This window comes from uncultured Butyricimonas sp., from assembly GCF_959596855.1.
Taxonomy (GTDB): domain Bacteria; phylum Bacteroidota; class Bacteroidia; order Bacteroidales; family Marinifilaceae; genus Butyricimonas; species Butyricimonas muris.
Genome location: NZ_CAUFYA010000002.1, coordinates 57,672 through 115,342 on the forward strand (window position 1 = coordinate 57,672; position 57,671 = coordinate 115,342).

51 protein-coding genes and 1 pseudogene (2 of these 52 cut by a window edge) are annotated in these 57,671 nt (G+C 47.5%); 34 read left to right on the plus strand and 18 right to left on the minus strand.

The features are described from left to right. The 7 genes from Q5866_RS01565 to Q5866_RS01595 all read left to right on the plus strand — a co-directional run. On the plus strand, nt 1-296 hold the final stretch of the coding sequence (locus Q5866_RS01565; RefSeq protein ID WP_303178337.1) for an ABC transporter ATP-binding protein. The gene continues 589 nt to the left of window position 1, outside the view; 296 of the gene's 885 nt are visible here — the last part of the coding sequence; the start codon falls outside the window, past its left edge; its stop codon occupies nt 294-296. Nucleotides 297-318: 22 nt separating this feature from the next. Then, entirely contained in the window at nt 319-987 is a 669-nt protein-coding gene (locus Q5866_RS01570; RefSeq protein WP_303178338.1) for a hypothetical protein, read from the plus strand. A gap of 20 nt (nt 988-1,007) precedes the next feature. Continuing rightward, a complete protein-coding gene (locus Q5866_RS01575; protein ID WP_303178340.1) occupies nt 1,008-2,219 on the plus strand; it encodes a DUF4857 domain-containing protein in 1,212 nt (403 codons plus the stop codon). Between the two features lie 11 nt (nt 2,220-2,230). After that, the gene (locus tag Q5866_RS01580) at nt 2,231-2,779 is read left to right on the plus strand and encodes a hypothetical protein (RefSeq protein ID WP_186975068.1); all 549 of its coding nucleotides are present in this window, start codon (nt 2,231-2,233) and stop codon (nt 2,777-2,779) included. Nucleotides 2,780-2,895: 116 nt separating this feature from the next. Continuing rightward, the gene (gene nudC / locus Q5866_RS01585) at nt 2,896-3,726 is read left to right on the plus strand and encodes an NAD(+) diphosphatase (protein WP_303178342.1); all 831 of its coding nucleotides are present in this window, start codon (nt 2,896-2,898) and stop codon (nt 3,724-3,726) included. A 93-nt stretch (nt 3,727-3,819) separates the two neighbouring features. Next, nucleotides 3,820-4,842: a sensor histidine kinase gene (locus Q5866_RS01590; RefSeq protein ID WP_303178344.1), complete on the plus strand. Its 1,023-nt coding sequence runs from the start codon at nt 3,820-3,822 to the stop codon at nt 4,840-4,842. Nucleotides 4,843-4,849: 7 nt separating this feature from the next. Beyond that, nucleotides 4,850-5,599, plus strand: a complete 750-nt coding sequence (locus tag Q5866_RS01595; RefSeq protein ID WP_227215232.1) for a LytTR family DNA-binding domain-containing protein — start codon at nt 4,850-4,852, stop codon at nt 5,597-5,599. A 70-nt stretch (nt 5,600-5,669) separates the two neighbouring features. Here the strand turns inward: Q5866_RS01595 and Q5866_RS01600 are convergent, their stop codons facing one another. From Q5866_RS01600 to Q5866_RS01660, 13 genes and pseudogenes are all read right to left on the minus strand, one after another. Further along, nucleotides 5,670-6,428 (minus strand): tetratricopeptide repeat protein, encoded by a 759-nt coding sequence (locus tag Q5866_RS01600; RefSeq protein ID WP_303178347.1) that lies wholly within the window; start codon nt 6,426-6,428, stop codon nt 5,670-5,672. Nucleotides 6,429-6,459: 31 nt separating this feature from the next. Further along, entirely contained in the window at nt 6,460-8,289 is a 1,830-nt protein-coding gene (locus Q5866_RS01605; protein ID WP_227215231.1) for a BatD family protein, read from the minus strand. A 50-nt stretch (nt 8,290-8,339) separates the two neighbouring features. Continuing rightward, nucleotides 8,340-9,146 (minus strand): tetratricopeptide repeat protein, encoded by an 807-nt coding sequence (locus Q5866_RS01610; protein WP_099292038.1) that lies wholly within the window; start codon nt 9,144-9,146, stop codon nt 8,340-8,342. 12 nt (nt 9,147-9,158) lie between these two features. Further along, complete coding sequence (locus Q5866_RS01615; protein ID WP_303178350.1) at nt 9,159-10,211, minus strand: VWA domain-containing protein; 1,053 nt, start codon at nt 10,209-10,211, stop codon at nt 9,159-9,161. A 149-nt stretch (nt 10,212-10,360) separates the two neighbouring features. Further along, nucleotides 10,361-11,353, minus strand: coding sequence for a VWA domain-containing protein (locus Q5866_RS01620; RefSeq protein ID WP_303178352.1), 993 nt, complete (start codon nt 11,351-11,353; stop codon nt 10,361-10,363). Nucleotides 11,354-11,427: 74 nt separating this feature from the next. Continuing rightward, on the minus strand, nt 11,428-12,465 hold the full coding sequence (locus tag Q5866_RS01625; RefSeq protein ID WP_227215227.1) for a BatD family protein: 1,038 nt from the start codon (nt 12,463-12,465) through the stop codon (nt 11,428-11,430). A 26-nt stretch (nt 12,466-12,491) separates the two neighbouring features. Further along, the gene (locus tag Q5866_RS01630; RefSeq protein ID WP_099292035.1) at nt 12,492-13,370 is read right to left on the minus strand and encodes a DUF58 domain-containing protein; all 879 of its coding nucleotides are present in this window, start codon (nt 13,368-13,370) and stop codon (nt 12,492-12,494) included. A 167-nt stretch (nt 13,371-13,537) separates the two neighbouring features. Then, nucleotides 13,538-14,530 carry a MoxR family ATPase gene (locus tag Q5866_RS01635; protein WP_099292034.1) on the minus strand — a complete coding sequence of 331 codons (993 nt, stop codon included), beginning with the start codon at nt 14,528-14,530 and terminating at the stop codon, nt 13,538-13,540. Between the two features lie 369 nt (nt 14,531-14,899). Further along, a complete protein-coding gene (priA, locus tag Q5866_RS01640) occupies nt 14,900-17,356 on the minus strand; it encodes a primosomal protein N' (RefSeq protein WP_303178356.1) in 2,457 nt (818 codons plus the stop codon). A gap of 213 nt (nt 17,357-17,569) precedes the next feature. Then, nucleotides 17,570-18,550, minus strand: coding sequence for a 6-phosphofructokinase (gene pfkA, locus Q5866_RS01645; RefSeq protein ID WP_099294467.1), 981 nt, complete (start codon nt 18,548-18,550; stop codon nt 17,570-17,572). A 136-nt stretch (nt 18,551-18,686) separates the two neighbouring features. Then, nucleotides 18,687-19,529: a 4-hydroxy-3-methylbut-2-enyl diphosphate reductase gene (locus Q5866_RS01650; protein WP_303178358.1), complete on the minus strand. Its 843-nt coding sequence runs from the start codon at nt 19,527-19,529 to the stop codon at nt 18,687-18,689. Then, nucleotides 19,513-20,214: a (d)CMP kinase gene (gene cmk, locus Q5866_RS01655; RefSeq protein ID WP_303178360.1), complete on the minus strand. Its 702-nt coding sequence runs from the start codon at nt 20,212-20,214 to the stop codon at nt 19,513-19,515. Before cmk ends, Q5866_RS01650 begins: the two co-directional genes overlap by 17 nt. Nucleotides 20,215-20,230: 16 nt before the next feature. After that, nucleotides 20,231-20,832 (minus strand): annotated as a pseudogene (locus Q5866_RS01660) (virulence RhuM family protein). A 467-nt stretch (nt 20,833-21,299) separates the two neighbouring features. On the opposite strand from Q5866_RS01660, the gene Q5866_RS01665 reads away from it, so the two are divergent. The 11 genes from Q5866_RS01665 (at nt 21,300) to Q5866_RS01715 (ending at nt 35,692) form a co-directional block, all read left to right on the plus strand. Continuing rightward, nucleotides 21,300-21,845, plus strand: a complete 546-nt coding sequence (locus Q5866_RS01665; protein WP_303178362.1) for an RNA polymerase sigma factor — start codon at nt 21,300-21,302, stop codon at nt 21,843-21,845. A 57-nt stretch (nt 21,846-21,902) separates the two neighbouring features. Further along, entirely contained in the window at nt 21,903-23,057 is a 1,155-nt protein-coding gene (locus tag Q5866_RS01670) for a FecR domain-containing protein (RefSeq protein ID WP_303178364.1), read from the plus strand. Nucleotides 23,058-23,223: 166 nt separating this feature from the next. Continuing rightward, nucleotides 23,224-26,766 carry a SusC/RagA family TonB-linked outer membrane protein gene (locus tag Q5866_RS01675; protein ID WP_303178366.1) on the plus strand — a complete coding sequence of 1,181 codons (3,543 nt, stop codon included), beginning with the start codon at nt 23,224-23,226 and terminating at the stop codon, nt 26,764-26,766. Nucleotides 26,767-26,777: 11 nt separating this feature from the next. Further along, nucleotides 26,778-28,334, plus strand: a complete 1,557-nt coding sequence (locus tag Q5866_RS01680; protein WP_303178368.1) for a RagB/SusD family nutrient uptake outer membrane protein — start codon at nt 26,778-26,780, stop codon at nt 28,332-28,334. An 11-nt stretch (nt 28,335-28,345) separates the two neighbouring features. Next, nucleotides 28,346-29,362, plus strand: a complete 1,017-nt coding sequence (locus Q5866_RS01685) for a hypothetical protein (RefSeq protein ID WP_303178370.1) — start codon at nt 28,346-28,348, stop codon at nt 29,360-29,362. A 15-nt stretch (nt 29,363-29,377) separates the two neighbouring features. Beyond that, nucleotides 29,378-30,130 (plus strand): fibrobacter succinogenes major paralogous domain-containing protein, encoded by a 753-nt coding sequence (locus tag Q5866_RS01690; protein ID WP_303178372.1) that lies wholly within the window; start codon nt 29,378-29,380, stop codon nt 30,128-30,130. A gap of 81 nt (nt 30,131-30,211) precedes the next feature. After that, complete coding sequence (locus Q5866_RS01695; RefSeq protein ID WP_303178373.1) at nt 30,212-31,426, plus strand: TlpA disulfide reductase family protein; 1,215 nt, start codon at nt 30,212-30,214, stop codon at nt 31,424-31,426. Between the two features lie 27 nt (nt 31,427-31,453). After that, the gene (locus tag Q5866_RS01700) at nt 31,454-32,713 is read left to right on the plus strand and encodes a thioredoxin domain-containing protein (RefSeq protein WP_303178375.1); all 1,260 of its coding nucleotides are present in this window, start codon (nt 31,454-31,456) and stop codon (nt 32,711-32,713) included. A 7-nt stretch (nt 32,714-32,720) separates the two neighbouring features. Continuing rightward, entirely contained in the window at nt 32,721-33,884 is a 1,164-nt protein-coding gene (locus Q5866_RS01705; protein ID WP_303178377.1) for a TlpA disulfide reductase family protein, read from the plus strand. Nucleotides 33,885-34,057: 173 nt separating this feature from the next. Continuing rightward, on the plus strand, nt 34,058-35,335 hold the full coding sequence (locus Q5866_RS01710) for a sugar MFS transporter (RefSeq protein WP_303178379.1): 1,278 nt from the start codon (nt 34,058-34,060) through the stop codon (nt 35,333-35,335). Between the two features lie 111 nt (nt 35,336-35,446). Beyond that, nucleotides 35,447-35,692, plus strand: a complete 246-nt coding sequence (locus Q5866_RS01715) for a hypothetical protein (protein WP_292268122.1) — start codon at nt 35,447-35,449, stop codon at nt 35,690-35,692. 153 nt (nt 35,693-35,845) lie between these two features. Here Q5866_RS01715 and Q5866_RS01720 read toward each other — a convergent pair whose 3' ends face one another. From Q5866_RS01720 to Q5866_RS01735, 4 genes are all read right to left on the minus strand, one after another. After that, the gene (locus tag Q5866_RS01720; RefSeq protein ID WP_303178382.1) at nt 35,846-36,424 is read right to left on the minus strand and encodes an LUD domain-containing protein; all 579 of its coding nucleotides are present in this window, start codon (nt 36,422-36,424) and stop codon (nt 35,846-35,848) included. A gap of 117 nt (nt 36,425-36,541) precedes the next feature. After that, nucleotides 36,542-37,909 carry a lactate utilization protein B gene (locus Q5866_RS01725; protein WP_303178461.1) on the minus strand — a complete coding sequence of 456 codons (1,368 nt, stop codon included), beginning with the start codon at nt 37,907-37,909 and terminating at the stop codon, nt 36,542-36,544. Between the two features lie 169 nt (nt 37,910-38,078). After that, nucleotides 38,079-38,816, minus strand: coding sequence for a (Fe-S)-binding protein (locus Q5866_RS01730; RefSeq protein WP_186975049.1), 738 nt, complete (start codon nt 38,814-38,816; stop codon nt 38,079-38,081). Nucleotides 38,817-38,880: 64 nt separating this feature from the next. Continuing rightward, nucleotides 38,881-40,380: an L-lactate permease gene (locus Q5866_RS01735; protein ID WP_303178384.1), complete on the minus strand. Its 1,500-nt coding sequence runs from the start codon at nt 40,378-40,380 to the stop codon at nt 38,881-38,883. Between the two features lie 208 nt (nt 40,381-40,588). Here Q5866_RS01735 and Q5866_RS01740 point away from each other — a divergent pair, with 208 nt between their 5' ends. From Q5866_RS01740 to Q5866_RS01750, 3 genes are read left to right on the plus strand one after another with little or no spacing between them, the layout of a single operon-like run. Then, nucleotides 40,589-41,176 carry a YIP1 family protein gene (locus Q5866_RS01740; RefSeq protein ID WP_099292014.1) on the plus strand — a complete coding sequence of 196 codons (588 nt, stop codon included), beginning with the start codon at nt 40,589-40,591 and terminating at the stop codon, nt 41,174-41,176. 4 nt (nt 41,177-41,180) lie between these two features. Continuing rightward, complete coding sequence (gene smpB / locus Q5866_RS01745; protein WP_099292013.1) at nt 41,181-41,630, plus strand: SsrA-binding protein SmpB; 450 nt, start codon at nt 41,181-41,183, stop codon at nt 41,628-41,630. 1 nt (nt 41,631) lies between these two features. Next, a complete protein-coding gene (locus Q5866_RS01750; protein ID WP_303178388.1) occupies nt 41,632-42,867 on the plus strand; it encodes a zinc-dependent metalloproteinase lipoprotein in 1,236 nt (411 codons plus the stop codon). 205 nt (nt 42,868-43,072) lie between these two features. On the opposite strand, the gene Q5866_RS01755 is transcribed toward Q5866_RS01750, so the two are convergent. After that, nucleotides 43,073-44,959 (minus strand): amidophosphoribosyltransferase, encoded by a 1,887-nt coding sequence (locus Q5866_RS01755; RefSeq protein WP_303178389.1) that lies wholly within the window; start codon nt 44,957-44,959, stop codon nt 43,073-43,075. A gap of 269 nt (nt 44,960-45,228) precedes the next feature. Here Q5866_RS01755 and Q5866_RS01760 point away from each other — a divergent pair, with 269 nt between their 5' ends. The 13 genes from Q5866_RS01760 to Q5866_RS01820 form a co-directional block, all read left to right on the plus strand. Then, on the plus strand, nt 45,229-45,645 hold the full coding sequence (locus tag Q5866_RS01760; protein WP_303178391.1) for a DUF1573 domain-containing protein: 417 nt from the start codon (nt 45,229-45,231) through the stop codon (nt 45,643-45,645). Between the two features lie 82 nt (nt 45,646-45,727). Next, nucleotides 45,728-46,102: a hypothetical protein gene (locus Q5866_RS01765; protein ID WP_099292009.1), complete on the plus strand. Its 375-nt coding sequence runs from the start codon at nt 45,728-45,730 to the stop codon at nt 46,100-46,102. Nucleotides 46,103-46,234: 132 nt separating this feature from the next. Further along, nucleotides 46,235-46,585, plus strand: a complete 351-nt coding sequence (locus tag Q5866_RS01770; protein ID WP_099292008.1) for an NADH-quinone oxidoreductase subunit A — start codon at nt 46,235-46,237, stop codon at nt 46,583-46,585. Beyond that, nucleotides 46,576-47,139 carry an NADH-quinone oxidoreductase subunit B gene (locus Q5866_RS01775; protein ID WP_099292007.1) on the plus strand — a complete coding sequence of 188 codons (564 nt, stop codon included), beginning with the start codon at nt 46,576-46,578 and terminating at the stop codon, nt 47,137-47,139. Before Q5866_RS01770 ends, Q5866_RS01775 begins: the two co-directional genes overlap by 10 nt. A 25-nt stretch (nt 47,140-47,164) precedes the next feature. Then, nucleotides 47,165-48,787 (plus strand): NADH-quinone oxidoreductase subunit C, encoded by a 1,623-nt coding sequence (locus Q5866_RS01780; RefSeq protein ID WP_303178393.1) that lies wholly within the window; start codon nt 47,165-47,167, stop codon nt 48,785-48,787. 119 nt (nt 48,788-48,906) lie between these two features. Continuing rightward, complete coding sequence (nuoH, locus tag Q5866_RS01785) at nt 48,907-49,983, plus strand: NADH-quinone oxidoreductase subunit NuoH (protein ID WP_099292006.1); 1,077 nt, start codon at nt 48,907-48,909, stop codon at nt 49,981-49,983. A gap of 9 nt (nt 49,984-49,992) precedes the next feature. Next, on the plus strand, nt 49,993-50,517 hold the full coding sequence (locus Q5866_RS01790) for a 4Fe-4S binding protein (protein ID WP_255301994.1): 525 nt from the start codon (nt 49,993-49,995) through the stop codon (nt 50,515-50,517). A 15-nt stretch (nt 50,518-50,532) separates the two neighbouring features. Beyond that, nucleotides 50,533-51,045: an NADH-quinone oxidoreductase subunit J gene (locus Q5866_RS01795; RefSeq protein WP_099292005.1), complete on the plus strand. Its 513-nt coding sequence runs from the start codon at nt 50,533-50,535 to the stop codon at nt 51,043-51,045. A gap of 109 nt (nt 51,046-51,154) precedes the next feature. Then, nucleotides 51,155-51,454: an NADH-quinone oxidoreductase subunit NuoK gene (gene nuoK, locus Q5866_RS01800; protein ID WP_099292004.1), complete on the plus strand. Its 300-nt coding sequence runs from the start codon at nt 51,155-51,157 to the stop codon at nt 51,452-51,454. 77 nt (nt 51,455-51,531) lie between these two features. Beyond that, the gene (gene nuoL, locus Q5866_RS01805) at nt 51,532-53,430 is read left to right on the plus strand and encodes an NADH-quinone oxidoreductase subunit L (protein ID WP_186975040.1); all 1,899 of its coding nucleotides are present in this window, start codon (nt 51,532-51,534) and stop codon (nt 53,428-53,430) included. Nucleotides 53,431-53,559: 129 nt separating this feature from the next. Then, nucleotides 53,560-55,050, plus strand: a complete 1,491-nt coding sequence (locus tag Q5866_RS01810; protein ID WP_186975039.1) for a NuoM family protein — start codon at nt 53,560-53,562, stop codon at nt 55,048-55,050. Between the two features lie 112 nt (nt 55,051-55,162). Beyond that, nucleotides 55,163-56,587 carry an NADH-quinone oxidoreductase subunit N gene (locus Q5866_RS01815; protein WP_186975038.1) on the plus strand — a complete coding sequence of 475 codons (1,425 nt, stop codon included), beginning with the start codon at nt 55,163-55,165 and terminating at the stop codon, nt 56,585-56,587. 355 nt (nt 56,588-56,942) lie between these two features. After that, nucleotides 56,943-57,671: the 5' portion of an efflux RND transporter periplasmic adaptor subunit gene (locus Q5866_RS01820; RefSeq protein ID WP_186975037.1), read on the plus strand. The gene runs 411 nt beyond the window's last position; the window shows 729 of its 1,140 coding nt (coding positions 1-729); the start codon lies at nt 56,943-56,945; its stop codon lies off the right edge, out of view.

Here is a 57,671-nt window from a genome sequence, read left to right on the forward strand (position 1 = left end):
TGATCGACGACTGTATCATCCTCGACTACGGACGCTTGTTGATACACAAACCGACACGCGAAATCATGGATAACTTCCACCGTTTCCGTTTCTCGCTTCCCGACGGGCAATCCCCTGCGAAACACGACGCCCTGTGGAACACGGAGAAAGTCAACGGCTTATGGACAACTTATTCTTTCGAACCCGCCGACAAAGTCCGGGAAATACTCGTCCCGCGAGGAACGGAACTCCCCGGCTTGCAGATGGAAGAACTAACCCTAGAAGACGCGTTCATCGGGTTGACCGGGAAATATTAATCACTAAAACGACATCAAGATCATGAATAAAGCACTACTTTTTAAAGAGTGGATCAAAACCCGCTGGATACTCCTGCTCATCTTCGCGGTATTCGCGTTGGGCATGGCATACATCGCCCTGCGTATATCCAGCGCCTCCCGCAACGTGGGTATACCCCACCTCTGGGAAGTATTTATCCAGAAGAACGTTGTACTTCTCGATCAATTGAAAATGTTTCCCCTGCTGGCGGGCATCATCCTCGGCATAGCGCAATTCATACCGGAAATGGTAAAGAAACGCTTCAAACTGACCTTGCATCTCCCCTTGGGCGAAAACCGTATCATCTTCTTGATGCTGGCGTACGGGTTTACAGCGTTACTCCTCGCCTTCGCCGTCTGCTACGGTTGTTTTCTCTGGGGACTATCCCTCAACTTCCCCCGTGAAGTCATCGGGGCATGGTTCTCTACCACACTCCCACACATGCTGGCAGGTCTGGCAGCCTACCTGCTCACCGCTTGGATTATACTCGAACCCACGTGGTTACAGCGCATCTGCAATGCGATTATCGCCCTGCTCCTCCTCTCGCTCTTCATCACGGAAGGCGTACCGGGAGCGTTCACCCCCATGCTTCCCTACCTGTGCGGGGCAATCATAATCCTGTTCCTGTTTCCGAAGATATCCATCCGCCGATTCAAACAGGGTATGCAATAACGATCAAACATCAAGAAAACATGAAAATAAAGATACTATATATCGGGCTTTCCATATTCCTTTTATCATGGATCATCCCGTCACTCGTGCAACTCACCACGGACTCCTCTGTCCGTTACCCGTTCACGTATTACAGTTCCGTGATTAACCAATTCTGTTACATCGATCCCGCTGACGAACGCCTCATGGGCAAGGACCTCGACGGCAACTCGTACACGGACGCTGAATTCAACCGGGTACTCCCCATGTTCTATTACCGGCAATTGGCAATGGAAAACGCCTTGCCCGACTCCATTCAAGGAGTTCCCGTGGATTTACAGGCGATCGCGCGCAATAACTTTTTCTTCTGGTACAAGCCCAAGGACAAAAACACACCCGTGATCGAACTATACCCCATGTTCGAGTCATGTTCCGGGAAAGTAGACCTCGAAAACCCCGACGACATGTTCCGTCTGAAAGAGCGTATCGAATTTATCAACATGGAAACGAACCGGGTGAACGAAGAGAAATCCGCCCGCTTCCAGCAAGCCCTCGATGCAGCCGGATTCTCTGCACCCGCACAATGGGTGGCGGGCATCCCCTCCAGTATGAAATCATACGACGAAGGTTATTTCGTACTCGACAACCGCAATAACCTCTTCCACGTGAAGATGACAAACGGCAAACCTTTCGTCAAGGACACGAAAGTCGGAACAAGCATCAAAACGCTCGCCATGTTCCCCAAGGAAATGGAAAACCGGAGCCTCTACGGCTTCCTGTACGACACGGACGGCACCCTCTATTATCTCTCCACCGACGGTTACCGCCTCGTGAAGGTACTGGAAGGCATCAACCCGGACATCGACCGCATATCCGTCATGGCAAATATGTTCTATTGGACAGTTGTCAAGGAATCACCCTCGGGCGAATACACCTATGCCTTGGAAAACGGCACGATGAAGCAAGTGGCAGACCTCTATCGCCCCGCCACTCCCTCGACGTGGGACAAGGTATCTCCTTACCTCTTTCCCTTTACCGTGGGGTTCGGCGACAGCTCCAACAGCTACATCTATCCCCGCGTATCGGCTTACCATTTCACAGCCCTAGGACTCGGCGCTTTGCTGGCGATCATAACACTCGCCCTCTACCGCCGTCAAAAACCTTACGCGAAATACACGGCAGCCGCCATCTCCCTGTTCACGGGCGTAGCGGGTTTTATCACCGTTTGCCTTATAGCAAGAATTAAAAACTAAATTATATCATCATGAAGAAATCAACACTTATAATCATCGCTACCGGCATCGCCGCTTGTTCTATCGTTTCATGCAAAAGCAAACCCAAGAACACCCAAGCCGATGCACAAAAGCAAACCACGAGCATCACCGAGAAAGCATTAAAAGTCAATGATCTCCTCGCCGTGGCTGACCAACGTGTCAATGACACCATTGTCTTCCAAGGCCCCGTGAAGCACACCTGCTCCCACTCCGGACGCCGTTGCTTCATCTCCGACCCCACGGACGAAACCACGATCCGCGTAGAAGTCGGTGGTAACATCAAATCCTTCAACCGGGAATTAGTCAATTCCGAGATCGCGGTAACCGGTGTTCTTAAAGAACAACGCTTCTCGAAAGAATACATCGACAAATGGGAAAAAGAACTGAAAGAAGAAGAAGCCAAAGGTGAAAAAGATGAGGCTCACTGCGATTCCGAGAAAAACAGCATCCTCAAAATGCGCGAATGGATGAAGAAAAACAATAAAGACGCCTACGTCATTTACTACGTCGAAGGCATCGACTACGATATTGTAAAGTAGTTTAAAATCGCATAAAAAGAGAGGATGTCAAAAGTCTGTTGTACTTTTGACATCCTCTCTTTTTATCCTACCTTTGTCCCCTATAAATAGTTATTCAAAACTCAGCGTATAACACCATGATACAGGACATCGCACCACATACATTCTCGAACGCCTATTCCAATCGCAAACCGGAAACAACAGACTTCGCCCTCTGTTTCAATAACCGTAAAGTTCTCCTGCACGAGCAAAACGGTGCCATACGTTTCCCCCGCTTCAGCGAGTTGAGAGGTGACACGGACACACTTTTCCAATCCGCCACCTACCTGTTCTCCATAGATGATGACCGATTCTATTGGATAGACCGACCTGCCGAGGAACAAGGCGAGTTCCGTTTAGTCGATATCTCCGTGTTCAGAAAAGCCTTTCCCCGTCATTCCGCTTTCGCCGGAATCACCGCTTACAGCTTGCACAAGTGGTACGACAACCATCGTTTTTGCAGTCATTGCGGGGCAAAAATGTCTGCCCACGACAAAGAACGCATGATGCATTGTGAAAAATGCGGGAACATGGAATACCCCAAGATCATGCCCGCCGTGATCGTTGCCGTCACGAACGGCGACAAAATACTGTTATCCAAATACGCCAACCGCGAATACACGAGATACGCCCTCCTCGCCGGATTCACCGAAATAGGCGAATCCGTGGAAGATACCGTACGCCGGGAAGTCATGGAAGAAGTCGGCCTGCACGTCAAAAACCTCAAATACTACAAAAGTCAACCTTGGGCATTCTCCGACACCCTACTCATGGGCTTCTTCGCAGAAGTCGAGGGAAATGACCACATCACCCTAGACAAAGACGAACTCGCCGTCGCTGAATGGTTCCCCCGCCGGGAAATCCCCGCCAACGAATCGGACATCAGCCTCACGAGCGAAATGATCGAGTATTTCAGAAACAACAATTAGTTCGCTTTCCCTCCCTCTTTTTTCGTTTTACTTCTCCCGAAAGAGCAAGGTTCAATTATTTTCTTTTTCTTTGTAACGACAAAAAATACGACTATGGATGCTTTTGACCTCTACATATCCCGAAAACTGCCGCTAATCAGTCTGATCAGTGCGATTTTCATCATATATCCCAACCTCTCCTGCCTCCCGTGGGAAATCAACATGATGTCGGTCGAGAGTTACCCGCTGTATTTCACCTACTTCATTTACCGTTTATTATTCTTCTGGGGGTTGATAGCTTGGTTGATACGCTACAACCTACGAACGTTACCCACGGCAGCATTCCGTCAGCGTTTGGGACGTACCTTTCTCGTCACGCTGGCTGTTTACCTCGTCTTTTTGGGAATCTCGTACACGGTATCCCGTTTCGGCATCCGCACGGACTTCCGGGGTAGCACGCTGATCTCCCAGTTCTCCGTGACCTGTGTCCTGTGTACCGTGGTCGGATATATCTCCATGCTCTACTCTAAACAGCGTGAAAAAGAGAACGAAATCGAGCGCTTGCGCTTCGAGAACCTGCAAAGCCGCTGTGACGCCCTCGCGAACCAGATCAACCCGCACTTCTTCTTCAACTCGTTGAACGGCATATCCTCCCTCATCCGCAAAAAAGATGATGAAAAAACATTGACCTACGTCAATCAATTGTCGGACATCTTCCGCTATATCCTGCAAAGCGATCACAAGGGACTCGTTTCCCTGCGCGAGGAACTCGAATTCATACAATCCTTCCGGTATGTCATGGAAGTACGTTTCGCCAACAAACTGGTATTCTCCATCGACGTGGATGAACGACAGAAAGACACGCTGGTACTACCGGTACTCTCCCTGCTCCCGATAGTGGAAAACGTTATCGTGCACAACCGCATCGACAGCGAGTACAAAATGACGATCTCCATCCGTCTTACCGAAAACGGGGAACTGGTTATCACCAATCCCGTGTACCCGAAATTAACCCCGCCCGACACGAACGGAACGGGACTCAATAATCTTAGAAAACGCTTTGAATTATTAATGAATCAACATATCCGGGTAGAACAAGATAACGAGACATTCCGTGTCTGCCTCCCATTAAAATGACATTGCCATGAGAGTATTGATTGTAGAAGACGAAACCGCCGCTTACGAGAACCTCGCCGACATCATCACGAGTGTAAACCCCGGTATCCGGATCGCCGGTAACACGGAAAGTGTCACGCAAACTGTCCACTGGCTGCAATCCAACCCGTCACCCGACCTGATCTTCATGGACATCCACCTCTCCGACGGCTCTGCATTCGCCATCTTCGACAAAATCACCGTGGAAACCCCGATTGTTTTCACCACTGCCTACGACCAGTACGCCATCGAGGCTTTCCGCGTAAACAGCATCGACTACCTGTTGAAACCGGTAAAAGTCGAAGACATCCGCCATGCTCTCGACAAATACAGTAAACTCACCCGCCAAGACATCGTGCAATACCTCGCACAACTAACCCAACTCACTGTATCCCCGAAATACCAAGATCGATTATTAATTCCACACAAGGACAAGCTACTCCCCGTCAACCTGCGTGACGTCGCCTGCTTCTACACGACAGACAAAAACACCTGCATCTATTTGAAAGACGGAAACAAATACCCTTATTCCAAAACACTGGAACAGATCATCACCACTCTTGACCCGGCACGTTTCACCCGGGCAAATAAACAATTCATCGTGGCAAAAGACAGCGTCACGAACATCACCATCTGGTTCGACAACCGTCTACTCGTCACCCTCGACACTGAAGTCCCCGAACGCATATACATCAGCAAAAACAAAGCTTCCGAATTCAAATCGTGGCTCGTCAGCTAAAAAACAAAAGGATTGTTCATTTATTTTGAACAATCCTTTTGCTGAAATCATTTTCTACGAGTAGTTATCTCTATATCTTTTCCAAATCGGCTTTAGTAACCCATCCCTCGTTTCCGTCGGCCAGACGCACGTTGTACCATTCGCCCAAAGAACCGAGGACCTGTACTTTCAATCCCTCGTGGACGACAAACAATTCCGTTCCGCTACTGTCGGGAGCACCGCGAACCACCACGCTGGGAGTCATGATTATACCGCTATCCCTGTTGGTCATACGATGATATTGTTTCGAGGCAAAAAATATCGTTATGATCGACATGAGCAGCAGGATCACTCCCACGGTAAACCAACTCTTCTTTAAAGAGACGGATGTCGCGTAGAAGAACAATGCCGCCATGATCAGAAAACCGATAAAAAGAGCCACGGAAATATAAGCCCACAGATCAGCCGTGAAAGCGGTCACGAACGCATTATACCAACGTACAAGAAACAATTCCGGCAGAACCTTGATATTATCCACCGTGGCCTGTTGCGCCAGTTTTAGATTATACTTGGCGTCTTTATCCCCGGGGTTGAGCAATAAAGCCCGTTCGTAATTCAAAATGGACAAAGCGATCTCCCCCAACTTGTAATAACAGTTTCCCAAGTTATAATACACGGAAGCCGACTCCATGTCATCAGCCAGAATCTCGTTATACAAATCTATCGCTTTCTGGTAATTCCCTTCTTGATACATCTTTGTCGCCTCATCTTCCAAAGCCTTGGTATCAGTGGCAAACGCAACAATACCGGATAACAGCAAAACCAAAATTATATATACCTTCTTCATCATTTTCAATTTTCAATTGTACATTTTCAATTGCCTAAATCGCTTTATCCAACTTCGTGATAATGGATATACTATCCTTGTATACCTTATCCATTTCCTCCCCTTGGTTCGCCCCGGGAGCGTAACGGGCATATTCACAATGATCAAGTACATCTATAAATCCCTGTATCAAAGCCGCATCCGCTCCTCGACGAGTCAAATGATCGTTAATATTATCCCGGTTCAATTCGGAAGCCGCTATATTCAGTTTATAGCTGACGTATCCCCACATCGCGTTCAAAACTTCTTGATAGAATAGTTCGGAATTACCCGCTCTCATGGCAACCGCGGCAGCTCTCAAACGCTTCTGAGCCATTTTGTTTGCCGTCTTACTCTTCACGCGTACCAAATCGGCATTCGCTTTAATCCGGCGACGGTTCAGTATCATTCCGATCACAAACAACACGAAAGGTATGATAAAACTCAACCAATAGGACATCGTCGCGAAATACTGTATCCCTTTCGGACGCAAGTCACTCTTACCGGACTTGATATAACGGATATCCTGTCCCAACACACGTACATCTTCTTTCTTGAATGACTGTAATGCCGCTTCTCCCGCATTGGAACTTGCCTCATTCCCTTTCGCCACACGAATCGTGTATTCATCCCCTTTCAACATCTTGTAGGTACTCGACTTCGGATCGAAATAAGAATATTGCACGGCAGGAATCTTGTATTCACCCGCGTAACGGGGTATCACGATGTACTCGTAAGTAACCGTCCCGGAAGTCCCGGTAACATCTTTCGTGATCTTCGGATCATACACGTCAAAGTCATGCGGGAAATTAATCTTGGGCGCATTCAATAATTTCATATTCCCGTTCCCCCGCAAAACCACTTTATAAGTCAACGCGTCATTTGCCCGCAATGTATCGGTAGATATCGACGTGTTCATGGAAAGAGTCCCGACCATACCGCTAAAGCCCAGAGGCTTCCCGGTTTCCGGCAAACTCTTCACGGTAATATTTACCGGATCACTCTCGCAGAGTACCCGCACATCCCGGTATCCTCCGAAGAAATCGTCAAATATACTACCGGAGCGCCCCGTGGTACGCTGCCGAATCAAACAAACAATCTCATACGGGTCGATCGTCAAAGTTCCGGCGTGTTGCGGGAACAGAATCAATTGCTGTAATACTCCCGCCTGATCGTAAATCTTACCATTATACTCTTCCCGGTTCAACCTGATCTGTTGTATCTTTTTCTCCTCGGTCATGAATCCGTCAAAAGCGGGAATCTTCTTCCATTGCAAATCCGCCAAATTCACACGGGAATACACTTTCAATGTCAATTCCAAGCTCTCGCCCACGTACAAAGACTTACGGGATACCTCTACCTTCAAAAACAAATCATCTTTCTTTATTGAAGCACTCCCCCGCTCTTCCCGCTGTTGAGTGGTTCCCCGGTTTCCGCCATTCGTGTTTCCTTGAGTGTTCCCGGAGCCTTTGATCACCTTAATTTTTATAGCCTCTGATTTATGTTCCTTCCCGTCAATGGTGATTGTCGCGGGCTCTATCGTGTATTCACCCTCCTCTCGTGCCTCCAACACGTACGTGTAAGTAAACTGTGAGCTTTGCTCCATTTTACCGTTTATATTGGAGAAACTCATCGAAGTACTTAACGAGGGACCTGCCAGCAGATCGAATCCTTTTAACGTCGGAACCTGCAAATTCTCACCTTGCTTGTTCAACGTGTAGGAAAGTCTGAATTGCTCCCCGACTTCCACCACGGAAGGTGCCGAAACCTCGAATGTCGTCTTTTGGGCAAATACCTTTGTCCCCCCTATAACACATAACAATAATGCTATAATTAATGACCTCATCTTTGTTTATTCTTTTTATTCTGTTATACCCTTTGACACGTACTGCGAAGTTACCAATTCTTTTCAATCTTCATCTTTTTCGCTTTCTGTGCCTGAGCTTTATCTTTTTGTACTTTTTCCTGCGTCTTCTTCTCGTCTTCCCCTAAAGCCTCCAGCAAACGCTCGGCATCCTCTTTGGATATTTTAGGTTGCTGCTGCTGTTGTTGCTGCTCCTTCTTATCCTGCTGATCTTTGTTTTGCTGGTCTTTATTTTGTTGATCCTTATTCTGGTCTTGCTGATCTTTGTTTTGATCTTTATCCTGTTGATCTTTATTTTGATCCTGTTGATCCTTGTTTTGTTGATCTTGATTCTGATCCTTATTTTGGTCTTGGTTCTGGTCTTTATTCTGATCCTTGTTTTGATCCTTGTTCTGGTCTTGGTTTTCTTGTTCCTGCTTCATCTTGCGGGCAAATTCCAGATTATATTTGGTTTCTTGAGAATTAGGACGATTCCTCAGCGATTGCTTGTAAGCCTCGATACTCTCGTCCAACTTATTCATGGACAAAAGGGTATTTCCGATATTGTGGTACAACTCGCCCAGTTTTTCCTTGTTCTTTTCGTTTTGAGCCAAAGATTGGAATTGCTGCAAGGCTTCGTCATATTTCTTTTGCTTGTACAAAGCATCTCCCAGATTAAAGGCTCCCTCGTAAGACTTCACCTCCATGTCCAACGCCTTACGATATTCCACCTCCGCTTTCTCGAAATCCTGATCTTTAAACAAATCATTTCCTCCGCGAATAAATTTTCGTTCCTGTTGCGCCCATACCGGCAAACTTACCAGCACCGCGAATATCATTGTCATTAAAACTTTCATCATAACACGCTCATTTTAATGTTTACTTTCAACACGCTTTTCTTCCGTACCGAAGATATTAATTTTCAAGAAGTTTTTGTTCTTGCGTCCCAATATCATGAAATCCAATAACACGAAAATCAAAGCCATAATCAAAAAATACTGGTACTTATCGGCGTAATCTGCAAAAACCCGTTCTTCCAGCAAAGTCTTATCCATCCGGTTTATCTCGTCCAGCAACGTGTTCAATCCCACGTTAGAATTACTTGCACGGACGAAAATACCTTCTCCCGCTTTGGCTATCGCTTTCAACATATCTTCATCCAACTTGGAGATCACCGGATTGCCGCTCCCGTCTCTCATGTACTGACCGGGGTTACCCTTTTCGGGAACCGGAGCACCTTGCGCCAATCCCATCCCGATCGTGTGGACGTAAATCCCTTTCTCCCGGGCCGCCTTTGCCGCCGCGACAGCATCATCCTCGTGATTTTCCCCGTCCGTGATCACGATAATGGCTTTCGACGCTTCCGTATCCGGGGTAAATGACTTGGCTGCCAGCTCTATCGCTGTCCCGATCGCCGTTCCTTGAACCGGAACGATATCCGTATTGATACCCGACAAGAATAATTTAGCAGAAGAATAATCCGTCGTGATTGGCAATTGCACGTATGCATCCCCGGCGAACACGATCAACCCGACCTTATCGTCGCTCAATTTCTCCACCATACGGGAAATAGCCTGTTTAGCCGCATCCAACCGGCTGGGCTTTATATCCTGTGCCAGCATGGAATTGGACACATCCAACGCGATAATCAATTCGACACCTTCTTTCTTTACTTGTTGTAACTTGGAACCGAATTGGGGTGCGGCAACTCCAAGAATAACAAAGAACAACGCGAACAATACCATCACGAATTTCCACGTCGCCCGCTTGGGCGATTGCAGAGGCATCAACGTTGCCAACAATTCCGGATTCCCAAATTCCGCTATCGCCTTTTTCTTGCGTATCCTAGCCACCACGTAAAACACGATCAGCAAAGGAATTACTAACAGTAAGTATAATAAATCAGGATGTGCAAACCTAAACATAACCCTTTCAATTTTAGATTTAATAATTTTAGATTTTAGATTGATGACTTTCCATGTCCCTCTCCAATCTCTATATTTTCATTTTCACTTTCAGACCTTAGATTAAACCTGCATTTCCAAATTTAAAATCTAAAATCTAAAATTTAAAATCAAGGAATTTTCCTCAATAACGTGTATCTGCCTAACGCTTCCAGTATCAGCAATAAAGCTCCGATCAAGGCAAAATAGAAGAAGTGTTCGTTCTTGCGACTGAAATGCTTCACCTCCACTTTGCTTTTCTCCAATTGATCTATTTCCTTATATATCTGCTCCAGTTTCTTGTTATCCGTGGCACGGAAATACTTACCTCCAGTCATATCGGCTATCTGAGTCAAAATATCTTCGTCAATCTCCACCGGCATCCGTTGTAACTGCACGCCGAAAGGAGTTTGCACGGGATAAGGAGCCTCTCCCAGCGAACCGACACCTATCGTGTACACCCGGATTCCGAAGGTCTTCGCCAATTCCGCCGCCGTCATCGGTGCAATAGCCCCCCGGTTATTGATACCGTCGGTCAAAAGAATAACCACCTTGGATTTCGCTTTGCTGTCTTTCAAACGATTCACGGCATTTGCCAATCCCAGACCGATAGCCGTTCCGTCCTCGATCATCCCGCTTTCAATATCTTTCATCACGTTGACCAACACCGCATGATCCGTCGTCAAGGGACTCTGCGTGAAACTCTCTCCACTGAATACCACCAACCCGATCCGGTCTTGGGGACGTTCCAGTATGAACTTCGTGGCAACTTCTTTCGCGGCTTCCAATCGGTCGGGAGTAAAGTCCCGAGCCAACATACTACCGGAAATATCCAATGCCAACATGATATCTATACCTTCACTATTATACGTTTGCCAACTCGAACTGGACTGTGGTCTAGCTAAAGCAAATACCAGAAAAACGATAGCGAACACCCGAGCCACAAACAACAGGTGACGCAACCAAATCCGGTTTCCCCGTTTCATCAGCTTGAACACCCGAATAGAAGAAAATTTCATATCGGCATGCGACTGCTTCTCCTTAAAAATATACCAGATAATCATTGGCACCAGTACCAACAATAACCAAAAGTATTCGGGGTTTGCAAATTCATATCCAAACATATTCTCTATTTTAAATTTTAGATTTCTTGATTTTAGATTCTGAGAATCATAAATCAAAAATCATAAATCGTAAATTAATTCTTTTTCTCCTCTTCACTCTTTGCCGCTTCCGCCGCTGCTTTTTCCGCCGCCTCTCTCTCCTGTTGCTCTTTCAACTCTCGTTCCAGACGTTCTTTTTCTTTCTCTTCCCGGATCGTGTCATTCGTTTCCTGCACGAAATCATAAGCGATATCCAAGTTACGCACGTTCTCGTCCTGTAACGGTTCCGCCTTGGCGAACTTCACGTAATCGGCAGTTTCGAACATATCCGCCAACTTATCCCGCTGTTTGGCATTCACCTTTTCGCACTTCTCCAAAGACTGTAAAGTCTCGAAAGAAGTTTGCTCCATCGCCGAAATACCCAACTCACCGTCCAAATAGTTCCGAATCGTATCAGTCAACTGCGTGTAATATTCTTTTGTCTTACCACTTTGCCATAACTTCTCCTTCTTGATCTCTTCCAAAGCCTTCATGGCAAGCACGTAAGGCGGTATAGCCGGTTTCTCGTGCCCGAAGAGTGACTTGCGTGATTTCCGCACCTTGATAATCCAAATTATCAACAGGATTACCACGACACCCAATAGAGTCCATAATAAATAAGGCAGTATCTCCGCGAACGTCCACGGGGCAGCCAAAGGCATCACGATATCGAAATTCCCTTTCTGCGGATCGACCACGAAAGTATTCACTATCAACTCCAACGGGTCGGTTCGTAGCGTGTTGTTATAACTTTCCTGCTGTATCTCGATAGGCATAGGCGGAATCATGAACACTCCCGAATCGAAAGACGTGATCACGTAACTTTCCTGCACGAGTATCCGTCCGTCTTTCTCTTTGATAGAATCCCGAACAGGTCCGGAAATAATTTCCACACCTTTTGCCAGAGTGTCTTTCAATTGAGGAAACACGATCTTCAATCCCGGTTCAGCCTTTACCTTCATTCTGAAATTGATCTGGTCACCGATCATGATATAATTGGTATCAAGCTCCGCCGCGTATTCCCGGCTTTGAGCTTTCAATCCCCCGATACCGTACAGTAGCAATATTACGAATAGAACAACCCTATTTTTCATTTTCAATTCTCCATTTTCAGTTTCAATTAATACCCAGCCCCTCTTCTCTTGAACAATGCTATCAATGATCTCACGTAATCTTCATCCGCGCTGATAGATGCCATATCCACCCCGGAATGTTTGAATATCCTGTCCAGTTCTTTATCCCGTTCCAAAGCGTACGCCTCGAATTGATCACGAACCTTCTTGTCGGAAGTATCCACCCACACGCTCTCTCCCGTTTCGGCATCCGTCAAGTACATTAACCCCACCGGCGGCAACACCTTTTCCCGACGATCATACAATTGCAAAGCCACGACATCATGCTTTTTGTTCGCGATAATCAAAGGATGTTCAAAATCATGTTCATCCATAAAATCGGAAATCAGAAAACAAGTACAACGCTTTTTGATTGCGTTCGTCAAGTATTGCAAAGCCATCGCAATATTAGTCTGCTTGCGTTCCGGGTAGAAATCCACCAGTTCGCGGATAATATGCAGGATATGCGTACGTCCTTTTTTGGGCGGGATAAACTTCTCTATCTGATCCGAGAAAAAGATTACCCCGATCTTATCATTATTCTGGATAGCCGAGAATGCCAACACGGCAGCGATCTCCGTGATCTGGTTCTTCTTCAATTTCGAAACCGTTCCGAAATTACGCGAGGCACTCACGTCAATCAGCAACATCACCGTCAATTCGCGCTCCTCCTCGAATATCTTCACGTAAGGATGATTGTAACGGGCGGTCACGTTCCAGTCTATACTGCGGATATCATCCCCGTACTGGTACGCCCGCACCTCGCTGAAGGTCATACCCCGTCCCTTGAAAGCCGTGTGGTACTCGCCGGCAAAGATATTGCTTGACAACCCCCGCGTCTTTATCTCGATCTGCCTAACACGTTTTAATAAATCTGAAGTCTCCACCTTAATAATTTTAGATTTATAGATTTTAGATTTTAGATTCCAACCGCACAAGACTAACGCTTTTTCACTCTAAATTCTAACTCAATTCTAAACTCTCTCGCCATCAAATTGAAAATCTCAGATTGAAAACATGTCATTTTCAATTTTCAATTTTCAATTTTCAATTTCTAAGGTACTTCAACCGTGTTCAAAATCTCGCTGATAATGTCCTCGCTGGTCAGGCTGTTGGCTTCTGCCTCGTAACTCAACCCGATACGGTGGCGCAACACGTCGTGACAAACGGCACGAACATCCTCCGGAATCACGTACCCGCGGCGTTTGATAAACGCGTAAGCTTGAGCCGCTTTCGCCAAACTGATACTTGCACGAGGTGAAGCACCGTAAGCGATCATGGAAACAAATTTCTCCAAACCGTGTTCTTGCGGGTAACGGGTAGCGAACACGATATCCACGATATATTTCTCGATCTTCTCGTCCAGATAAACTTCTTTCACGACCTCACGGGCACGCAAAATATCCTCCGGTTGCAAAATGGTATTGGCTACCGGGAACGTCTTTTCCAGATTCTGCCGAACGATCAGTTTCTCTTCGTCTTTCTTCGGGTAATCAATCACCACTTTCAACATGAAACGGTCAACTTGAGCTTCCGGCAGCGGATAAGTACCCTCTTGCTCTATCGGGTTCTGTGTTGCCATTACCAAGAAAGGCTCATCCAGTTTATAAGTCATATCGCCTATCGTCACCTGACGCTCCTGCATCGCTTCCAACAAAGCGGATTGCACTTTTGCCGGGGCACGGTTAATCTCATCCGCCAGAATAAAGTTAGCGAAAATCGGACCTTTCTTCACCACGAACTCCTCTTTCTTCTGGGAGTAAATCATCGTACCCACCACGTCGGCAGGCAGCAAGTCCGGGGTAAACTGGATTCGACTGAATTTAGCGTTAATAATATTGGCAAGGGTATTAATCGCCAAGGTTTTCGCCAACCCCGGAACACCTTCCAACAAAATATGCCCGTTAGAAAGCATACCGATCATAAGTCCCTCCACAAGATGTTTCTGTCCTACAATCACCTTGTTCATCTCCATCGTAATCATATCGACAAAAGAACTCTCTTGTTGTATGCGCTCGTTCAATGCTTTGATATCAACCGTATTCATATCATTGATTTTTATATTTGATTTATTAATACTACATTTTAACGTCAAAATTATCACCTCGGTTTCAAACTTCACGGAAAAGAGTTTTTTTTACTTCTCTTCCCTCGTTTCTGTTTTTCCAAAAATAGGTATTATTCCGGCAAATGTTAAAATCAAGGATACTAAATAATGTTAATGCAAATTTTAAGGTTTTCCCAAATAATTTCTAATCTCGTCTTAAATTACGGATTATTACCGATATACGATTATATTTTTAACATTTGACTTGTTCTACTAGCACATTAATTAACAATCAAACTTCAAAAATCAGCTCAATTCTCCCTTCCGTTCACTTAACAATAAGTAGAAATCTGCCTATTTGCCTTCAGATTATAATGGATCCACGTCAAAATAAACTTTCAATCCCTTGCCGGACTCCCCTTTCAATAACTCGTCACACTTCTGCCGAATAAAAGTCTTCAATTTCGACAACGAAAGTCCCTGCTCCGCCTTGATCAGCACTTGTATACGGTACATTTTCCGCACCCTTGCCACTTCCGGCTCCGCCGGACCGCATACCCGACGTTCCAATCGTTCCCGTAACTTTCGGGCTAATTCATTCGCGGCATTACGCAAAGAATACTCGTTCACGTGCCTTAATTCTATCTGGATTAACCGGGAAAAGGGCGGATAATGAAACATCTCCCGTTCCCGTGACAAGAAAGAATAGAACCCGTGGAAACTCCCTTTTTCCACCAACCGGTACACCCGGTTCTCCCGGTCGGCAACTTGAATAACCACTTTTCCTTGTTCCCCTTTCCGACCGCTACGACCACTTACCTGCATCAACATATCGTAAGCCCGTTCCTCGGCTCGGAAATCGGGAAAACTGACCAAACTGTCGGCATCCATAACTCCCACCAATTTCACCCGCTCGAAATCCAACCCCTTCGAAACCATTTGCGTCCCGATCAATATATCCAGATTCCCCGCCTCGAACTCTTCAATCAAAGCACGAAATTTCACCTTGTTGCTCATCACCTCCAAATCCATGCGTGCCACGCGTGCCTCCGGGAAATACTGTTTCACCTCCTCCTCGATTCGCTCCGTCCCCGGCGTGCGATTCACGTAATGTCCCTGACCGCACTCCTCGCAAACAGTCGGCACCGGACGCAGGCTCCCGCAATAATGGCAATTCAGCGTATTCCGGAAACGATAATAAGTCATGCTTACATCACAATGCTTGCATTTTAAAATAGCCCCGCAATGGTTACACTGCAAAAAAGTGGAATACCCCCGCCTATTCTGGAACAGAATTACCTGCATACCCCTCTCCAGCACCCGCTTCATCTCCTCGTACAACACGGGAGTAAAACTCCCTTTCATCATTTTCTTCCGGCGATATTCTTTCACGTCCACGAACATCAATTCGGGCATCATGACCTCCCCGAAACGGGTGGTCAGCTCCACGAAACCGTATTTACCGCTCATGGCATTCTGGTAACTCTCGAACGAAGGCGTGGCAGAACCCAGCAATATCTTCGCCCCGTTCATCTTGCCGAGCATAATAGCCGCGTCCCTGCCATGATAACGGGGAGCGGGTTCTTTCTGCTTGTAAGAAGCCTCGTGCTCCTCGTCGATAATAACCAATCCCAAATCCCTGTAAGGCAGGAAAATAGAAGAACGTACCCCGAGTACCACGGGATAAGGATTCTCCCCGTTCTGCCTGCGCCACATCTCGGCACGGGCACTGTCCGTCATTCCCGAATGGTATACCCCCACCCGGTCGCCGAACACCCGCCTCAACCGTTTCACGATCTGTACCGTCAAAGCAATCTCCGGCAAAAGATACAACACTTGCTTCCCCTGCCGAATCGTTTCCTCTATTAAATGTATATACACCTCCGTCTTTCCCGAGGAAGTCACCCCTTGCAACAACACGCAGTCCCTCTCCTTGAAATGCCCCCGCGCTTGTTCCAACGCCCGTTCCTGCTCTCCCGACAAGGCATGCATCTCCTGCACCTCCTCCCCCGTGCTATCCAAACGGCTTACCTCTATTGTCGCGACTTCCAGCACCCCCCTCTCGCACAATCCCTTCAATGCCGCCGTCGAATTACCGATCACGCCGGTAAACTCCGCCTTAGGCAACGAATCCGTGTGATGCTCGTCGCAATACATAATCCAGTCACACAACATTTTCTGTTGCGCCTTCGCCCGTTTCAACGAATCCATAATCTCCCCCAACTCTTCCCCCGAAAACGCTCTCGCCCAACGCACCAACCGTTCCAATTTAGGTTTGAACAAATCATCCACGGACTCTTTCACTTGAATAATCCCTTGCTCCAACAACGAACGCACCGCCACGTACACGTCTTTCCGTCGCAATAACTTTTCCACCTCCGCCATGCAAATTTCCCCGTTCTGTCGGAATACCCCGATCACCTCCCGTTCCATCGGACTCAACTCTACCCCTCCCGTTCCATCTTCCTGCCAATCCGCGGCAAGACAAAGACTCGTGTAACTCTCCAAACGCATGGCAACAGGCAACGCCGCCCGTGTCACCTCTCCCGGCGGAGCCATATAATATTCGCTCAACCACAACAAAAACTTCAAATGAGAAGCGGAAAGAGCGAATCCCTCCTCTATCACCCGCTCTATCGGACGTGCCTCGAATCCCACGGGCGGGTTGGAATGCAACGCGTAAACAACCCCCGTGTAACGCTTATTCTTCACGAACGAAACGACAACAAGCCCTCCTACCGCTACCGTTCCCTCGAATTCCGTCGGTACCGAATAAGTAAAAAAATTCTCCACTCCCAAAGGGATGATGATGTCAGCGAACTGCAAAATAATTTATGATTTACGATTTACGATTTACGATTTATGATTTAAATCACCAACTCCTCCTCTGTTTATAGAGGAAACCAGCGAGTAAGCGAGGGCAGAAAGAGAGCTTGCTCTCGGTTTGCCGAGCGGGAGCTGGTTCGAGACCGGCTCTCGGGCTCACTTGGCAGCGTAGCTGACGGAGGTGTTTAATCTTAAATCTAAAATCATAAATCACTAAATTGATAAGATTTCCGTCAACCCCAATAAATTATGATTCAACGGTTTGGAATTTTTAATTGCCTTGTTGAACGGCACATGCACGGTGTCCTTGTTCATGATACCCACCATGATACTGGTCTGGTCGTCCAGCAAAGCATCTACCGCCGCCACGCCCAACGTGCTTGCCATCACGCGGTCGAATGCCGAAGGAGAACCACCTCGTTGAATATGCCCCAACACGGTCACCCGCACGTCATACTCCGGGTGCTTCTTGGATATCTTATCCGCGATCGTGTAGGCTCCTCCCGACTTGTCACCCTCTGCCACGATCACGATACCACTCGACTTATGAGGTTTATAATCATGTTCCAAAAACTTGTCCAAATCATTCACGTCCGTTTCAATCTCCGGCACCAACACCGCTTCCGCACCCGTGGCAACAGCCGAACGCAAGGCAATAAACCCGGCATCTCGTCCCATCACCTCGATAAAGAACAAGCGGTTGTGGGAACTCGCCGTGTCGCGTATTTTATCGACAGCATCCACCACGGTATTCACCGCCGTATCGTAGCCGATCGTGTAATCCGTACCGTACAGGTCGTTGTCTATCGTACCGGGAACCCCCACGACAGGCACGTTATGCTCTTGACACAACAAGCGGGCGCCGGAGAACGTACCATCTCCACCAATCACCACCAACGCGTCCAACCCGTTCTGTTTCATCTGCTCGTAAGCCTTTGCACGTCCTTCCACCGTGCGGAATTCAGCACTCCGGGCTGTCTTCAAGATCGTTCCCCCGCGTTGTATGATATTACTCACGTCATGAGATTCCAGTCTTTTCATGTTTCCCTCGATCAACCCCTCGTAACCGTCATAAATCCCGTATGCCTCACAGCCATTAAAAATCGCCGCTCTCACCACCGCCCGAATAGCGGCATTCATCCCCGGAGCATCCCCCCCGGAGGTCAAAACACCTATTCTTTTAATCTTTCCCATAATCATTCAATTGAAAATTGAAAGTTGAAAATTGAAAATGCCAATTACAATCAATCAATTTATATTCTTACTTGTTCTTCTTCAATCCAAAATCGTAAATCTAAAATTTACAATCACAAATCGTAAATCATAAATCTTAAATCACCGCATTCTTTATCTCTTCCATCACCCATCTCGGTGTCGATGTAGCTCCACTGATTCCCACGCTTTCCGCCCCCACGAACATCTCATCGCTCAAATCAGCTACACCTTGCACGAAATAGGTTCTCGGATTCGCTTCCCGACACACGGCAAACAACTGTTTGCCGTTAGAACTCTTCTCCCCGCTCACGAACAGCACCACGTCGTGTCGCACCGCAAACTCCCTCAACTGCGGGATTCGGTTTGCCACCTTGCGGCAAATCGTGTCGTTCACCTCCACGCCGCCGCAGGCACTCGCTCTCACCAACTCCTCGATCCGCTTGAACCCGTCAAGGCTTTTCGTCGTCTGCGAGAACAGGATAACCAATCGTGAAAAATCTATCTCATTCAAATCTTCCTCCCGCTCCACGACCAACGCTTCCCCATTCGTCTGCGCTACCAACCCGTTCACCTCGGCATGCCCCCGCTTCCCGTATATCACGATCTGTCCACCGTTCGCTTTCACCCGTTCGTATGCCGCTCTGATTTTCTGCTGCAAATTTAATACCACGGGGCACGAAGCGTCTATCACTTCAATATTATTTTTTTCCGCCAAAGCGTAGGAACTAGGCGGCTCGCCATGCGCCCGAAACAATACCCGGCAATCCCGCAAGTCGGCAAACGCCTCGTGGTCTATTGTCCGCAACCCCAATCCCTTCAAGCGATCCACCTCCAGATTGTTGTGAACGATATCCCCGATGCAATAAAGTTCCCCCTGCTGCAACTCTTCCTCGGCCTTGGCGATAGCGTTCACCACGCCGAAACAGAAACCGGAATTCTCGTCAATCTCTACTTTCATATCGTGAACGAATGAGCTTTATCATTTCTTCTACTTCCTCCTCCACCGTCATATCGCTATTATCAATCAACACGGCATCCGGCACCCGTACCAACGGGGCTGTTTCCCGGTGCTCGTCGATATAATCCCGCTTGCGCACGTTCGCTTCCACTTCCTCGTACGTCACCTGCTCCCCTTTTCCCTTCAACTCCTCGTACCTACGTCGCGCCCGTACCTCCGGACTCGCTGTCATAAAGAATTTCACTTCCGCGTTCGGAAACACCACGCTACCGATGTCCCGACCGTCCATGATCACGCCACCGGCACTCGCCATTTCCCGCTGTTTCTCCACCAGCAACTCCCGCACGTAAGGCAACGAAGCAACCAGACTCACGTTATCCGACACATCCAGTCCCCGAATAGCCTTCTCCACGTACTCCCCGTTCATGTAGGACTCGTAACGTTTCTTCTCGTCATTATACTTGAAACCGAAAACAATCGACGGAAGTACTCGTTTCAATCCCTCGTCGTCTACCTTGCCGTCACTAATCAACCCGTCCCGCATCGCTCTCAAGGTCACGATCCTGTACATCGCACCCGTATCTATATAAGTATATCCTAAACGTGCCGCCAAAATCTTGGAAACAGTACTTTTTCCCGTCGAAGAATGCCCGTCCACGGCAACTATCAAACCTTTCTTTTCCATTTTCATTCAAATCTATTCAACGTGCGAAGATACAAAGAACTCGCGAAAAAAAATCATTTTTTTCTTTCAACCTCTTTATCTCTCTATCAAAATCACTTTCAAGCAATTCCATTTCTCGTTTACGATATATCTCGAACTCTTTTTCTGCCTTTTCTATAGCCTGTTTATGTGATATGTTACCTTTGCCGATAAGTATTTTTCTTTTATGGGCAATAGATTGCCACCTTGCTTCAATCGTTCATCATCCATTGCAAAACCCTTTTGGATATATTCATGAAGTCGCTGCGTTGCCCAACGACGGAAGCGAGTCGCAACTTGCGACTGAACACGATAACCTAGAGCAATTACCATATCCAAATTATAATGATCTATATCTCTTTTGACTTGACGCTTACCTTCTTGGCGAACTAACAAGAATTTCTTGTGAGTTGCCTCCACCCCCAACTCCCCATCCTTATAGATATTATCTACATGCTGGCTAATATTCTGTTGAGTTGTACTATAAATCTCAGCCAACTGATTTTGTGTCAGCCATACATCTTCATCGGCAAAACGCACAGATACACGAGTTATTTCGTTATCGTCTTGATAAAGTATAATTTTATTTTCTTCTTTCATTGGTCTATTTTTCTTCTTTAAAGAATGGTTCCAGAAACTAGCAATAAATTATTGATGACATATGCAAAAGTAGTGATAATTTCTGAAAGAAACAGTGATGACCCGATTGCGGTTATCGAGAATTGGTAAACAAGAAAACAGCATGTATTCCTATATAAAAATTAAATATACTATTTATTTCCTTCTTATTTAATTTGTAAAATAACCTTTTCATTTCTTAATTAAATCCTATTATTTTTCTATTTTAATAGGGGTTGAATAGGAGTTGAATGGGAGTTGAATAGGAGATGCTATAAATCAACTATAAATAATATAGATATATTATAACTGTTATTTACTTTATTTTACGCTTTAATACTTATAAACTTCAAATAAAATAACACCTTTTCCAAGTACACATATCAAAGAAGATAATATTTCGACTTTTAAAATATTAACATTATATTTGTGCTTTCAACTCACGAGGCATGGAAAACGGCATTAAAGGCATAGACACATTCAAGGAATTGTACATGAGTCACTTTCAAGCAGTGGTGGGATTTTGTCATACCTATTTGAAAGACCGGGAACAATCCATGGATGTGACTCAAGAAACCTTTTTCAAACTGTACGAGCGGCTCGATGATGCTTATTCCCGTCAAAATGCCATAGCCTTTCTCTATATCACGGCTAAGAATCTCTGCATGGATGTCCTGAGGCACGAAAAATTCAACACGGAAGACGTCGATGAATTGAAAGAGAAATTATATTCCGATGATTTCTTTCTGGATGAAATCACGAACCAAGAAATGATACGTTTCGTTCAAGCCGCCGTTGCACAATTGACCGGTCGCAGTCTTGAAATAGCCCGTCTTGCACTCGACGGATTGGGGAACCAAGAAATAGCCGACACGTTGGGTATTTCCATCAATTCGGTCAAATCGCTAAAAAAAGAGATGTATTCCAAGCTACGAGAAATTATTGGTAAAGAATACGTTATATTATTCTTCGCGAAATATTTATTAAAAATCTAGAAATCGACTCACCCGCTTTTCGACCTCATCCGTATTCAAAGAGTAGAAAGAATGAATATGGAAAAACAAATTATAAAAAGAATCGAAGTCGCACGTCTGGTTGCCCTGCACAAACTGGGGGTTCTACCGGAGGATGAAGAACGGCGGCTGGCGGCGTGGGCGGCACAAAGCGAGGAAAACCGTCAACTTTACGAAAAACTGTTGCACGCGGGAACTTCCCGGAACAACGGGATGCCAACCACCGAGAAAGCGTGGCAGGACTTTACCCGAAGATACCGGGTACGCCCGAAAAGATACGCCACATGGCGCCGGGTAAGTTACACGGCTGTCGCCTGCTGCGCGGCAGTATTACTCACGACGGGTATTCTGCATTTCTATTCGCGGGATAAAGCCGATGAAATAATGACGCCACGCCCGCTGAACTCGGTGCAACTCGTGCTCGAGAATGGCAACACCATCACCCTCGACCGGGAAGAACATGCCGCTATCAAACAAACTGCAAGTATCCCTCTCGAGATGAATCAAAAAGAAATTGATTACACGACTGTCGAGCAGGAATCACTCCAAGAAATTCCCGTTTACCACAAAATCATTGTACCCAAATACGGGGAATACACCGTGAAACTGGCGGACAACACGATCGTGAAGCTGAACTCGGAAAGTACCTTGAAATACCCGGTAGCGTTCAACGGGGACAGCCGGGAGGTGTGGTTAAGCGGGGAAGCCTACCTTGAAGTAACCCGCGATACATCCAAACAATTTATCGTTCACGCGGCAGGAACTGAGATTGCCGTGCTGGGCACGACATTCAACGTGAACGCATATGACTCGGAAAAAGAAGTAGCCACAACCCTCGTCAACGGTAAGGTTGAAGTAAGCAACGAGGTTACTACTCAGGTCATCAGTCCGGGACAACAAGCCATCACCAGCCGGAATAACCCGCGAATAGAGGTGAAAGAAGTAGACACGCGAGTAGTCACGGCATGGGTACGGGATATGTTCTACTTCGACGAAGAACCCCTTGCCTCAATCATGGAAACTCTCGCCCGCTGGTACGAGTTCCGGGTGGTCTTTGAAAATGAAAATGCCAAACAACGCCGGTTCACGCTTGAAGTATCCCGCTATGATGATATAGACAAGGTACTCAACTTTATAGAGGAAACCCGGGTGGTCAAATGCAGAAAGGAGGGCAATACCATATACATCAAGTAGATAAAAGAAAACAGGTCATGCTACCAACACGACCTGCCACAAATTTAATGATATACGCTCCCCCGTCAAAGCGAGCGTAATTATAAACCTATAAAACAAAAGTATGAAAAATGATTGTTTTATTCATGCCCCCGTGCATGAAAAATTAAAAAAATTGTTGCTAATTATGAAGCTAAACGCATTGTTAATGTTGTTGTTTTGCATGAATCTATCGGCGGGAGTCCTCGCGCAAGAGGCTCTCCTGACGGTAGAGGTCGAGAACGGGAGTATCCGTGACGTGATGCAAACAATTAAACAACAGAGTGAGTACACGTTCGTTTACAACGTGGAAGAAGTCGGTCACCTCGGGAACCTATCCGTTCTCATGAAGGACGCCGATATACGGTCTATTCTGGACGTATGCCTGAAAGGTAGCGGGTTGGAATACAGTATTCACGAGAACGTTATCGTGCTCCGCAAGGCTATCATCCAAAAGCAAGAAGAGATACGAAAAATCAAAGGTATCGTCACGGATAAGAATAAAGAACCGCTACCGGGCGTGACGGTTATGATAAAAGGGACAACACTCGGGGTGTCGACCAACGCCGAGGGACGGTTCGAGCTCGTGCAACCGAAGGACACGAACAATATCGAGTTGCTCGTGTCCTTCATCGGGATGAAGACGCAAACGATTCGGTACAAGGGGGAAGAGTTGTTAAAGGTGGTACTGGAAGAAGACACGCAAGAGATGGAGGAAGTAGTGGTGACGGGTTACCAACGAGTGGACCGGAGAAAAAACACGAGTGCCGTCAAAACATTAAACGTTGACAATATCATGATTGCTTCCGCAACATCCATTGACCAAATGCTGGAAGGTCGGGTACCGGGAATGATTTTGATGACCAACTCGGGTGAAGTGGGTGTCGTTCCAAAAATTCGTATCCGTGGTACATCGACTTTGGTGGGTAATCGTGAACCATTATGGGTAGTGGACGGAATCATCGTGCAAGACCCCGTGCCAATCCAAGCAGAAGAATTGAATGACCCGGACTATATCAACCGCATCGGTAATGCCATCGCGGGACTAAACCCGCAGGACATCGAGCGTTTGGATATATTGAAAGACGCGGCGGCAACCGCCTTGTACGGGGCAAAAGCTGCCAATGGAGTCATCGTGGTTACGACTAAAAAAGGTCATATCGGGAAACCGGTTATCAACTATAACATGACAGCTACCTTCCGTCAGCGTCCGCGTTATTCCGACCGCAAAATAGACTTGATGAACTCCCGGGAAAGAATCCAAGTATCACGGGAACTTCACGAGCAACATTATGAATACGATTATAACGCTAACATGGTCGGATACGAGGGATTATTATCAGAACTCTATCAAGGAAAAATTACGGACAAACAGTTTGCCGAAAAAGTGGCACGCTTGGAAACGGTGAACACGGATTGGTTCGACCTGTTGACCGAAGATACGTTCTCGCACCAACACACGTTAAGCATGTCGGGCGGTTCGGAGAAAACCCGTTATTACTCGTCCATCGGGTTCACCCGTGACAATGACGTCATCAAGGGAAATTATAACCAACGTTACACGGCATCCCTGAATCTTGAAACCACATTCAGTCAATGGTTCACCGCTTCCGTTCAGTTACAAGGGAATATCAGCAAGAAAAAATATAATCAGGATGAAATTGCCCCGCTGGATTACGCTTACAATTCCAGTCGTGCTATCCCCGCCTATGACGAGGAGGGAGAATACGCGTACTACGAAAAATATGAAAGCACAAGTAACTCATATTGGAATTACAATATATTGAACGAACTCGAAAACAGTTACTCCAAACAAAACGCCTCTGGAATCACGGTCAACACAAACCTACAATTCCGTTTTACAGACTGGCTGAACGCACAAGCCATTCTCTCTTACACGAATTCCAACACGGAAATAGAAGGCTACTGGGGCGAACACACATGGCATGTCGCCACTATTCGTAGAGCTAATTACGGGGAAACTCCATGGAGCGAAGGTACACTTCCTTTCGGGGGCGAATTAAAGCACAACGAAACCCGGCAAAACTCTTACACGGCACGTTTGCAGGTGAATGCCAATAAATACTGGGGAGCAGACGAACAACATAACATCAATGCCAGCGGCGGTTTCGAGATGAGTTCCACGCGTTATAACGGTTTCTCGTCTGTTCACAGAGGATACTATCCCGAACGGGGAAAAATGTTCGTGAACAACATCAACGCAGAAGATTACCCTGCCTATGCGGCTTGGGCTGCCAATAATACTCCCTCGATTAAAGATGACCTGTCCAACATTGTTTCGGGCTATTTGAGTATTTCTTACAGTTACCGGAATTATTTTACCCTAAACGTGAACGGACGTACCGACGGGTCAAACCGATTCGGGGACAAGAGTAATGACAAATTCCTTCCCATCTGGTCGGCATCCGGGAATTACAATCTCACGGAACACGATTTCTTCAAACGGGTGTGGCTCAACTACTTGAGTTTTAAAATGTCTTACGGGTACCAAGGGAATATGCTTTCGGATGTTTCACCGGTGCTATTGATGCAAAAAAATCCTTTCGACCCTTATTACAAGGAGATGACCGCATCGGTGAACCAAGTGCCTAACCCGAACCTCAAATGGGAAAAAACGCAATCGCTCAATCTCGGTCTTACGGTTGCCGCTCTGGACAACCGCATCCAAATCGAGGCGGAATATTACTACAAACGGACAAAAGATGCCTTCATGACCAAGAAAATCGCTACCATAAACGGATTGGATTCTTATAGCATCAACGGTGGCGACATTGAAAATAAAGGATACGGCATCGATGTTACCTTCAACCCTATCAAGAGTAAAACTTGGAACTGGTTGCTGTCGACCTCGTTCTCGAAAGATTTCAACAAAGTGAAAAGCGACCCGGATTCACAAACCTACGATTACGAAGATTTCCTCGACGGGACCGTGGTCGTGAAAAACAAAGCCGTAAATACTTTCTACTCGTACCGATTTATCGGGTTAAGTCCCGTCAACGGCGGTCCGATATTCGATGACTACGAAGACCGTCAACACGAATTGGACGGATTAAGCAAATACGATACTTTCAAAAAAGTATTAACTGCTTCCGGACGCCGCGAACCGTATATGTCCGGAAGCCTAAGCACGACTTTACGCTACAAGAACTTGCGCATGAACGGGATGTTTGCCTACAGCTTGGGGTCAAAAGTCCGGCTATTCAGAACATTCCGCTATAACGAGCGTCTTAAAATAGCACCGGAAAGTAATCTTCATCGCGAATTATTGAACCGTTGGAAAAATCCGGGGGATGAGAAACACACGAATATCCCGGCTATTATCTCCTACAACAGTGGATATTTCTTCGATTACAACGAACATTGGTCAGGTGTCAACTTCTACAATATTCAAACATTTGCCGACAACTTATGGGATATGTACGACTATTCGGATGCACGTGTCGTTAGCGGTAACTACTTGAAATGCTCCAATTTGAGTTTCACGTACGAGTTTGGCGAACGCATTCTGCCCAAATTAAGATTAAGCAGACTTGCCATTTCGTTATCAGGCACCAATTTATTCACGATTTGCTCCAAAAAGTTAAAAGGGCAAACCCCTACACAAGGATTCACGGAAGTGTCCTTGTCCGACCGCCCTACTTATTCGTTTAGTTTGAACGTTTCATTTTAAAACAACCTGCTATGAAAAATATATTTATAGTATTCCTCCTATTCACTCTAACGGCTTGTTCCAGCTTTCTTGAAGAGTATTCTCAAGATTTGGCAAAGGTTGAAACCGTCGACGATTTGAACGAATTGCTATTGGGAGATGCCTATCTTCCCGTGGGATTTTACGAAGAATATAATTCTTCCGCCCTACAACCTTACAACCTATTCATCCATTTCATGTCGGACGAACTGCAACAAGGACCTATCAACGAGAACCGTTTAGAGGTTGCTGACCCGGAAGCATTGTTCGGTTACTTCACTTGGCAACGCCAAGTGGGCATGAATCCCAAGGGAACAAGTATCAGCTCAGAAGACGAATGTTGGGAAAAGAGCTACAAATACATCAACACGACCAACATGATACTGGACGAGCTAGATTGTGTAACCGCACGCAATAAAAGTGAAGAACTCGACAAAATCAGAATCGAAGGCGAAGCGTATTTCCTACGCGCCTTGTATTATTTCACCCTTGCCAATCTCTACGCCGCTCCTTACGAACCATCCAAAGCGGCTTCAACCCCGGGTATCCCGTTAAAATTAACCTCTTATATTGAAGATAAGGATTATCACTTGGGGACGTTATCCGAGGTGTACGCTCAAATCATCGATGATTTGGAAAAAGCAGAAGCCTGCTTGAAACAAACGGAACGAGTATCCATTTATCATGCCGATTTAACGGCTACCTATTTGCTGATGAGCCGGGTTTATCTTTACATGCAGGACTACCCGAATACCCGGAAATACGCCCAACTTGTGCTTGACCGCAACGATGCCCTAACCGATTTGAATGGTTTTGCCGACGAAAATGGCAATTTCCTGAATGCCTCGTTGCCCGAAATCCTGTTTTCCATGGGAGGACACCAATTATCAACCGGCATCATGGGATACGAAGGTCGCCGGCATTACGACAACGAGCGTCCGTTCTACATCTCGGAGGAGTTGTGCAACGCTTTTAATGACAATGATTTGAGAAAGAAACACTACATCAAAAAAGAGGGAGATTATTTCATCTTCCAAAAAGTTCGGTGGGACATGAAAGAACACGCAGCATCCAAATGTCCTATCTCAGATAACTACTTGTTCCGCACAACCGAGGCATATTTAAATCTGGCAGAAGCCGCCGCATTGGACAATGACGAGGATATCGCACGCGAGAAACTTCAATTACTACGCAGCAAACGATACAAAACTCCTCCCGCCCTTAACGCCACGGGAAACGCACTTGTCGATTCCATACGACTGGAACGCCAACGCGAACTTTGTCTGGAAGGTCATCGCTGGTATGACTTACGCCGCTACACGGTATGCGACAAATATCGTTGGTCCAAAGAGCACACGCACATTTATTATGATTTCAAAATGGACCCGGATACATACTCCCAAGTGATTTCCCAAGCTCGTTACTATCGACTGGAGAAAGACGACAAGGCTTACACGTTGGCTCTTCCACGAGAAGTAATCGAATTCCAGAACACGCTGGGCAAAAACGAACGCCCGGACCGAGAACCATACGAAACTATTAACTATTAATGGAATATAAGATGGACAAAATATTTTACCTTATTATCTTTAGTTTGCTTTTAGGAGCATGCAGCAAGGAAGATTCACTAGAGCCGACTGGCGAACGCGATGATTATTTCTCCGTGTCGGAAAACGCGACAGACCCGGAATCGGTGATAAAACGCAAATTCTATGAAGACCACGGGGTTCACGTGCTTTTCAATGATACTCTTCGCCACGAACAACGAGGCACTTACGCGGACGGCACGCCTTACTGGTACACGGAAACAATAGATTTAGGTTACTCTCTTAGAAGTGATGATGGAAAAGACTTCCAATTCGAGTATATAAATACACAAACGACAAAAGAGGAAGCCATCAAGTTTGTTGAAGATTACATACTTCCGCACTTGGGCAAATCGGTACGCCCCTATTCATTCCTGTTAGTGGATAATCTCTCCGATTGGTACAGGAAAAAATGGAGAACTATTGATTATTACGAGGGTGAACGTTGTCTGGCTCTGAATATGAAACCGGTTCTCGGTACGGAGGATGAACAAGCGTACAGTAATTATTGCACGACAATCTTCCAATCCATCGTCACGAATAAAATGGAAAAGTTAGACAAAGCTATTTTTGATGAATTCAACGCATTCAGCGATGAATACTATTGGTATGATTATGTAGATTTCTACGAGGATTTCTATGATTATTATGATGATTTTTATGATAATTATAAAGATGATTATGATGATGCAAAGGATGCTTACGAAGCAGGAGAAATAAATGAAGAAGAATACCTTCAAAACGAGGCTGTACAAGCTTACAATGAATATTACGCATACTGTAAACAAATTGCCAACGAGTGTGGATTCATTTCAGTCAGCACGAGAGGATGGTTTCCCAGCTACGCCTCAGACGATAGAGATACTTACGTTAAAGCTATTTTCAATACTCCGGAGGAAGAATTTATGGAGGAGTATAAAGACTATCCTATCGTTCGCACGAAATACAGCTTAATTAAAAAAATAATTAGTGACATGGGATTTGTTTTTTAAATAAATAAACAGCATATGAAAAAGATATTTGGATATATATTAGTCGTGATACTTTCGGTATGTATCGGATGTAACGACGATGACAATAATCGCCTGCCCGAGATAAAACCGGAAGCGGAAGGAACCGTTAAAGACAATGAAGGTAACGAATACGGGTGGGTTCGTTACGCGGGACTGGATTGGATGACCAGCAATTTCAAGGCCGGAGAACGCTATTACGAACAAAAAAGAGTTGACGATTGGGGAGACCTCGTGTATGTGGTCGATACCGATAGAGAACAGGCTGCCACGGATTGGGATAATTATGGCAACATGTACACTTACGAAGAAGCGTTGAAGAATGCAGAATTACTCCCCGAAGGCTGGCGTCTACCTACCGATGACGATTGGAAAAAACTGGAACAAGCCATGGGTATGTCCGAATCAGAGGCTGAAGCAACCGGAATGCGCGGAAGCGTTGAAGGCGCATTGCTCCAACAAGACGCGACAGGTAGCGGGATGTTGCTACGATTGGGTGGATTCGCTTTAGTGTACGGTCGTCCCGCGGATGTACGTCACCGACACTTGAGAGAACACGGTTATTTTTGGACTGCCACGGAAGCGGTATCCGAAAATGACATGACTCTTGCCCCGACCGTGTATTTCCGAAAAGTATCTTGTACCACCTCGCAAATCGAGCGAAACGCTACAAAAAGCTATGACACGAATTACGAAGGCAATTTCTCGAAATACATGAGTGTACGTTACGTGCGAGATGCACAAGACTAAACCGCTACTAGGAATCAAATGAAATCAAACGTGAATAAACACGTTTGATTTCATAATGATATAAATTCAAAACCACTCACAATGAAATTTTTATACATTTTTATCGGGGCACTTTTATTGAGTGCCGCTTGCACTTCTCATGAAGAGAAATATTCCATCCGGGGTAACTTTCCCGGGCTAAAGGACGGGATGACCGTCACGCTCAGAAATATTGAAGGGAAAAATGCCATACTGTTGGCAACAGACACCGTTCGCAACGGACGTTTCGAACTACACGGGCAAGTTGCTTCACCTACTTTTTGTGAATTAACAGTCTCAAACCGCCCGCTCGTGACCGAGAAACGTGATGTAAAAAATCAAAAGACTTGGTTTTTTCTTGACAACTCGTGTTTGACTCTTGATGTTCCCCATTTCGACAGTATCGGTTATGTAAGTACGCTTATGCCTTTCGCAAGCGAGCGTGTCGGCGCAGTGACAGGCAGCGCACTGCTAAAGGAATTCAATAGTTACAGGGAAGAGTTACTACCATTAGAGTTGGACGCCTTTCAAGCCGACGACACACTTTCCAAGTTAAACTTTTACCACAAGTACGAGTACCCGAAAGAGTTATATGACAAAATCTACGCTGAATTTTACCCGCAAAAAATAGAGAAAGAAAACATCGTAGATAACGCCCAAATGAATTTCATCCGCCAGCACCCGACTTCTCCCGTGTCATTCTATATCGCAGAGAAAATGATAGAAAAGGACTTCACCCGCACCCGGGAAGAACTGGAAGAACTCGCCCGTGTGGCAGAACAAGTTGAGGACTCAATACGCAGACCTCGGTTCCGGAAAAAAATGGAACTGGCAATGAAACGATACAAGGGAATACGCTACACCGACTTGGAAATGGAAAACCCGAAAGGCAAAAAGGAACAATTATCCAACCACGTGCGACCGGGGAGTTACACGCTAATCGACTTTTGGGCTTCGTGGTGCGGACCATGTCGGGCAGCTATCCCTTCCGTGAAAAAGCTATATGAACAATATGACAGAGAGCAATTGAACGTGATCAGCATCTCGATGGACAACAAAAAAGCCAACTGGAAGGAAGCGCTAAAAGAAGAGAATATGCCATGGACGCAATTAACTTACTCGAACGAGAAAAGCTACAACGACATATTCAAGCACTACAATGTCACCAGCATACCGCGGCTCGTGCTTCTTGACCCGGCAGGAAGGGTAGTGTTCAGTAGTCACGACGCGGACGCCCTGCAATTAACCGTACGCCAATTACTGGAAAATAATCAATAATAAATTCGTATTGTAAAAATTACCTGTATGAAAAAAATCTATTTGTTTATCGCTATCTTGTTTGTGCAAATCACGGTGTTCGCGCAGGAAGGCGTGAACTTCCGTGATTTAACTTTCACTGAAGCCCTAGAGGCAGCGAAAAAAGAGAATAAACTCGTGTTCATGGACTGCTACACCGAGTGGTGCGGACCATGCAAGAACATGGCGAATAACGTGTTCCCGCGAAAAGAGGCGGGAGATTACTTCAATCCCCGTTTCGTGTGCGTGAAATACGACATGGAGAAAGGTGAAGGCGTGGAACTGGCTAAAAAATTCGACGTGCACGCCTACCCCACTTTCGTTATCATCCGTCCCGACTGCACGATACAACACAAATTGGTCGGGGGCGACAAGCTGGAAACCTTTATCGAGAGTGTGGAAAAAGGCTTGAACGAGAAGACCTCGCTACTGTATATGCACCAAGAATACGAGAAAGGCAAGATGAGCAATGCCGAACTTTTGGCATATAAAAATGCCTTATCGGATGCTGCCAGTGACGAGAAAGCCGCTAAGGTGTACAAGGAGTTATTGCAACGCCTCACGGACAAGGAAAAGACCGAGAAAGAATACTGGTCGATTTACGAGGACGAAAGTTGCGTGATCGGTTCTCCCATGTTCGACTTCCTACTGGCGAACCTCGATGCCATCCGAAAGAACACGGGCGAAGAAATCGTGGAGAAATTCTTGTTCTATCACCATGCTAAGATATTACGGGATTACATCGCCGGGTACGCCAAAGAAGACGCCGCCCCCGTGGAGAAAGTGAAAGCACAAATCAAGGGCTTCCGTATCAAGGGACAAGAAAGTCTGGAAAAAATGTTAGCCTTGGCAGAGCCCGTCAGCCAACGGGATATCAAAAAGGTTGCCGCCATCGTGAAAGCAAAAATACCACACGCGAATGCCGAAGAATTGAAAATGTACGCTTTCGGATTCCGTACCATCTTGTGGAAAACCCAAGAACCTTATCCCGCTAACTACGGGAAACTCGGCAAAAAACTCACGCGACAAGTTATTGCCCACATGGAAAAAAAGGCTGAAAACTTATCAAGCAACGACCTCACCACTTATGACATCATATTGTCGTGCTTTGGGGATAGATTGGAAAAAGAAGATTACGCTCGCCTTATCGCCCTAGGGGAAAAAGTACTTCCCGGGTTACCCGATGACGAGAACAAACGCCACTCGGAGTGGATATTCGACGGGTACAAAAAACGCTTGAACAAGGAAAAACAATCTGATAAAAAATAAGATGAACATGAAAAAAAGATACCTATCATTCCTATTACTGGCAAGCGCCATAAGCGCCTGTGACATGAAACCCATGGATCATTTCGTGCTTCGCGGTACCATTCCCGGGGCAATGGACAGCACGGAAATAGAATTAACTATCCCCGGGGAAAACAAAGAACGTCTTAAGGGATTTATCGTCAACGAGCGATTCGAGTTCCGGGGAAAACTGGAACAACCCACTCTCTGCGAACTACGCTTGAATAACCAAGACATCTGTGACCGGAAAAACATAAAAGAAGAAAACAAAATTATTTACGCGGATATCAATTTCTTCGTGGAGAACGGGGAATTGACATTTACCACGCCTCACGTGGACAGTCTGCCTCACTCTTTCTGGAAATACGATATTCGTAAAGAGAAAAACTACACGCTAACGGGTTCCCCGGCACAAGATATTTATTATGCCTACCAGCAACAAACTATCCCCGCCCGCCATCTTCTCCGAACGTTTAGATTCCAAGAGAACAAACACCCGGAAGACGCCAAAAGAATGGTAGCGGCACAAGCAGAACTAGCTCAACAAACCCGGGAATTTATAGCGGGCCACTCGAACCTCGCCGTGAATCTAATGTTAGTCGAGGAATTGAAAAAAGAACCTTTTACCTACGACCAACGTTATCTAGATGAACTGGAGCAACTCTTCGCTTCCTACCGGGATACTTGCCCGGGGCTTAAAAATTTCCATCAGTACCTGAAAGAAGCGAGCGCATTCGCCCAAGGCAAACCGTTACAGGAAGGAAAAGTGATCACCCCGAAAGGCGACACGCTATCTCTCCTCGCCCAATTGAAGGCGGGACAATACACGTTGATCGACTTCTGGGCATCGTGGTGCGGACCGTGCCGGGCAAGTTTCCCTCACTTACGGGAGATGTACAAGCTGCACGGGGAAAAGGTCCATTTTATCAGCGTATCACTGGACAAAGAGGAAAAAGAGTGGCAAAAGGCCATGGGAGAAGAAAAGTTGCCTTGGTCCCAGTTCCTCGCTACCCGTGCTTTGAGCAAAGAAGTCGGCAAATACTATAATCTCAAGTCTATACCGACCTTCTTGTTTATCGACCCCGACGGGAAAATCATTTTCTCGGGGCACAGCAGTGACGAACTGGAAGCGGAATTAGCAAAAACACACTAACTAACATCTCTATTTTCTTTATTAGATTGTAAACGAGGTTGTTTCGGCAACCTCGTTTTATTATTCTCCCCTCTCCGGGCAATAATTTTCTACAATTTCATCCATCATTATCAAAAATTAATAACTTTGTAGGACTCTTATGTGTTTACGTGTTTATGTATATTATTAATTAGATGATGATGGAACAAAAGAAAAATTCTTACAGCATGGGGATTATCATTATTGGAATCCTCTTCTTTATCTTCGGGTTCGTCACGTGGTTGAACGCTACCCTAATCCCTTATCTTAAAATTGCTTGCGAACTGCAACACGAGTGGCAAAGCTACCTCGTGACCTTCGCTTTCTACATTGCCTACTTTGTCATGGCACTACCCTCGTCATGGGTATTGCGCAAGACAGGCTACAAAAACGGCATGATGCTCGGGTTGCTCGTGATGGCAGTCGGGGCATTACTGTTTATACCTGCGGCGATGACTCGCACCTACGGTCTGTTCCTGCTGGGACTTTTTATCATGGGTACGGGATTGTCCGTGCTGCAAACCGCATCCAACCCCTACGTGATTGAATTGGGAGCCCCGGAAAGTGCCGCCCAACGGGTGAGCATCATGGGTATTTGCAACAAGGTGGCAGGAGCCATCAGCCCGCTTATCCTCGGGTCTATCATGTTGAAAAACATCGATGCACTGGAAGCAAGTTTAAAGACTATGGATCCTATCCAGAAAGCGGCAGAACTCGACCTTCTGGCATCGAAATCCATCGTACCCTACGTCGTGATTATGGTGTCGCTCGTCGTGCTGGCTCTGTTCGTGCGTTTCTCTCCGCTTCCCCAGATCGAAGACCCGGAAGAAGAAGAAGGCAGTATCCAACACGGGGGTAAATCAAGTATATTCAGTTTCCCGCACTTGTGGATCGGTATCGTCACCTTGTTCCTTTACGTGGGAGTCGAGGTTATCGCCATCGACACTGTCATCGGGTACGCCAAATCATTAAACATGAACATGGAAGCCGCCCGGGTATTCCCGACCTTCGGCATGATTGCCATGATCGTCGGTTACATTATCGGCATCATCGCCATCCCGAAATACATCACCCAAGAACGGGCTTTAGCCTATTGTGCCGTCCTCGGCGTCATCCTCGGGATATGCACCGCCGTTCTTCCGGCTAACGTGTCTATCTGGTGTTTGACCTTGTTAAGCCTTGCTAACTCGCTGATGTGGCCGGCAATCTTCCCGCTCGCCATCTTCGGCTTGGGACGTCACACGAAAACCGGATCGGCTCTGCTTATCATGGCTATCGCCGGGGGAGCCTTGCTTCCGATGCTATACGGCTCACTTACCACCTGTATGGGCTTCCAAGGTGCTTACTGGATGGTATTACCGTGCTACCTGTTTATCCTCTACTTCGCCGTAGCGGGACACCGGGTTGGCATTAAACATTTATATAATAAATAGTTACAGATTGCAAGTTGCATTTACCTCCGGCAAGTTGCAGGTTAATCATGAACTTGTAACTCACGGAAAGCGAATGCAACTTGTAACTTGTCAAAGGCAAATAACAAATTTATGGAAAAAACGAAAGCACTCAAAAACAGAAAGTTATTCGGCATAGCCGCTATTCTATTCCTATGCGTCGGTATCGTCCACGTCGGCTACAAAGCCCTCCAGTTCGCGGATACCCCGGAATGGGGAGCTCCTTGGTATTTTGCCCTTTTCTCCCCGGGAATTATTTACCTTTTCCCCTTGATAGTATCTTTCGCCGCCTATCGCTTTTTCTCGAAGGCAGCCGATAAGGGAGAGGACAGTTTATAAAGTTCATAAGGTTTATAAGGTTCATAAAGTTTATAAAGTACCAAGTGTCCTTCGGACACAGCTTAAACGGCAGCATTAGCTGCCGTTGGTATAGCGTCCCGCAGGGGTCCACTACTTTATAAACTTTATAAACCTTATGAACTTTATAAACCTTTACTCCAGAATCACCGTCACTCCTCTTGCCCCGTGAGCCCCGATAACCAGCGCTTGCTCGATATCGGCAGTCTTTGAAGGTCCGGCGATAAAACTACCGTATTCGTAATCATCGAAATCCGGTTGGGTATACGCCTCGTGCATATTATTCACGAGACGAGTGCGATCCAGTATCACCACCAACGCTTCCGCGATAAAAAGCAATGCCTTGTAACGAGTCTGTCGCTTTATCCACACCATCCCGTTTTCCAACACCCCGAACTCTCCTCGCACAACCCCTACATCCGTACCGTTCAACTCTCTCGGATCATCCAACATATCCGGATTCTCCGTCGCACAAGTAATCTCCGGCAAATTCGAAGCTATCGACTTGGCATCCGGGTAAGCCTTCCGGATTACCTCGTTCACGTCCTGCCCCTTATCAAGCAACACGTAATTCGCACCCACCGCTTTCAATATCTTTTCAAATTGCACCAGCGGATCAGGATAAACTAACGGCGTAAACGTCATCTCCGGGCGTTCCACGCGGTCAATCCCGTGAGCTTTTATCCTTGCAAATATTTCATCTTTACTACCCATAACTTATATATTTATGATTTTAGATTGAAGATTTTAGATTTTAAGCCCCTTTCTACCGACTTTACCGTTCCCCAGCAAATGAAGAGAAATCTGAAATCATCAATCATAAATCGTCAATCATTTAATCTTCCCTTTCTTCCACATCTCGTTAAACGTTTCTTTCGTGAATTGTGGTAATTCCCGTCCGATACCCCACACATCAAGGTTGTTGTACAGCACGAAACGAGGCATCTTTTCGGCTATCCGTCCTGCTTTTATTGCCGGATAGAAAAGACTGGGACGCTCCATCACGAATTTCATGCCTTTCTCCATAAACTTTTTCGACGCGGCGGCAAGATGCAACGGTGCCAGATTCTGACGCCACTTGTAGATCTGTTCCGCCAGATCTATCTTCACGGGACACACGTTCGAGCAGGAATAACAAAGTGAACATGCCGACACGTTACCCGAGTACTTCTCCGGCGACTTCAACATTCCTAAATTAATCCCGATAGGGCCGGGAATAAAATAGGAGTAAGAATAACCGCCCGTGCGGCGGTACACCGGACAAGTATTGATACACGACCCGCAACGGATACATTTCAGCATATTCACGTGTTCCGTGCAAGCCAGTATATCGGTACGCCCGTTATCCACGATCACGATATGCATCTCCTGTCCCTCGACGGGCTTCTTGTAATGCGAGGTGTATGTCGTCGATGGCTGCCCCGTGGCGGAGCGGGCCAACAAACGGGTATACAGCGCCAACGCCTTGTAATCCGGGATCACCTTCTCCAACCCCATGATAGCGATATGTACCTTCGGGAACGAAGTGCCCATGTCGGCATTCCCCTCGTTCGTGCATACCACGAAAGCCCCCGATGAAGCCACGGCAAAATTAACTCCCGTCATGGCGATATCCGCGTGCAGGAATTTCTCCCGCAAGGCGGCACGTGCGGCATGCGTCAGGTAAGTCGGATCACTGTTCCCCGGTTCCGTGTGCAACTCTTTCTCGAACACCTTCCCCACTTCCTCCCGCTTCACGTGAATGGCGGGCAGCACGATATGACTGGGCGGCGTTCCCATCAACTGCATGATCCGTTCGCCCAAATCCGACTCCACGGCATCCACTCCCCGAGCCTTCAAGTAAGGCGTCAATCCACATTCTTCCGATAACATGGACTTACTCTTCACCAGATTCTTTCCCCCGTGTTTCTGAATAATCCCGTACACGATACGGTTGTGCTCCTCGGCATCCTTCGCCCAATGCACGTGTATACCGTTCGCAGTGGCGTTTCTCTCGAACATATCGAGATAATACCCCAGATTACTGATCGTGTGGCGTTTCATCTGGCTCGCCATTTCCCGCAACGCCTCCCATTCGGGTACATCGTTCGCCATTTTGTCCCTTTTCTCCCGCACAAAGTAGAGCGCCTGATCGTGCCATGCCGTCCTCTCCTTGTCCGCGATAAACTTCTTGGCTGCTTTAGCGTGTGAACTCATAATATTTAGATTTACGTTATTTACAAATTAGTTTATAAAGTTTATAAGGTTCGTAAAGTTCATAAGGTTACGGGTGTCCTTCGGACTAAGTTTATCGGCAGCACAAGCTGCCGTGAGCAAAGCACCCCGCAGGGGTCAACAGACTTTATAAACCTTATGAACTTTATAAACTTTACAAACCGTTACCTAAAATCTCCACCACGTGTATCGTCTTTATCGGCAACTTCTCCCGGCGGATAATCCCCTCCATGTGCATCAGGCACGAACTGTCGGCACCCGTGATGTATTCCGCCCCGGTGGATATATGATCACGTACCTTGTCCTGTCCCATGCAAACGGAAGTAGCCGCTTCTTCCACGGCAAACATTCCCCCGAAACCGCAACATTCATCCACACGTTTCGGCTCGAACACCTCCACGTCCTTTACCAGTGACAACAAATCCCTCAGCTTCGAGTAGCGGGGTATCACCAACTCGCTCGGTGACGAAAGATGCAGCAACCTCTCCCCGTGGCAACTGTTATGAATACTCACCTTGTGCGGGAAACGGGTATCCAGCTTATCCACTTTCACCACGTCGTGCAGGAACTCGCATATCTCGTATATCCTACTGCTGATACAAGCGTGTTCCTCCTTGTGCAACAGTGTCGGGTAATGCTCTTTCACGAAAACCACGCAACTTGCCGAGGGACCCACCACGTAGTCATATTTCTCGAACAACTGTTCCATTCGCCCCGCCAACTTCGCGGAATCCTTCTGGAATCCGCCATTCGCCATGGGTTGCCCGCAGCACGTCTGATCCAGCGGGTAATCGACATCCAACCCCAGCGACTTCAATAATTTATACGACGCTACCCCCACGCCGGGATAGATCGCGTTGATGTAACAGGGAATAAATAATCCAATCTTCATAATATATAATATTAGTTACAAGTTTCATTTGCCTTCGGCAAGTTACAACTTGCCGGCTTTCCCATCATGCAAAAAGATACACTACCACCCCGGCAATAATAACATAAGCCAGCGCGTAAGGAATGGCCGCTTTCAATATGCTTCCCTCCTGTCCCTGCTGGTCGCAGGCGGACGTGGCGATAGCGATACTTTGCGGGGAAATAATCTTTCCTCCCGTGGCTCCCGCCGTGTTCGCCGCCGACAACCACGTGGGATCGACTCCCGTGTGCGCGGCAACCCCGGCCTGCAATTTACCGAACAGGATGTTTGCCGATGTATCACTACCCGTCAAGAAGGTTCCCAATGCCCCGATCATGGGTGCAAACAACGGGTAGAGCGCACCCGTCGCGGCTGCAAGCGCCACCGCCAACTGGTTGATCATCCCCGACGTTTCCATGATGGAAGAGAATCCCACCAGACAGATTACCGTCACGATCGTCTTGCGCAACTGCACAACCGACCGCCACAACAGCACGAGCAAAGCTCCCGCCTTTCCGCCCTGAATCAACCCGCCGACAAAGGAACCGATAAAAAGCAACACGCCACCTTGTATCAACCACTGTATCGTGTACACTTTCACCTCTCCGCGTATCGTGATATGCACCGTGGAAACCAATACAGACTGCAATGCCTCCCGGATAACGGGAAACAGCGGGCTCGTGACCAGTACAAGTGCCATGATCAACACGTACACCATCCATGCCCGTGCAATCTCTCCGCCGGAATAACTCATCCCCGCAGGTTTCTCTTTCCCCCTGTCAATCAATTTTCCAAGCAAAACAATCACGATAATGGCGGCAATACTACCGATAATAGCGGGAGTTTCCGCCCCGATATAGTGAGCGGCAAGATACTGAGCCACCAACGACACCGCTCCCACCGACAAACTCAATAACAGGTTTTTCGGCAACGCCTTCAACCGGGGATCGGCTAAAAACGTGATCACGAAAGGCACCAGCAACATCAACACCGACAACTGCAATACCACCGCCGTACTCAACGGGATCACGGGCAACCCCGTTTCCTGTGCCAGCACGATTACCGGAACTCCCACCGCCCCGAATGCCGTCGGAACACTATTGGCTATCAAACTGACCACCGCCGAGAACATCGGCTTGAACCCGAGGCTGATCAATATCGCCGCCGGGATAGCCACCGCCGTCCCGAAACCCGCCATACCTTCCAGCAATCCCCCGAACCCCCACGTGATCAGCAACACCTGCACGCTCTTGTCCACCGATATAGCTGAAAACTGTTGCTTCAACACCTCTATCTTCTTCGTTTGCAACAGCACGTTATAACTGTATATCGCCATCAGTATAATAAACAAAATAGGAATCAACGCTTTCAGCATCCCGTAAAGAAAAGAATTAATCGTGTCCGGCACCGATAAATTAAAAGCGAACAACGCCAAAAATGCCGTGATAAACAGCGTTATCACACTACTTTTATCACCGGAAACTTTCATCACTCCCATCAGAATAATCAAAATAATAATCGGTAATGCCGCGTACAACGTTTCCATATACATCATTTTAAAGATTAAAATTCGTCATTATCTCCCGCCGCAATCGCTTTCCGCTAAACTTACTCACGTTTAACACTAACGAAATTAAAGAAAAATATGTTACAATATTATCACGATTTATTAATTCCCAATCACCGAATCCGAAATCACTAAATCACCGAATCGATAGAATCTAAAATCTAAAATTAATTCGTACTTTCGCGATATGATAAAAAGATCGGATATCAGAGGTATATACGCCAGAACACGGGAAATGCTGTTCCACCCGGAAACGGAGTGGCGGGCGGTGAAACGGGAAAACATGAATGGCACGGATGTTTTCCGGGGTTACCTTATCCCCTTGGCAGTAGCGGGTTCCGTCTGCACGTTCCTCCTGCAACTGCTGCACACCCCGCCTTTCTACGCTTTCGCCATAGCTGCCATTACTTTGGTCGCCTCCGTTGGAGGTGCTTACGCCACGTATCGGGTAAGCCGCGAGTATCTCACGGACAAAATCACGGAAGCCAACGAGGTAGCCATTCGTCTTTCAGTCTACTGTTCGGGTATCTTCATCGTTTTTCATTGCCTCTCGCAAGGAATGCCCGAAGGTTTTCTCGGACAGCTGACCGGCTTGCTTAGCCTGCTTTGCCTCCGCACGTTATACGTCGGCATAAACCAAATGGGCGGACTCAACGTACAACTTCGCAAAAGTACCCTTGTCATCGTGGGACTGTTGCTCATCGTTTCGCCGATGATCATACAACGGTTACTGGTAATCATATTCCGTGTTCCCACCATCACGCTTAATATATAAAAGTATGCAGAACGACATCAATATAAAAAACAAAAGAGCCTCCTTCGACTACGAATTTCTGGAGGAATACACCGCCGGCATCGTGCTGACGGGAACGGAAATCAAATCTATCCGTGCCGGCAAAGCCAGCCTCGTCGACGCCTATTGCTACTTCCACAACGGGGAATTGTGGGTTAAGGGCATGTACGTCGCCGAATACAAACTAGGCACCTACTACAACCACATCGAGCGCCGTGACCGTAAACTTCTGTTGCAACACAAGGAACTCGTGAAACTCGAACGCAAGACCAAAGAATCGGGACTCACCATCGTCCCCTTCCGCCTCTTCCTCAACGAGAAAGGCATCGCTAAACTACGCGTCGCCCTCGCCCGCGGAAAGAAAGAATACGACAAACGGGAAACCCTCAAACAAAAAGACGCCAAACGGGAAATGGATCGTTACATGAAGAGATAATATGAAAAAACTAATATACTGGACACTCTTTCTCGTCGTCCTCGCCGCTTGCTCGAAAGATGATAACGATAGTCTTGAATTATCTTCCGACAACACTTACAATCTGGATAATAACGAACACGTTCTCCGTATCGGGGTAAACAGCAATTCGGATTGGACGGTATCAGGTGCCGAGCGCTGGTGCTCCACCCGACAACTCAACGGGGATTCCGGTGACTCACTGATCATCACCATTACTCCCAATATCGCACCCGATCAACGTTCCGTCACCCTCTCCCTCGCTAATAAAAGCGGAAGCAAAACAGATATAACCATCCGTCAGGCAAAACGGGACGGCGAATACCATTTCCGTCTCCCGGTTATCTTCCACGTCCTCTATTTAAATCCCGGGAACCCGTACCAAAATATCCCGGCAAACAGGATAGAAGAACTCCTCGATGCGGCAAACAGTTACTACCGGAATTATGACGGACAAGGCGGTGACATGAACCTCACGTTCGAACTTGCCACCCGCGATCCGGACGGTAATCCACTTGACGAAGCCGGAATCCACCGCGTACAACGCTACACGAATTACACCATGGAATGCGAAAAATTCCTTGAAAACCAATACGGGGACATCCATCTCATGTGGGACCCGAATAATTATATCAATGTATTTCTTTTCGAGTTCTCCGAATCAGACGGAAGTACAACGGGGATCAGCTTTCTACCGTTCACGCCCAGCTCCCACTCCTTAGCCGGACTCACCCCCTCGGATAGCTATTACACTAAACTTCCCACGAAACAAGTATATGGAGTGGCATTAAACAACCGTTATATAAATAAACTCCTAGTTTATGCTCCTAATAGCTCTCAAGACATCATGGCGACCACACTTACCCACGAACTGGGACACTATCTTGGTTTATACCACGTTTTCTCCATCGGTGAGGCAGTGGAATCGGACTACTGCGACGACACCCCCGATTATAACCGCCAAGAATACATGGATAAATGGAATCAAAATACACCATGGTCGCAAGCCATTCAACGCACCGATCGTAACGGGGCTCCTTTCACGTCCACCAATATCATGGATTATGACTTCAGCGAGAAAAACCGCTTCACGAACGACCAACGTACCCGTGTACGTCACGTCTTGGAATACAGCCCTTTAATACCCGGTCCAAAAATGCCTATTGCAATTTCCCGCGGTGCCGACATGACTGAAAAGAAGGCCATTACAATCAAATAAGCCTCGCTCCGCGACACTAAACTCAATGCCGATTTTACCAACTCGCCCGTCCGCCGGGTAAGGAATCAAATATCTCCTATCGTCCATCTGCCGCAAAGAGAAGCCAGTTCTTTTCCCAAAGATAATACCACCTTGCTTCGGGAAACTTTTCAATCTAAAATTAGCCAGATCATTCAATCTAAAATTTAAAATCTAAAATCTAAAATTAATAAGATCTCTCGTCACGTCCCTCCACCCAGTTAATAAAGGCGGTATTGACCACCTTGTTTCCGCCGGGAGTGGGGTAATTGCCCGTGAAATACCAGTCGCCCGTGTCGTTGGGACAAGCAAGGTGCAGGTTCTCGACGGTCTGGAATACCACTTTCACCTCGGCGTGCAAGCGTTCGTCACGTACCATTTGTGCGATCTTATCGGAAATTTCCTCGTCGGTAAAGGGTGCGTATATTCGTTTCACGTGGTTCACGATCTCTTCCTTCGGTAATCCTTGCTGCGCCTTACAATCCTTGTACACCTCGTCGATCAGATTCTCCATACCCCGCTCGCGGATAAGCTCGATAGCAGCATTGAAAGCTATAAACTCGTTCATGCGCGTCATGTCGATACCGTAGCAGTCGGGATAACGGATTTGCGGGGCGGAAGAAACCACCACGATGCGCCGAGGTCCCAGTTGATCGAGGATACGCAGGATACTCCGCCGGAGCGTGGTTCCGCGCACGATGGAATCGTCAATCACCACGAGGTTGTCGTTTTCACTGACAGCCCCGTAGGTAACATCGTAAACGTGTCCTACCAGACCGTCGCGCCCGGAATCGGAAGTGATAAAGGTACGCAGCTTGGCATCCTTAATCACGATCTTTTCAATACGGGGTTCCCGGCAAATGATGGCATCCAGCGTCTCCTCGCACCACGAGGCCTTGCCCTCGCGTATCTGACGCTTTTTCTCCTCCACCATGTATTGCTGTATCCCCTTCACCATGCCGTAGAAAGATGTTTCCGCCGTGTTGGGAATAAAAGAAAACACCGTGTTATCGAGATCACCATCCACCGCACGAATCAATTGCGGCGTCAGTAACTCTCCCAATTTCTTACGCTCTTGATAGATATTCCTGTCATTCCCGCGGGAGAAGTAGATACGTTCGAAAGAACAGCTGCTCCGCTTTTTCGGCTCGCGCACGAGTTCTTCGGTAACAGTACCGTCTTTCTTGATAATCAAAGCATATCCCGGTTTGATCTCCTGTATGTTCATGTTCATCCCTTGGAAGGCTGTCTGTATCACCGAACCTTCCGAGGCGACCACCACCACCTCGTCGTCCTTGTAATAATACGCCGGACGAATCCCCCACGGGTCACGAGCCACGAAAGCATCGCCATGACCGAGTACGCCCGCCACGGCATATCCCCCGTCCCAATCGGCACTGCTCCGTGCCAACACGCCGGGCAGGTCGATTGCCTGCTCGATCAACGGGGTAATCTCCTGCTTGGAAAACCCTTTTTCCTTGAAATAATGGTAAAGGTCCTGTATCTCGTCGTCGAGGAAATAGCCCACCTTCTCGAGCAAAGTCACCGTGTCGGAATAGTTCCGCGGGTGTTGTCCCGCCCGGATCAGGCTGTCGAACAACTCGTCAACGTTCGTCAAGTTGAAGTTTGCCGCCAGAGCCAGATTGTGGCTCCGCCAGTTGCTCGCCCGTTTCAGCGGGTGGACGTAGTCTATATTATTCTTCCCGAAAGTGGCATAACGCAAATGCCCGAGGTAAACTTCCGACACGAAAGGCAAGTTCTGTTTCGCCCAATCCGCATCTTTTTCACTCGTGAGGTCGGGAGGAAAATTAGCGTGTATCTTGTCAAACACCTCTTGTATGGGGTTAGCGTCACACGACCGGGTGCGGTCCATGTACTTGTAGCCCGGCTCCATGTCGAGCTTCACTCCAACAACTCCCGCGCCGTCTTGTCCGCGGTTGCGTTGTTTCTCCATTAAAATGTATAACCGATTTAAACCGTAAAGATAAGAGCCGTATTTCTTCTGGTAATAATCCAACGGCTTCAATAAGCGAATCAGCGCAATGCCGCATTCATGATGGATTGTATCACTCATATATATTGATTGTTTGTGGATACAAAATTAGTAAAAAACGAGGGAATTACAACACGAGGGAACGTGAAAGTTTATAAACATTCATTATCTTTACCGGGGAGGAGAAGTCTTGAATTTTAGATCAAACTCCCTCCCCCCTTCGGGGTACTCCCTCTATAAACAGAGGGAGAGCTAGAATACAGTCATGAACGCTAGAAAAACAACTTGTAACCTGCCGAAGGCAAATGCAACTTGCAACCTGCAACTTGCCGAAGGCAAAATAAACTTCCATGAAAAAGAAAGGTATAGTTATTACACTCGTAACGGGTATCCTGCTCACCGGGGGTATTTATCTCCGGCAGAGAAACAGCGAATCGCTTGCCGGGAAGAATGTACCCAAAACTACCGTGGTATTCTTGAAAGACAGCGTGGATTTCGGGACATTTCCCTACGCGGAAATAAAACGTGCCGTGGTACGGTTTCGTAACACGGGGGAACATCCGTTGATTATAAAGAACGCCGTTTCATCGTGCGGGTGTGCCGAAGTAAAATGGAACAAACGCCCGGTAGCGCCGGGACAAACGGACTCGCTAACCGTGTCGTTCACCCCGAACTCGCTCGGACAGTTCAACAAAAGCGTGGAGTTGACATGCAACACCGTTCCCGACAACCATCTTTTACATTTGAAAGGTTTCGTCGAAGAATGAAAGATTAACATTCTTTATCACGCGATATTCAACCTTGATTTAAAATTAGCTTATATTCGCGTGCCTTAAGTTAAGAAATAGTATGCAGAATGTGTTGAAGAGTAGTATATTAATCCTGTTATTAACGTTTGCCGGACTGAGTGTTACACCGGCTTCGGGGCAGGAATTGCCTTTACAGGAGATCCGCGCGGGAGGCTCATGCAGGCATGAGATATACAATACCTCATCGCCCGTTTCATTCATCGCGTTTCTCACGGAAGAGTGTGAAATCATTCTTGGAAGTACACATTTCACGCCGGACACGAAAACCTATCTCGTGTTGTTTTTCATACAGAGATTTAATAAAGATCATATCACCGATTCCGGACATTCCAAGCGGAACTGGTATTTTCATCCCTATTCGACTTTAGGTAAAACCAAATATTACGTCTTTGCCCTAAGAAAGATTATTGTTTAGCTGACGCTAACCAAGGTACAAGTGGAGCCTCCGGCTCCGCGGGCTGCAAGTTACAAGTTTGCAACTCGCGGTATTACTTGTAACTTTTCGACTTGTAACCCATAACTTGTAATCTGTAATTTTTTTTATATTATGAATCTTACATTATTTGTGGTCGTATTAATCACGGCTATCGTGCTGGTAGTTGCCGCCTTGGGTATTGCCCGGCTCATATCCCCCCGCTCTTACAACAAGCAGAAGGGAGAAGCCTACGAGTGCGGCGTGCCTACGCGAGGGAAGTCGTGGATGCAATTCAAGGCGGGATACTACCTGTTTGCCATCCTGTTCCTGATGTTCGACGTGGAAACCGTGTTCCTCTACCCGTGGGCAGTCACCGTACAGGACGCGGGTATCGACGGGTTGCTGAATGTATTGTTTTTCATGCTGGTCCTGATCTTGGGATTGGCTTACGCGTGGAAGAAAGGAGCTTTGGAATGGAAGTAAAAATCAAATCCATGAAATATGAAGAGTTCAACGATAACGAGTATCTTGAACAATTGCGCGCGTCCGGCACCAACGTGGTGGTGGGATGCCTCGACGAAGTTATTAACTGGGGACGCTCGAATTCCCTATGGCCGCTTACATTCGCGACAAGCTGCTGCGGTATTGAATTTATGGCAGTGGGTGCGGCACGTTACGATTTCTCCCGCTTCGGGTTTGAAGTGACGCGCGCCAGTCCCCGGCAAGCCGACTTTATCATGGTTGCCGGAACGATCGTGCATAAGATGGCTCCCGTGTTGAAACGCCTCTATGACCAGATGGCAGAACCGAAATACGTGATTGCCGTGGGCGGCTGTGCCGTGTCGGGCGGTCCGTTCCGCAATTCCTATCACGTGGTGCAAGGCGTGGATACCATACTCCCGGTGGACGTGTACATCCCCGGATGCCCTCCCCGACCGGAGGCACTGCTGTACGGGATGATACAACTGCAACGGAAAGTAAAAGTAGAGAAATTCTTGGGCGGAAAGAACAGGAAGGAAAAGAAAGAGATGGAGTAACTTACGATTTATGATTTCTTGATTTATGATTGATTTGATTAAAAATATATACCCGGAAGCAATCATCGAGGAAGGTGCCATTCCTACCCTGACGGTAGAAGCGGCACGTTACCGCGAAGTAGCCCTACGTTTAAAGAACGACGAGGGGCTGGCTTTCGATTTCATGATCTGCATGACGGGGGTAGACTGGGGCGATTCGCTAGGCGTGACCAGTTTATTACAATCCACGAAACACGAGCACAAGATTTTCTTGAAAACATTCACTACCGACCGGGAAAACCCGGAATTACCCACGGTGGCAGATATCTGGGAAACGGCAAACTTGAACGAACGGGAAGTGTACGACTTCCTCGGTATCCGGTTTATCAACCATCCCGATATGCGGCGTTTGTTCCTACGTAACGACTGGGTGGGCTATCCCTTGCGCAAAGACTACGACGCCAACCCGGAAATAAACCCGGTACGGTTGTATAGCGAGGAAACATTTGACACTATGCCCACGTTCGAGGCAGACTCGCACGGGGGCGAAGTGAGCGAAAAGGAAAATATTCTTTTCGAGGAAGACGAGTACGTGGTGAACATCGGACCGCAGCATCCCGCCACACACGGGGTTCTCCGTTTCCGCGTATCGCTGGAAGGCGAGATCGTGAAAAAAGTGGACGTGAACTGCGGTTATATCCACCGGGGCATCGAGAAGTTGTGCGAGAGCCTGACTTACCCGCAAACGCTGGCGTTGACCGACCGGCTGGATTACCTCGCGGCACACCAGAACCGCCACGCGCTATGCATGTGTATCGAGGATGCCATGGGACTGGAGATACCCGAGCGAGTGAAATATATCCGCACGATCATGGACGAGTTGAACCGTCTTTCTTCCCACCTGTTGTTCTGGTCTACCCTCTGTATGGACATGGGTGCGTTGACCGCTTTCTTCTACGGTTTCCGTGACCGCGAAAAGGTTCTCGACATCATGGAGGAAACCACCGGGGGACGCTTAATCCAGAATTACAACGTGATCGGCGGAGTGATGGCGGATATTCACCCGAACTTGATACGTCGCGTGAAAGAATTTATCAAGTACCTTCCCCCGATGATCAAGGAATACCACGAAGTATTCACGGGCAACGTGATCGCCCAACAACGTCTGAAAGGCGTGGGTATCCTTACCCGGGAAAACGCCATCGCTTACGGGGCTACCGGACCGACCGGACGTGCCGCCGGGTGGTCATGCGATGTCCGCAAGCACACGCCTTACGGGGTATACGACAAGGTAGATTTCAAGGAGATCATCCACCACGAGGGAGATTCGTTCTCCCGTTATATCGTGCGCATCGAGGAAATCATGGAATCCCTGCATATCCTTGAGCAACTTGTGGATAACATCCCGGAGGGCGACTACGCCGTGAAGACCAAACCGCTGATCAAACTGCCGGAAGGTCGCTATTTCAAGAGCGTCGAAGCAAGCCGGGGCGAGTTCGGGGTGTACATCGAGAGCCGGGGTGACAAATATCCCTACCGGATGAAATTCCGCTCCCCCTGTCTGCCCCTCGTGTCCATCGTCGATCAATTGACAAAAGGCAACAAGATTGCCGACTTGATCGCCATCGGCGGAACTCTGGACTACGTGGTACCGGACTTGGACAGATAGCAAACAATTGAAAATTGAGAATTGAAAATTGAAAATGAAAAAAGATTTTAGGATTAGAAAGAATGTGGGCTGTGCGGTGGGAATCTAAAATCTAAAATCATTAAATCTAAAATTAGTACATGTTTGACTTTGCAACAATAACACACTGGGTAGATGAACTTCTGAGAAGTTACCTTCCTCAAGCGGCGGCGACACTGGTAGAGTGTATACTCATCGGGTTGTGCCTGTTGCTGGGGTATGCCCTTATCGCGTTGGTACTGATTTACGTGGAACGTAAAGTTTGTGCCTTTTTTCAATGCCGTATCGGACCGAACCGCGTAGGACCTTACGGGACGATACAGAGTGTCGCCGATATGATCAAGATGCTGACCAAGGAATTGATAGAAATCAACCATATCGACCGCTTCCTTTTCAACCTCGCTCCTTTCGTGGTGATCGTCGCGTCGGTACTTGCTTTCGGGTGTATCCCGTTTGCCAAGGGACTGCACGTGATAGACTTCAACGTGGGAATATTCTTCCTGATCGCCGTTTCATCCATCGGTATCGTGGGAATCCTGCTTGCCGGATGGGCCAGTAACAACAAATACTCGTTGATCGGAGCCATGCGAAGCGGCGCACAGATGATCAGCTACGAATTGTCAATCGGGTTGTCGATCCTCACGGTGGTTGTCTTTACCGGAAGTATGCAACTCTCCACCATAGTGGAAGGACAGGCTGACGGCTGGCTGCTCTTCAAGGGACATATCCCGGCATGTATCGCGTTTATCGTTTACCTGATTGCCGGAACAGCCGAAACGAACCGGGGTCCCTTCGACTTACCGGAAGCTGATTCCGAATTGACGGCAGGGTATCATACCGAATATTCGGGTATGCACTTCGGCTTCTTTTACCTTGCCGAGTACTTGAATATGTTCGTGGTAGCTTCCGTGGCAACCACGTTGTTTCTGGGTGGTTGGATGCCGTTGCACGTGCCCGGTTGGGAAAGTTTCAACCGAATCATGGACTACATTCCGTCCATCGTTTGGTTCTTCGGTAAAACAGGTGTAATTATATTCATTATCATGTGGTTCAAATGGACATTCCCGCGATTGCGCATCGACCAGTTGCTCCGGTTGGAGTGGCGCTATCTGCTGCCGCTCAACCTGCTCAACCTGTTCCTTATGGTCATCGTGGTGGTATTCAAACTACATTTTTAAAGAAAAGACATGAATAGTATAGCAAGATATTTTAGCACGTTCTTCAAGGGTTTGTTCTCGTTACTGACGGGAATGAAAGCAACGCTCCGGGAGTTTTTCACCAAGAAAACGACCGAACAGTACCCGGAGAACCGGGCGACATTGAAGATGTTCGACCGTTTCCGCGGTGAACTGGTGATGCCACATGACGAACACGGTAACCACAAGTGCATCGCTTGCGGTATTTGCGAGATGAATTGCCCGAACGGCACGATCAAGATTACTTCCGAATCCGTCACGGACGAGGCTGGGAAAAAGAAAAAAGTATTGGTAAAATATCGCTACGATCTGGGTAGCTGTATGTTCTGCCAACTCTGTGTGAAAATGTGCCCGCAAGGCGCCATTCACTTCGTACCCACGTTCGAACACGCGGTATTCACGAGAGATAAGCTGGTGAAAATGCTTCACGACAATTCAATTGAAAATGGAGAATTGAAAATTGAAAATGAAAAAAGTGATAGCAAGCGGGAGGAAATCATAAATCTAAAATCATAAATCTAAAATTAATACATGAGTACAGCAGAATTACAAGAAACGGTCTTTTTCATCTTGGCATCGATTATCGTTGTCTTTTCAATCTTGACCGTGACGACCAACCGGATCCTGAGATCGGCGACATACCTGCTTTTTGTGCTTTTCGCCACTGCCGGTATATATTTCCAGCTGGAATACTCCTTTCTCGGTGCGGTCCAACTAACGATCTACGCCGGGGGTATCATCATTTTGTACGTCTTCTCGATATTGCTGACAACAGTCGATAAGACGAAGGTCACTAAACTGAAAAACAGCAAGATGTTTGCCGGGCTGCTCACGGCTCTGGCAGGTGCTGTTATATGCGTCTACATCACGTTGACCCACTCGTTCGGTCCGTCCCGTTTCACGGGAGGCGAGATCAACATGAAGGTCATAGGAAACGCCCTCATGGGTACGGAGAAATACCAATACCTCCTCCCCTTCGAGGCCATCAGTATCCTTTTGCTGACATGTATCATCGGTGGAATCATGATAGCACGAAAACGATAAACAAATTTATGATTTACGATATACGATTTACGACTTATAAATTACGACTTATAATCAAGAATCTAAAATCATAAATCAAGAAATCTAAAATTAGAATATGGAACTACACATGGAATATTACTTGGTGATCAGCACGATCATGCTTTTCGCGGGAATCTACGGTTTTATCACCCGGAGAAACCTGCTGGCAGTATTGATCTCCATCGAGCTGATACTAAACTCGGTAGATATTAACTTCGCCGTGTTCAACCGCTATCTCTTTCCCGATCAGATGGAAGGCTTTTTCTTCACGCTGTTCGCCATCGGGGTATCCGCCTGCGAAACGGCAGTGGCAATAGCTATCATTATCAATATATACCGGAACATCCGGAATATACAGGTAAAGAATTTGAGTGAGATGAAACACTAATATTAATTTACGATTTATGAATTACGATTCACGAATAACAATCTAAAATCATAAATCAAGAAATCTAAAATTAAAACATGGAATATACAGCACTCATATTAATACTACCGTTACTAACGTTTCTGGCGTTAGGGCTTCTGGGGACGAGGTTAAAGTCCGCGGTTGCCGGATACATCGGGACGTTATCGATAGCCGTGGCTGCCCTGCTGGCTTATACCACGGCGTGGCAATACTTCACGATGCCGCGGGTAGACGGGATACATGCTCCCGTCATTCCGTTTAATTTCGAATGGCTGCGTTTCACGCAATACCTGCACATAGACCTCGGTATTCTGCTCGATCCGATCTCGGTCATGATGCTTGTTGTCATCACCACCGTGTCGCTCATGGTACATATATACAGCTTGGGCTACATGCACGGGGAAAGAGGTTTCCAACGTTACTACGCGTTCCTCTCTCTTTTCAGTTTCTCCATGCTGGGCTTGGTCGTTGCCACGAATATTTTCCAGATGTATATCTTCTGGGAACTGGTGGGAGTATCTTCCTACCTGCTAATCGGGTTCTACTACACGAAACCCGAGGCGGTGGCGGCTTCCAAAAAAGCCTTTATCGTCACCCGGTTCGCCGACCTCGGCTTTCTTATCGGGATACTGTTATTATCCTTCTACACGAAAACATTCTCGTTCGAGATACTCACCTCCGGCGATACCTCCATCTTCGCCGGGGCTGTCGGAACCACCTTCATGGGTTGCTCCGTCATGAGTTGGGCGATGGCACTGATATTCATGGGTGGTGCCGGAAAATCCGCCATGTTCCCGTTACATATCTGGCTGCCGGACGCCATGGAAGGTCCGACGCCCGTGTCCGCGTTGATACACGCCGCCACCATGGTGGTTGCCGGGGTATTCCTCGTGGCGCGTCTATTCCCGGTCTATTTCTTTGAAGCACCGGATGTACTCGTGCTAATAGCCGTGGTCGGGGCTGTCACCTCGCTCTATGCCGCCGTCGTTGCCTGCGTGCAGACAGACATCAAGCGGGTACTCGCCTTCTCCACGATATCACAAATCGGTTTCATGATGGTTGCCCTCGGGGTTTCCGGCATGGACGGCCACGCCGGGTTGGGATACATGGCTTCCATGTTCCACCTGTTCACGCACGCCATGTTCAAGGCGCTCCTGTTCCTCGGCGCGGGTGCTATCATCCATGCCGTGCACAGCAACGAGATGAGCCACATGGGCGGTCTGCGCAAGTACTTGCCCGTGACACACATCACGTTCCTCGTGGCATGTCTTGCCATATCAGGTATTCCGCCGTTCTCGGGCTTTTTCAGTAAAGACGAGATACTCGCTGCCGCGTTCATGTTCAGTCCGGTCATGGGAGTCGTGATGAGCTTCATCGCCGCCCTCACCGCTTTCTACATGTTCCGGTTGTATTACAATATATTCTGGGGCAAAGAAAGCACGCACGAACATACCCCGCACGAGGCTCCGAAGTCCATGACACTGCCGCTCGTGTTCCTTGCCGCGGTTACCCTTTTTGCCGGATTTATACCTTTCGGTAAATTCGTCAGCAGCAACGGTCAGGAATACATCATCCACCTCGACTGGACGGTAGCAATCACCAGTATCGTAGTGGCATGCCTCTCCATCGCGCTGGCAACGTTCTTTTACCGGAAAGCGAACCCGATACCCGATCGTCTGGCAACGACGTTTGGCGGACTGCACCGCGCGGCATACCGACGGTTCTACATGGATGAATTGTACCTCTTCATCACGAAGCGCATCATCTTCAACTGTATCTCCCGTCCCCTCGCTTGGTTCGACCGCCATGTCATCGACGGCGCCCTCAACGGGCTCGCCGCCATGTCACAATGGGTATCTTACAATATCCGCGGCTTACAATCCGGTCAGGTACAGCAATACGCTTACGTGATCCTGCTCGGTACGGTATTCATATTAATACTGGTATTAATATGATAGTTTATAAAGTTTATAAGGTTCATAAGGTTTATAAAGTATCCCTTCACTTTATGAACTTTATAAACTTTACGAACTTTATAAACTCATTCAAATAATCTAAAATCAAGAAATCTAAAATTAATAAATATGAACTTCTTATCCTTATTCGTTCTAATACCAATCCTCACGATGTGCGGGCTTTTCTTCTCGAAGAACCTGCAACAGATTCGTGTAGCGGTTGCCACGGGAGCCTCGCTGTTGTTGGTTCTCGCCGTGGGATTGGTGTTCGCTTATCTGGGAGAACGAGGAGCCGGCAACACGGCCGAGATGTTATTCACCGCCGACACGGTGTGGTATGCCCCGTTAAATATTCACTATTCTGTCGGGGTGGACGGCATATCGGTAGCCATGTTGCTACTCTCTGCCATTATCGTGTTCACCGGAACATTCGCCTCGTGGAAAATGGAATTCCTGCAAAAGGAGTACTTCCTCTGGTTTTATCTCCTGTCCGTCGGGGTATTCGGGTTCTTTATCTCGATAGACCTCTTTACCATGTTCATGTTCTACGAGGTAGCGTTGATTCCCATGTACCTGTTGATCGGGGTATGGGGCAGCGGTAAAAAAGAATACGCCGCAATGAAATTAACCCTCATGCTTATGGGTGGTTCCGCCTTGTTGCTCGTGGGAATACTGGGAATATACTTCCACTCCGCCGCATCGGGCATGCCGTCCATGAACCTGCTCGAGATAGCACAAAACCACGCCATGCCGGTAGCGTTGCAACGCTGGTTCTTCCCGCTTGTATTCGTGGGATTCGGCGTACTGGGAGCCTTGTTCCCGTTCCACACGTGGTCACCCGACGGTCACGCCTCAGCTCCCACTGCCGTTTCCATGCTCCACGCCGGAGTATTGATGAAACTCGGTGGATACGGGTGTTTCCGGGTTGCTATCTACTTGATGCCGGAAGCCGCCAAAGAACTCTCGTGGATATTTATCATCCTCACGGGTATCAGCGTGGTCTACGGGGCTTATTCCGCCATCGTGCAAACCGACTTGAAATATATCAACGCCTACTCCTCGGTGAGCCACTGCGGACTGGTGTTGTTCGCCATACTGATGCTGAACCGGACTGCCATGACGGGAGCCGTCCTGCAAATGCTCTCTCACGGTTTGATGACAGCCCTCTTCTTCGCGCTTATCGGTATGATCTACGGACGTACCCATACGCGTGACATCCGGGAGATGGGCGGATTGATGCGTATCATGCCGTTCCTCGGTGTCTGTTACGTGATCGCCGGTCTGGCTTCCCTCGGGTTACCGGGATTAAGCGGATTCGTGGCGGAAATGACCGTATTCGTCGGCGCGTTCCAGAACACGGACACGTTCCACCGGGTATTCACGATCATCGCCTGCACGTCCATCGTCATCACGGCGGTGTACATCCTGCGGGTTGTCGGCAAACTGCTTTACGGGAAAGTGGTCAACGACCACCACCTCGCCCTCACCGATGCCGTCTGGTACGAGCGCTTTTCCACCATCGTGCTCATCATCGCCATCGCGGGTATCGGTCTGGCTCCCCTGTGGTTGTCCGACATGATCAGCGGATCATTACAATCGGTAATCACGATGTTATATTAAAATTTAATATGGTTTATAAGGTTCATAAAGTTACCGAAAATATAATACTTCATGAACCTCACGAACTTTATAAACCTTATGAACCTTATGAACTTTATAAACTCAATTCAACATGGTTTACGCTAATTTCTTACTAATGAAAGAGGAAGTATCACTCATCGCGGTAATCGTCATACTCCTCGTTTACGATATATTCGGTTCCCCGAAAAGCCTGAAATACTTTCAGCCTATCGCTTGCATACTCGTGGGAATCCATACCCTGCTGAACCTCTCGCCCAACGTCGAGATCAGTGCTTTCGGGGGGATGTATCACAACCTGCCCATGGGTAGCGTCATGAAGACCATCCTCAACATCGGAACGTTGATTGTCTTCATGCAGGCGAACAACTGGCTCGCCAACGAACGCACCATCATCCGCCGGGGTGAATTTTACATGATTACCCTCGCGACCTTACTGGGTATGTATTTCATGATCTCCGCCGGCAACTTCCTGATGTTCTTCATCGGACTGGAAACGGCATCCATCCCTATGGCTTGCCTCGCCGCGTTCGACAAGTACAAGCAAAAATCCGCCGAGGCAGGCGCGAAATACATTCTTACCGCCGTGTTCGCTTCCGGACTGTCGCTCTACGGTATATCCCTGATATACGGCACCACGGGAACCCTCTATTTCGAGGACATCCCCGCCGGACTCAACGGCAGCCTCATCCAGCTCATGGCGTTCGTGTTCTTCTTCGTGGGACTCGGTTTCAAACTCTCGCTTGTACCCTTCCACCAGTGGACGCCCGACGTTTACGAGGGAGCCCCGACGAGCGTCACCGCCTATCTCTCCGTGATATCCAAAGGTTCGTCAGCCTTCGTGCTTATGGCAATCCTGTACAAGGTATTCGCCCCGCTCGCGCATGAATGGCAAAGCATCCTCTACTGGATTATCATCGCTTCCATCACATTGGCAAACTTCTTCGCACTACGGCAGCAGAACCTGAAACGTTTCTTCGCCTACTCCTCCATATCGCAAGCCGGATACATCATGCTGGGCATCATCAGCGGCACGGCAATGGGTATGACGGGATTGGTGTACTACGTGCTGGTATACATGCTTTCCAACCTCGCCGCATTCGGCGTAATCGCTATCGTGGAACATCGCTCCGGCAAACTCACCATCGACGACTACAACGGGCTTTATTCTACCAATCCCCGCCTCAGTTTCGTGATGATGCTTGCCCTCTTCTCGCTGGCAGGTATCCCCCCGTTCGCCGGATTCTTCAGCAAGTTCTTCATCTTCGCTGCCGCCGCCGAACAGGGATATTACGTGTTGGTATTTGTCGCGTTGATAAACACGGTCATCTCGCTTTATTACTATCTCCGCGTGATAAAAGCCATGTTCATCAACAAGAGCGAGATGCCCATCGAATCATTCCGCTCCGACGGATACACCCGCGTCAGCCTACTCGCTTGTAGCGCCGGTATCCTTTGCGTGGGCATCCTCAGCATCGTGTACGAAAGCATCGGGACATTCAGCTTCGGGAGTTATTAATTTATGATTTTAGGTCGCCTGCGGCGAGTTACAGGTTGCTTTGCGTTAGGGATTGTATTCCAGCTCCTCCTCTATAAACAGAGAGAGAGCTGGAATACAGTCTACAACGCTAGAAAAGTAACCTGCAACTTGCCGCAGGCAAATGCAACTTGCAACCTGTAACTCGCCGCAGGCGAATTATTCCCCACCCCGTGGCAAAATTCCACGATATCCCGATTTACGTTTTCGGAGCATGACAAGGGAAAAAAGAAAAATACTTATTGTCTATCAACAAAATAACCTATTTTTACATTTTAACGTACAAACTAGCACACAATTTTCAATAGAATAAGCCAAAATGAAAAACATAAGGAATATGAAGGTAAGACATGCAGTAACAGTTCTCGCGATAACAGTCGCGTTCGGGGCGTGTAAAGACAAGCAGGAACCCGTGCGGCAAATAGTGACGGTAGAGAAAGCGGGAACAGACAATGTAGAAATTTACGGTGAATACGTGGGGCAAATCCGCGCCAAAAGCGCGGTGGAAATCCGGGCGCGCGTGGAAGGTTACCTCGAAGCGATGCTTTTCGAGGAAGGGAAACGCGTGAAGCGGGGACAACCCCTGTTCAAGATAAACAGCGACTTGTACCGGGCACGGGTGGACAAGGCAAAGGCGCAACTGGCAAAAGACCGGGCGCAGGCTGCCAAGTCGGAACGTGACGAGGAACGGTTGCGCCCGTTGTACGAGCAGAAAGCCGCGAGCCAGTTGGATTTGGACAACGCCGTCGCCGCCCTCGAGAGTGCCAAGGCAAACGTCGCCATGAGCGAAGCCGACCTCAAACAGGCGGAATTGGAACTGGACTACACCACCGTCCGCTCCCCCATCGACGGGTATATCAGCGAGCGTTACGCCGACATCGGTTCACTTGTCGGTCCCGGCGGAAAATCCCAACTGGCAACTGTCGTGGAGAGCGACGAGGTGCTCGTGGACTTCAGCCTTCCGGCTCTCGACTACCTGAAAGGGCAAAAACGCAACGTCACCCTCGGGGAGAAAGACGTCAACCGGTCATGGCAACCCAGCGTGACCATCACCCTTGCCGACAAC

Bases quoted from the DNA above. Each gene is read 5' to 3' on its own strand.
- Q5866_RS01570 (WP_303178338.1), top strand. From the start codon at position 319: ATGAATAAAGCACTACTTTTTAAAGAGTGGATCAAAACCCGCTGGATA.
- Q5866_RS01575 (WP_303178340.1), top strand. From the start codon at position 1,008: ATGAAAATAAAGATACTATATATCGGGCTTTCCATATTCCTTTTATCA.
- Q5866_RS01580 (WP_186975068.1), top strand. From the start codon at position 2,231: ATGAAGAAATCAACACTTATAATCATCGCTACCGGCATCGCCGCTTGT.
- nudC (WP_303178342.1), top strand. From the start codon at position 2,896: ATGATACAGGACATCGCACCACATACATTCTCGAACGCCTATTCCAAT.
- Q5866_RS01590 (WP_303178344.1), top strand. From the start codon at position 3,820: ATGGATGCTTTTGACCTCTACATATCCCGAAAACTGCCGCTAATCAGT.
- Q5866_RS01595 (WP_227215232.1), top strand. From the start codon at position 4,850: ATGAGAGTATTGATTGTAGAAGACGAAACCGCCGCTTACGAGAACCTC.
- Q5866_RS01600 (WP_303178347.1), bottom strand. From the start codon at position 6,428: ATGATGAAGAAGGTATATATAATTTTGGTTTTGCTGTTATCCGGTATT.
- Q5866_RS01605 (WP_227215231.1), bottom strand. From the start codon at position 8,289: ATGAGGTCATTAATTATAGCATTATTGTTATGTGTTATAGGGGGGACA.
- Q5866_RS01610 (WP_099292038.1), bottom strand. From the start codon at position 9,146: ATGATGAAAGTTTTAATGACAATGATATTCGCGGTGCTGGTAAGTTTG.
- Q5866_RS01615 (WP_303178350.1), bottom strand. From the start codon at position 10,211: ATGTTTAGGTTTGCACATCCTGATTTATTATACTTACTGTTAGTAATT.
- Q5866_RS01620 (WP_303178352.1), bottom strand. From the start codon at position 11,353: ATGTTTGGATATGAATTTGCAAACCCCGAATACTTTTGGTTATTGTTG.
- Q5866_RS01625 (WP_227215227.1), bottom strand. From the start codon at position 12,465: ATGAAAAATAGGGTTGTTCTATTCGTAATATTGCTACTGTACGGTATC.
- Q5866_RS01635 (WP_099292034.1), bottom strand. From the start codon at position 14,530: ATGAATACGGTTGATATCAAAGCATTGAACGAGCGCATACAACAAGAG.
- pfkA (WP_099294467.1), bottom strand. From the start codon at position 18,550: ATGGGAAAGATTAAAAGAATAGGTGTTTTGACCTCCGGGGGGGATGCT.
- Q5866_RS01650 (WP_303178358.1), bottom strand. From the start codon at position 19,529: ATGAAAGTAGAGATTGACGAGAATTCCGGTTTCTGTTTCGGCGTGGTG.
- cmk (WP_303178360.1), bottom strand. From the start codon at position 20,214: ATGGAAAAGAAAGGTTTGATAGTTGCCGTGGACGGGCATTCTTCGACG.
- Q5866_RS01665 (WP_303178362.1), top strand. From the start codon at position 21,300: ATGGAAAACGGCATTAAAGGCATAGACACATTCAAGGAATTGTACATG.
- Q5866_RS01670 (WP_303178364.1), top strand. From the start codon at position 21,903: ATGGAAAAACAAATTATAAAAAGAATCGAAGTCGCACGTCTGGTTGCC.
- Q5866_RS01675 (WP_303178366.1), top strand. From the start codon at position 23,224: ATGAAGCTAAACGCATTGTTAATGTTGTTGTTTTGCATGAATCTATCG.
- Q5866_RS01680 (WP_303178368.1), top strand. From the start codon at position 26,778: ATGAAAAATATATTTATAGTATTCCTCCTATTCACTCTAACGGCTTGT.
- Q5866_RS01685 (WP_303178370.1), top strand. From the start codon at position 28,346: ATGGACAAAATATTTTACCTTATTATCTTTAGTTTGCTTTTAGGAGCA.
- Q5866_RS01690 (WP_303178372.1), top strand. From the start codon at position 29,378: ATGAAAAAGATATTTGGATATATATTAGTCGTGATACTTTCGGTATGT.
- Q5866_RS01695 (WP_303178373.1), top strand. From the start codon at position 30,212: ATGAAATTTTTATACATTTTTATCGGGGCACTTTTATTGAGTGCCGCT.
- Q5866_RS01700 (WP_303178375.1), top strand. From the start codon at position 31,454: ATGAAAAAAATCTATTTGTTTATCGCTATCTTGTTTGTGCAAATCACG.
- Q5866_RS01705 (WP_303178377.1), top strand. From the start codon at position 32,721: ATGAAAAAAAGATACCTATCATTCCTATTACTGGCAAGCGCCATAAGC.
- Q5866_RS01710 (WP_303178379.1), top strand. From the start codon at position 34,058: ATGATGATGGAACAAAAGAAAAATTCTTACAGCATGGGGATTATCATT.
- Q5866_RS01715 (WP_292268122.1), top strand. From the start codon at position 35,447: ATGGAAAAAACGAAAGCACTCAAAAACAGAAAGTTATTCGGCATAGCC.
- Q5866_RS01720 (WP_303178382.1), bottom strand. From the start codon at position 36,424: ATGGGTAGTAAAGATGAAATATTTGCAAGGATAAAAGCTCACGGGATT.
- Q5866_RS01730 (WP_186975049.1), bottom strand. From the start codon at position 38,816: ATGAAGATTGGATTATTTATTCCCTGTTACATCAACGCGATCTATCCC.
- Q5866_RS01735 (WP_303178384.1), bottom strand. From the start codon at position 40,380: ATGGAAACGTTGTACGCGGCATTACCGATTATTATTTTGATTATTCTG.
- Q5866_RS01740 (WP_099292014.1), top strand. From the start codon at position 40,589: ATGATAAAAAGATCGGATATCAGAGGTATATACGCCAGAACACGGGAA.
- smpB (WP_099292013.1), top strand. From the start codon at position 41,181: ATGCAGAACGACATCAATATAAAAAACAAAAGAGCCTCCTTCGACTAC.
- Q5866_RS01750 (WP_303178388.1), top strand. From the start codon at position 41,632: ATGAAAAAACTAATATACTGGACACTCTTTCTCGTCGTCCTCGCCGCT.
- Q5866_RS01755 (WP_303178389.1), bottom strand. From the start codon at position 44,959: ATGAGTGATACAATCCATCATGAATGCGGCATTGCGCTGATTCGCTTA.
- Q5866_RS01760 (WP_303178391.1), top strand. From the start codon at position 45,229: ATGAAAAAGAAAGGTATAGTTATTACACTCGTAACGGGTATCCTGCTC.
- Q5866_RS01765 (WP_099292009.1), top strand. From the start codon at position 45,728: ATGCAGAATGTGTTGAAGAGTAGTATATTAATCCTGTTATTAACGTTT.
- Q5866_RS01770 (WP_099292008.1), top strand. From the start codon at position 46,235: ATGAATCTTACATTATTTGTGGTCGTATTAATCACGGCTATCGTGCTG.
- Q5866_RS01775 (WP_099292007.1), top strand. From the start codon at position 46,576: ATGGAAGTAAAAATCAAATCCATGAAATATGAAGAGTTCAACGATAAC.
- Q5866_RS01780 (WP_303178393.1), top strand. From the start codon at position 47,165: ATGATTGATTTGATTAAAAATATATACCCGGAAGCAATCATCGAGGAA.
- nuoH (WP_099292006.1), top strand. From the start codon at position 48,907: ATGTTTGACTTTGCAACAATAACACACTGGGTAGATGAACTTCTGAGA.
- Q5866_RS01790 (WP_255301994.1), top strand. From the start codon at position 49,993: ATGAATAGTATAGCAAGATATTTTAGCACGTTCTTCAAGGGTTTGTTC.
- Q5866_RS01795 (WP_099292005.1), top strand. From the start codon at position 50,533: ATGAGTACAGCAGAATTACAAGAAACGGTCTTTTTCATCTTGGCATCG.
- nuoK (WP_099292004.1), top strand. From the start codon at position 51,155: ATGGAATATTACTTGGTGATCAGCACGATCATGCTTTTCGCGGGAATC.
- nuoL (WP_186975040.1), top strand. From the start codon at position 51,532: ATGGAATATACAGCACTCATATTAATACTACCGTTACTAACGTTTCTG.
- Q5866_RS01810 (WP_186975039.1), top strand. From the start codon at position 53,560: ATGAACTTCTTATCCTTATTCGTTCTAATACCAATCCTCACGATGTGC.
- Q5866_RS01815 (WP_186975038.1), top strand. From the start codon at position 55,163: ATGGTTTACGCTAATTTCTTACTAATGAAAGAGGAAGTATCACTCATC.